The following is a 57,671-nucleotide window of genomic DNA, read 5'->3' on the forward strand; positions in this document are numbered from 1 at the left end:
CCTGGCGATGACCTGCTTCGACTTTCCGGCCCTGCACGTCACGGTGCGCGAACACCGCCTCCGGCTGGCCGAAATCGTGGGGCTGTTCGAAACCCTGGCCGGGATTCTGGCGCAGGTGCATTCCCTGGGCCTTATCCATCGCGATCTCAACCCCTCGAACATTCTCTTTGACCGCCGCACGGGAGAGGTGGCGCTGGTGGATTTCGGCTCCGCCATCGACATTCCGCTCCAGTCCGCCTCCGGGGTGGAGCCGGATACCGTGGAAGGGACGCTGCCGTACATGTCCCCGGAACAGACGGGCCGCATCAACCGTACCCTTGATTTTCGCACGGATTTCTATTCCTTCGGCGTCACTCTGTACGAGCTGCTCACCGGCCACCGACCCTTTGCCGGCGAGGATGCCGGGGCGATTATTCACAGCCACCTCGCGCTGACCCCGCCGGCACCGGCAGACGTGGATCCGGCCATCCCCCCCACCTTGTCCGCCCTGGTCATGAAGTGCCTGGCCAAGGACGCCGAGGACCGATACCAAAGCGCCCCGGGGCTGGTGGCGGATTTGCACCGCTGCCATGCCGCCCTGGAAACGCACGGGCAGATCCCTGACTTTGCCCTGGGCACGGCGGACGTGTTCGACCGGTTTCTGTTCCCCGAACGCATCGTGGGTCGCAGCCGGGAGCTGCAGCAGCTGCTCGGGCTGTACGAACAGATCAGCACTTCGGCCGCGGCAGTCCCCGGGGGTTCCCGAAGTGCCGTGGTCATGGTGGCCGGCGCTTCCGGGGTGGGCAAAACGTCCCTGGTCCGCGAGTTTGGGCGGGCCGTGGCAGCGCGCGGCGGCGTTGTCGTTTCGGGAAAGTATGATCAGTACAGCCGGGCCGTGCCCTTCTCCGGGCTCATCCAGGCGCTGTCCCAGCTTATCCGGCACATCCTGACCCTTGGGGACGCGGCCATCGCCGCCTGGAAGGCGCGCATCCTAAACGCCGTGGGGCAGAGCGGCCGCGTGTTGTGCGAGGTGATTCCCGAGCTGGAAACCCTGCTTGGCGAGCAGCCGCCCGTGGAAGTCCTGGATCCCGTGGAGGCCCGCACCCGCCTGGGCACGCTCTTCCGTCAGTTTCTGGCTGCCGTGGGCCGCCCGGAACGCCCGCTGGCCATTTTTCTGGATGACCTGCAGTGGATTGACGCCGCCAGCCTCTCCCTGCTGGAACTCATGGGCTCCATGCATGGCCTGGGCGAGGAGCACGCCATCCTGTGTATCGGGGCTTATCGGGACAACGAAGTCTCTGCCTCGCACCCGCTGGCCGTGACCCTGGAGGCCATGCGCAAACGCGAGGCCGTTTCCGGATCCATTGCGGAAGTTGTCGTGCCGCCGCTGGCAGAGGAGGATCTGCGGATCTATCTGGCGGAAATGTTCCACCTTTCAGAGGCGGATATGGCCTCGCTGGCAACGGCGCTGCACCAGAAGACTGCCGGCAATCCGCTGTTTTTCCGCACCCTCCTGACCTCCCTGCATCATGACGGGCACCTGCGCTTCGACGCCGTGGCCCGTCGCTGGACCTGGGACATGGCGGCCCTGGCGGTGATGCCCTATGCCGACAATGTGGTGGACGTGCTGCAGGTCCGCCTGGCTGGGCTGCCTGCGGAAAGCGTGGAGCTGCTGGGCCTGGGGGCCTGCCTGGGCAACCCGTTTTCCCTGGACCTCCTCACCGCCCTGAGCCGCCGCCCCCGGGTGGAGGTGGCCCGTGGGCTGGCCCCCGCGCTGGCCCTGGGCGTGCTGGCCTCCGCCCGCAAGGACGTGGAACTGTACGCGCAGCAGTCGGCGGATCAGCTTGAGGATATTGAATTCAGTTTCTGCCATGACCGTATCCAGCAGGCCGCCTATGCCCTGCTGGACGAAGCCGGCAGGCCGGCCCTGCATCTTGCGGCCGGCCGGTTGCTCCTGCGCCGTCTGACGCCGGAACAGGACGACGCCCGGCTGTTCGATGTCCTGGAGCACCTGCGCAAGGGGGCGGCCCTGCTGCATGCCCGACCGGAACACGAGCAGGAATTCCCGGAAACAGCCGACCCAGGGCCACAGTCGGGCCGGGGTTCACTGCAGGAACGGCTGCATGTCGCCTCCCTGGCCTTGCGGGCCGGACGCCGGGCCAAGCAGGCCACCGCCTTTGCGGACGCGGCGGAATTATTGGATTTTGCCCGGTCCCTGCTCCCGGCGTCCTCCTGGAGCACCCAGTATGCGCTGAGCCTGGAAGTCTTCCTGGAGCTGGCGCAAAGCCTCTACCTGGCCGGCCGGTACGACGAGGCCGAGGCCCGCAGCACGGACATCCTGGCCCATGCCCTGCATGATCGCGACCGGCTGCGTCTTTTCAACATCCAGGCCAAACAATACCATCATCAGGCCCGGTACCCCGAGGCCGTGGCCCTGGAACTCCGGGCCCTGGAGCTGCTGGGCGTGTCCATTCCCGAGGACCCCGCCGCCTTGTTTCCGCTGTTCCTGGCGGAAAAACAGCGCATTCACGAACTGCTGGAGCAACTGGCCGGCGGCGACCCCGCGGCACTGTATCACCGGCCCGAAATCGATGCCCCCAACCATGTGCTGACGCAGGAGATTTTGTTCGATCTCTTTGCGGACTCCTACCTCCTGGGCCGCGGTCTGGTCTGTGCTGTGGTCGCCGCCGTGCAGGCCCGGCTGGCCATGGAGTGCGGGAATTGCCACATGACTTCCGTGGCCTATATCCATTACGCTTGCACCCTGTGCGCCATGGGCCTGAGCGAGGCGGATTACCGCACCGGTCATGCCTTCGGCAGCGTGGCCGTGCGACTGGCAGAGCGGTACGCCGTCCCGGCATTGCAGAATTATGCCTATCACGTCTTTTCCCTGGCCGTGAACCATTGGGCCAACCCCCTGCGCGAAAGCCACGGCTACTGGTTCCAGGCCTCCCGCCTGGCGCTGGCCTCGGGCTCGCCGTATTCGGGGTACGTGTATCTGCAACTGGCCCATGTGCTGCTTGCCGCCGGGGCGTCCCTGGACGAGGTGGAGGCACAGGCTCGGCGGAGCCACGATTTTCTTGTCATGTCCGGCATGGAAGGCATTCTGACCCTCTTGCGGCTCATCGTGCTGCAGCCGGTGCGGCACCTGCGCGGCCAGACGCACGGCATGGGCACCCTGGATTCGGCAGACTCCCCGGATCTCCAGCCCGAAGAAGTGTTTGACACCGAAGCTTTGGCCGAACAGTTCCGCGAGCTGCCGTTCTTCCTGGGATCCTTGCGGTATTCCCAACTGCGGGTGGCCTGCCTGAGCGGCGAGCTGCCTGCCCCGGAAACCCTGCACAGCTGGATTGACGTGGTGGACGCCACCCAGCAGGGGCAGATCATGCTGGCGGACAGCTGGTTCTTCTATGTGCTGTGCCTGCTGGAACAGGCCTGGCAGCGCGGCGCATTGCCCGAGGAAGAGCAGACGGCGCGCATCGAAACCGGGCTGGGCAAGCTGCGGCTCTGGGCGGCCCTGTGCCCGGCCAACTTCCGGCACAAGCTGCTGCTGCTGGAGGCCGAACGGCTGGCAGTCCAGACGGCGGCCATGCGCGAGGCCGAGCCCGCGCTGGCGGCCGCGCTCGACACATACGACCAAGCCATTGATGCCGCACTGGAGGCCGGCTTTATCCAGGATGCCGCCCTGGCAGCGGAAAAGGCCGGCCGGTTCTGGGGCCGCCGGCACAAGCCGCACCTGGCCAAGGCCTACTTTGAACAGGCCCTGGCCTTTTATGCCCGCTGGGGCGCCAGGGGCATGGAACACCGCTTGCGCGAGACATACCAGTCCCTGCTGGCCGTGCTGTCCTTCCACTGCCCCGCCCCGCGGGCCATGGAAGGGGATTTTCTGCTGGAAACCACCTCCTCCACCGATGGCATCGGATCGCAGTCCTTTTCCGAAGGGGTGGATCTGCTCGCCGTCGTCAAGGCCACCCAGGCCGTGTCCCGGCACATGGTTCTGGACGATCTCGGCCGCGAGCTGACGGCCATTGCCACCGAGAATGCCGGCGCCACCAAGGGCGTGCTTATCCTCAACAAGGACGGTGCGTTCCTCGTCTCCAACGTGGTCCGGGCCGGAACCGTGGCCGCCCCGCAATGCGTCTTTCCGGCGGGCCAGCCCATCCACCAGTCCGCAGAAATCTCGCAGGCCGTGGTCAACTATGCCGTGCGTAGCGGCCGGCAAATCATCCTCAACGATATCGCCGGATTGGCCTCCTCCGGGCTGGCTCTGGGTGCAGATGCGAACCTGGCCGCGCTGTTCACCCAATGCCCGTATCTCCTGGAGCACAAGCCGGCCGCCCTATGTTGTCTGCCCATCGTGCTGCAGAAGGAAGTCCGCGGCCTGCTGTACCTGGAAAACGACGCCACCCCCGGCGCGTTTCGCAAGGAGCGGGTGCACATCCTGCACATCCTTGCCGCCCAGGCCGCCATTTCCATGGAGAACGCCAGAATCTATCAGGAACTTGGGGACATGAACCTCAACCTGGAATCCCTTGTGCGCGCCAGGACCCAGGAATTGCAGGAAAAACACGAGGAGCTTAACACCAAGAACCGGGAGCTGTACCGCCTTTCCACCACGGACCAGCTCACCGGCGCGTACAACCGTCGCAGCATTGAGGAACGACTTGGCCGGGAGCTGGAGCGCTGCCGGGAGGGCGGGCATTCCCTGGCCATCATCCTCCTGGACGTGGACCACTTCAAACGCGTCAACGATACCTACGGGCACAACGTGGGCGATGCCGTGCTGGCTCAGGTGGCCGCCACCCTGGCCAACAACGTGCGCAGCACCGACCTCTTCGGCCGCTGGGGCGGGGAGGAGTTTCTGGTGGTGATATCGGAATTCGTGCATAACGCGCTCCCCTTTGCCGAGCGGCTGCGCAAATCCCTGGAAGAGAACCCGCACCCCGTGGCAGGCTGCATGACCGCCAGCATGGGCCTGGCCATATACCGTTCGGGGGAGACGAGTTCACAGCTCGTCAGCCGGGCGGACGCGGCGCTGTACCGCGCCAAGCAACAGGGGCGCAACCGGGTGGAACTGGCCGACTGACCCCACCTGCGCACGTCCACACCGTAACCCAGGACCAAGGAGCTGCCATGAGCAGGCGCATGTTGTTTGTCCTGTCCGGCCACGCCACCATGGGCGGCGGCAAGCCGGCGGGCTGCTATTTTCCCGAACTGGTGCATCCCTTGTACGTCATGCAGGAACGCGGGCTTGCGGTGGACTTCACCACCCCCGGCGAGCAGGGCCCGGCCCTGACGCAGACCGATTTCAACGACCCGGTACAGATCCGGCTGCTCATGGACCGCCAGGCCATGGATCGCATCCTCGCCGCCCCCCTGCCGCAGACCGTGGATGCCGAACAGTACGACGGCATCTTCTTTACCGGCGGCCACGGCGGGCTGTATGACTTCCCGGACAACCCGCACCTCATCGCCATTGCGGAAAACATCTGGGCCCGCGGCGGCGTCGTCTCGGCCATGTGCCATGGCCCGGCCGGGCTGCTCAATCTCAAGGATGCTTCCGGGGAATTCCTGATCCAGGACCAGCCCGTGACCTGCTTCAGCCGCGCGGAAGAAGTGACCTTCGGCGTGCTCCTGGACGCGCCTTATGTGCTGGAGGACAAGCTCCAGGCCCGCGGCGCCCGCTATTGCTGCTATGGCGTCAACCAGGGCTTCATCACCTCCGGACGGGGAGGGCGGCTGCTCACCGGGCAGAACTGGTATTCCTCCCAACTGGTGGCCGAAGCGGTGGCCACTGCCGTGCTCGCCGGGTAATCGTCCAGGCGCCCGAGCGCCCAATCACAGGCCAGGCCGGGGCGTCACTCCCGCAGGGTGATTGTCAGGGAAGGTGCGGTGTTACGCAACTGCGCGAGGAGATCTTCCGCAAACATCACCGGCCCGGCTGCAGCCAGTTCCGCATCGGCGCAGCCCTGGGGGCGGAAGGCCTGCAGGGACCAGCGCAACGGCCCGAAAGCGCCGAGTTCCCCGGCCAGGGCCAGCAGGGCCGCCTCGTCAAGCAGGGCCGGATGCCAGGTGGTGCGGACCTCGAAGGCAACGCCGCTGCGCTGCAGCAGCTCCAGGCTGGCAAAGGCCGGCTCCGCGCTGCCGGGGCGGCCGGTGATGCGGTCGTACAGCGCGCGCGGGGCTTTGATGTCCAGGCCCACCCAGTTGCAACGCGGCAGCAGGGCCGCCAGCGCCTCCGGGAACATGCCCGCGGTGTGCAGCCCAAGGCGAAAGCCCAGGGCCCGGACCTCGGCCATGGCCTGCCGCAAGGCCGGCTGACGGGTCGGCTCGCCACCGGAAAAGACCACCGCATCCAGAATTCCCCGCCGGCTGCCCAGCCAGGCCAAGCACTCGGCCCAGCTGAGGGTGCCGACAGCGCCAGCGCCGGAGGCCAGGCCTGCCGCATGCGTCGGATTTGTCGGCTGATGATTCGGCTGCAGGGCCGCGTTGTGGCAGTAGGGGCAGCGCCAGGGGCAGCCCTGGCAGAAGAGCACCGCCGCCAGTGCGCCAGGGGTGTCCGGGTCGGCGTAATCCAGGGTGGACAGGGGCGCCAGTCCGCCGATGTTCAGGCTGGCCGCTTCATTGAAGGGCTGGCGCTCCTGTCCTGGTGTCGCAGGTTCGATCACAGCGCCGCGGGCTCGGCAAAACAGACGCGCTCGTCATACTCGCCCTGTTTGCCGATGTTGAAGGCCGATTTGGGACGGTAATAGCCCATGACCCGGGTCCAGATCTCGCAGGCCTGTTCCCGGCCTTCGGCGGCGCAGCGCGGGCAGCTGGCGTGCTCGCCGGTCAGGTAGCCGTGCACGTCGCAAATGGAAAAGGTAGGCGTGACGGTAATGTACGGCAGGGCAAAGCGGGAGAGCGCCCGCCGCACCAGGGCCTTGCAAGCCTCCACGCTGGAGACGCGCTCGCCCAGGTACAGGTGCAGCACCGTGCCGCCAGTGTACTTGCGCTGCAGGGTCTCCTGCCGGGCCAGAGCCTCGAAGGGATCGTCCGTAAAGCCCACGGGCAGCTGGGAGGAGTTGGTATAATAGGGCTTTTCCGAAGTGCCCGCCTGGAGGATGCCGGGGAAGCGTTTGCGGTCTTCCTTGGCAAAACGATAGGTGGTGCCTTCGGCCGGGGTGGCTTCCAGGTTGTACAGATGGCCGGTTTCTTCCTGGAATTCGGTCATGCGCTCCCGGACATGATCCAGCAGCCGCACGGCCAGGGCATAGCCGGCTGGGGTGGTGATGTCCTCGGCATCATTGGTGAAGTTGCGGACCATCTCATTGAGGCCGTTGACGCCGATGGTGGAGAAGTGGTTGCGCAGGGAGCCGAGGTAGCGCTTGGTGTATGGGAACAGCCCGGCGTCCATGCGCCGGCTGATCTCCTTGCGTTTGATCTCCAGGCTGGTCTTGGCAATGTCCAGCAGGGCATCCAGGCGGGCGAGCAGGGCGGCTTCGTCCCCACGGTGCATGTAGCCCAGCCGGGCGCAGTTGATGGTCACCACGCCCACGGACCCGGTCTGCTCGGCGCTGCCAAAGAGCCCGTTGCCGCGCTTGAGCAGCTCGCGCAGGTCCAGCTGCAGCCGGCAGCACATGGAACGGACCATGTTCGGTTCCAGATCGGAATTCACGAAGTTCTGGAAATACGGCAGGCCGTATTTGGCTGTCATTTCAAACAAAATATCCACGTTGGGCGATTCCCAGGGGAAATCCTTGGTGATGTTGTACGTGGGGATGGGGAAGGTGAACACGCGGCCCTTGGCGTCCCCGGCGGTCATGACCTCGATGTACGCCCGGTTGATCATGTCCATCTCGTACTGCAACTCGCCGTAGGTAAAAGACATTTCCTCCCCGCCAATCACGGGACGCTGGCCGGCCAGATCCTCGGGGCAGGTCCAGTCGAAGGTCAGGTTGGTGAAGGGCGTCTGCGTGCCCCAGCGCGAGGGGACGTTCAAGTTATAGATAAGCTCCTGGATACACTGGCGAACCTGGTCATACTCCAGGGCGTCCTTGCGGATGAAGGGCGCCATGTAGGTATCAAAGGAGGAAAAGGCCTGCGCGCCGGCCCATTCGTTTTGCAAGGTCCCGAGAAAGTTGACGATTTGCCCAACAGCACTGGAAAGGTGCCGGGGCGGGTTGGCCTCCACCTTGTCCGGCACGCCGTTCAGGCCTTCCTGCAGCAGGGTGCGCAGGGACCAGCCGGCGCAGTAGCCGGCCAGCATGTCCAGGTCGTGGATATGCAGATCGCCTTCGCGGTGGGCCATGCCCACTTCAGGCGGGTACACGTGGCTCAGCCAGTAATTGGCCACCACCTTGCCGGAAACATTGAGGATCAGCCCGCCAAGGGAATAGCCCTGATTGGCATTGGCGGCCACGCGCCAGTCCTGCCGGTCCAGGTATTCATTGACCGAGGCGGCCACGTCCACCACGGTTTTCCGGTCCTGCCGCAGGCGTGCGCGCTGGTCCCGGTAGACGGAATAGGCGCGCATGGTCTGGAAATGATTGGCCGAAATAAGGACCTGTTCCACCACATCCTGAATGCGTTCGATATCCGGAATCTGCCCGGCAAAACGGTGGGAAAGGACCTTGACGGCCTGGGCGGTCAGCAGCCGGGCCTCGGTATCGTCAAACTCGCCCGTGGCCGCGCCGGCCCGGCGGATGGCAAAAAAGATCTTGTCCGCATCAAAGCCCACCACGGCGCCATCGCGCTTGCGAATGCGCGCAGGCACAGCCGCAGCCACACGGGGCGAGGCAGGAGGGGTGACGGATGGAAACAGCGGCTCCAGGGAGCCGTCGGAACTCAGTTCGGCGCAAGGCATCGGTTCCCGCATGGCATACTCCGCGATGCCGCCGCACTGCGCGGCATCGTCATGGAACCGAGGAAAGGAGGGCCTCCGGACGCAAACCAACGCGCCGGATGGCCGGGCCGCCTTCCCTCGAGGCTCCCAGTGGGTGCGTCCGCAAACGGGCGTTGCAGACGGCGCTGGCAGGTTTTCGGACTTGCGAACAAGCCGGCCGCAGGGCCGGGGGCCTACTGTCCGCCGCTTCCCAGGCCCAAAGCCCAGTGCCTATGGCGGGGGTTGTTTTCGCTCACCGCTGCGGGGCAGCCCCGGATTTACACCGGGTTCCCTCTTGCCGCCGTCCCAGAAGGACAGGCGCCAGCACAGCCCTGATATACGTCCGGAGATGCGCTCAAGTCAACTCAGCTCAACAAAATTTGACTTCTGTCAACGGATCCCAACAGATGTCACGCTTGACCAACTGAAATTTGACTGGCTCCCTCCTTGTGATAGGATGATCCGGCAGCGAGCCTCCGCGCGATCCCCGCGCCAGCCTTGGATAAACGGGAGGAGCAACACATGCAGCCACACATGAAGCTTCCACACCATGGCCGGGGCATGCGGACAATCCTGATGGAATTTTTCACCAAACACATTGGACTTGTTGCGTTTATTTTTTTGCTTGCCACGGGCGGGCCGGCGGCCGCGGCGGCCGGACAGGACTGCTACCGCAACAGCCGCTTTGGCTACGAGCTGTGCCTTCCGGCCGGGGCGCTCACTGCCCGGCCCGAGGCGGACAACGGCGACGGCCGCCGCTTTCTTGCACCGGATGGGGGCATCGAACTGCTGGTCTGGGCCGCGCACAACGCCCTGGACGAGACCCTGCCCCAGGCCTATGCCCAGGCCCGGCAGGAGGACGGCCTGCAGGTGACCTATCACACCACCAAAAAGGATTGGTTCGTGGTGTCCGGGTATCTGAACGGCCGGATTCTCTACCAAAAGACCTGGTTGCGGCAGGACGTCTTCTATTCCATTCGCCTTGTGTACGACGCCGCCCGCAAGGCCGAGGTGGATCCCCTGCTACAGCGGGCGCTGGAGGGCTTTCATTTCTAGGGTGATGTCCGGGCGCGATCTTGCGGCTATTGAGGCGGCGGGGCAACGCCGGCCCTGGCAAAAATCTCGGCAGCAGGCAAGCCGTCCGGCAGCGGCTGCGTGGCGTTGGGCAGGCGGAAGAAGACCACCTCGCCATCGGCGCGGACCACTGCGGGCGGCGCTCCCGTCAGATCCTCCAGAGAGGTCACCAGAGCGGTGGCGTTGTCCGCGTAGCCCCGGCGGTCCACATACACCCCGGCAAACCCCAGACGCTGCAGCACCTCCAGCTGACGCGGCAGAGGCTCCCGGGCCAGGGCGCGGTAAAAGAGGTCGCCTTCGCGGCCCCGGATGCCGGCGTAGCTCCAGCGCAGGGTGCTCGAGTGCAGATATCCCGCCGCTAGGTCATAGGTTTCCAGCCGTTCCAAGGAAGGCTGCTCCGGAAATGGCATGTACGGCAGCTGATACACCGCGCTGCCCGGCGGCAGCTGGGCTTCAATGGATTGGATAAAGGCCTGCTCCTGCCGAAAAGCCTGGGCGGTCGCATTGATCTGGCCTGCAAAGGAGGGAAGGGTCTGATCCCACAGCCCGACGCGAAGCAGCAGCACCGCCAGCAAGGCCATGACCAGCCGGGCCCGCAGCGGGGAAAGCCAGCGTTCGCAGGCCAGCTGCAGCACCAGCAGCAGCGTGAACAACGCCCCAAAGGCCATGAAAATACTGATGCGGTTCCAGCTGCGCAACATGGGTGAGACAAAGGCCGAGAACATCGCCCCCAGGCCGCCGACTGTCCCGAACAGGAACAGGACCAGACCAAACACGCTCATGAGCCGCAGCCGGCGTTCCAGTGCGCCGCCTGCAGCGATGACAAGCAGATGCCAGAGGGACAACAGGAACCCTGCCGCACCCACAAGGCCCAGGGTGGCAGAGGTGTTCTCGTTGATCAGCGGCCGGGTTATGTTGTATGCTTTATTGTAATAGTTGAAAAAAAACAGCCGGTGATTCTCGCGCGGCAGCAGCAGCTGCATCATCTTGAAGCCCAGATACTCGGATTCCGCCGCATGCCGGGCCGCCACTTCCGGGTTGGGGCCGTGGAGCAGGTGATACCAGATTGAGGGCGCGACATTGAGAAACACCCCGCCGGCCACGGCGGCGCAGTACAGGCCGGCCCGGACCAGGGGTGCGGCGCGGCCGGTCTGAACCCAGCCCGCAATGCCCCCCACGGCCAGCAGGATGACCCCGAAAAAGGCGTAATACACGCCGAACGAGGCCGCGGCGACCAGCACCGCCAGCAGGGGCCAGCCCGGGCCGGCCCGCCACCGCCAGCGCCGGCCCTCGTCCCCGGCAGCGCTGGCTACCACGGCGGCATAAAAGAAGATCGGCGCCACAAAATACCAGGTCAGAAAAATATGCCCCAGCCGCTGGGCATGGTAGGTCGCCATGGCATAAAGCACGGCCAGGGCCAGACTCAGGGCCTGCCGCAAGCCCAGCAGGCGGGCCACCAGATAGGCCGCCAGAAAGACCGCCGGGTAGCTCAGCAGGTAATACAGGTTCATGGCGCCGTACCAGGTGCCGGTGCACCAGCCCAGGGCCTTGATGATCAGCAGATTGCCGCTGTCCGAGCCGGGGTAGTCGAAGAAGGCGGATCCAAAGGGATAACCGCTGCGTGGATTCTCGAAAATCCATCCTTCCATGGCCCGCTGGGAGAGCCAGGCGTGGCTCAGGCCGTCGCCGGTGTACACGTATGGGAAGCTCAGTTCCGGCACAAACATGGCGGACTTGCCGCTGGTGAACATGCCGGCCATGACGAACACAGCCAGGCTGCCGATAAGCAGCGCCCACCAGTCCTGACGCAGGCAGGCGCGCAGGGATTCCGACCCCATGCGCCAGGGCACGCCGCTCCCGGGGCCGGAAGCGCCGGCGGTATCACCGTGATCATGGGGTGTCGCAGAACGGCGCATGCTCTCTCCAAAGCCGGGCGAAGGCCAGGCGCACAGGGGTCAAAAAGGGCGGAAATGGCCAGGGGCGCGGCGGGCAGGCTCAGCTTCGGGAAGCATCCGGCTGCAGCGTCCCGAACTCGGCCATGAACGCGTCGAAACTGCGGACATAATCCGCCGGATCATACGGCAGGGAGGCGTACACGGCCAGGATGGCATCTGCCGAAAAATTGTACTGCGTACCCCAGACGCCGGGGCGCATGTGCAGGCCCCAGTCCGGCGCGTCCAGGCAGACTTCCGCAGAGCTGGCGCCATCGTTGACCACCACATGCACCGTGCCAGAAATGGCGATCAGGAATTGCTCGCAGGCCCGGTGCGCGTGCTCGCCGCGGACCTTGTCGTTGGGCACGTTGTGTACGAAAAACTGCCGCACCGGCACAAAGGGCAGCTCCTTGCCGAACTCCACGGTCATGAGTCCGCCGCGCAGATCCTTGAATACCGGCAGCGGGCACAGGCTGCAGCCGCCCACGCCCAGCGCCACGGGCTCGCGGGGGGCGCTGGTGGCAGGGCTGTCCGGCAGCCTGTGCAGGGGCAGGGAACTCTTACGCTCCTCGCCGGGACCGCCAGAAGCGTAGCCCATGATCCGGGCCGGATTGCCATAGACGATGGCATTGGGGGGGACGCTGCGGGTCACCACGCTGCCCGCGCCGATAAAGGCGTTGCGGCCGATGGTCAGCCCGGGCAGGATGGTGGCGTTTGCGCCGATGGACGCCCCGGCCTCCACCACGGTGGGCAGAAAGGCCTGCGGCCGCATGCGGGAGCGGGGCCGTTTGTCATTGGTAAAGGTGACATTCGGGCCGACAAAGACGTCATCCCCCAGGCGCACCCCGTCCCAGAGCTGCACGCCGCATTTGATGGTCACCCGGTCGCCAACCTGCACGTCATTTTCAAGAAAGACATGGTCACAAAGGTTGCAATCCGCCCCGACCACGGCGCCGGGCAGCACATGGGCAAAGGCCCAGACCCGGGTGCGGGGGCCAATGGCCTGGCTTTCGCACAGGGCCTGCGGATGGATAAAGGGCGCGTCACTCACGGGAGGCTCCTTGCTGCCCGGACTCTGCCTGAGGATGCACAAGGTGCAACGCCGTGAGCGAGAGCGGGCGTCGCTTGGTGTTCTCGAAGGCCCGCCAGAGATAGCAGCCTATGAGCCCCTGTGTCAGCAGGATGCTGAACCCGAGAAACAGCAGGGTGAACATGATGGCCAGATAGCCGGGCACATGGATGAGGCCGAGCAGCCAGGCCACAAGCTCCACAAGACCCAGCAGCACCGTGAACACCAGCCCGGCCAGCCCCACGCCCAGGGCCACGCGGATGGGCAGATCGGAAAAGGAAAAGATGCTGTCCAGCATGTACGTCAGGCGTTTCTTCAGCTTCCAGGCGCTCTTGCCATGCTGCCGGGCCTGGCGGGCATAGGGCACGAACACCCGTCTGTACCCCACCCAGAACAGCTGCGCCACCAGGGAGCTGTTGTTCTCCTGAAGCTGCAACAGCGCATCGCGCACCACGGTGTTGCAGCCGAAGATATCCACTCCGCCGGGGGGCATGTCCGGCAGCACAAAACGCCGGTACAGTGTCCAGAAGGTGTTGGAAAGCAGCGCGCTCCATCGGGAATCCTGGCGGCCGGTCCGCTGGCCACAGACGAGATCCACCGTGCCCGAGTCCAGCAGGGCGAAGAACTGGAGGATCAGTTCCGGCGGTTCCTGCAGATCCGCAGCCATGACGGCCATGCTCCTGCCCCTGGCGGCCTCCAGCCCGCGACGGATGGCCGTGAATGCGCCAAAATTGCGGGAAAGAGCAATGAGTTGAGCCGCATAGGGCAGCTGCGGCAGCTGCGCCTGCAAAAGCTCCAGGGACTTGTCCGGAGAGCCGTCCACCACAAAAACCACTTCCATGGCCGGGACGGCAGCCGCCAGATCCGCCAGCGCCGCCAGCAGCGAAGGGATATTGGCCTCGTTGCCGTAGACGGGAATCACCAACGAATGCAACACCGCGTCCCCGGCTCCGGAGAGCGGGGCGGCGCTATTGCCGGAGGAATCGGGCAAGGACATCGCAGACATGGTCCACCTCTTGCGCGGTCATTTCCGCGTAGCAGGGCAGCGTCAGAATCTCCGCCAGGGCGCGGCGGCTTTCGGACAGATCGTGCACCACCATGGGCAGGCCCTGCTGGCTGGCCTGATCGGGATCCAGCCGGGGATACATCACCGCCGAGGCCACGCCCGCCTCAGCCAGAAACGCCTGCAGCGCATCGCGCCGCGGATGGCGGCACACGGCCAGATGCCCGACAAAGCCCGCCGTGGCCGGGCCCACAAAAGGCAGGGCCGGGGAGACCGCGGCGTACCGCTGCACAATGGCCCGGCGTGCGGCGTTCCAGGCGTCCACATACGGCAGCTTGACCCGCAACACCGCAGCCTGCACGGCGTCCAGTCGGCTGTTGCGGCCCATGGGGGTCACGGAATCATAACGCGTCTGCCAGCCGTACTGGGCCAGGCGCTGCAGACGCAGGCGTAGGTGTTCGTGCCGCGTGCCCACAAAGCCGCCATCGCCCATGGCCCCAAGGTTTTTGGTGGGGTAAAAGCTGAAGCAGGCCAGATCGCCCATGGACCCGCAGCGCGCGCCATCGTGCAAGGCGCCGTGGGCCTGGGCGCAGTCTTCCACAATGGCCACGTCCTGACGGCCCATGGCATCGAGCCCGGCGCGCAGGGCCGGCACATCCAGGGGGATGCCATACAGATGCGTGGCCACCACGGCGCGGGTGCGCGGGGTCACGGCGGCCAGGGCCGCGGGGATGTGCATCACCAGTTCGGGCGTCACATCCACATACACCGGCGTGAGCCCGGCAAGCCGACAGGCCGTGGTGGTGTACCCGCCGGCGTTGGCCACGGTGACGACCTCCGCCGCGGCGCCAGACGAAGACGCGGCCGTGCCGGGTTGATCCTCCAGACAGCGCAAGGCCAGCTCCAGGGCGTCCGTGCCATTGGCCACGCACACCCCGCCGGGCAGATCGCACCAGGCGGCAAACTCCCTGGTAAAGGTGTCCACCTCTTCGCCGCCGATCCACCAGCCGCTTTCCAGAACACGCAGGACGGCGGCGTCCAGCGCCTGCTTGTGCGCCCGGTACTGACGGCCGGGCTCGTTCATGGCGAGTTTCATGGCATCCTTAAGAGTGGATAAGAGACCCCGTTCCGGGGAAAAAGGTGACAAGGTGCTCAGAAGCAAGCAGATTGGCGCGCTGCCGCACCGCTCCAGGGGCGCCCCCCACCCCGTGGCTGCGCAATCGTTAATGCGTCTTTACAAATCATCGACAAGGCATGCAAGTAGGGAAAGCACCGGGGGTGATGTAAGAATAGCACCTTTGATATCAACTGACAGACCGTCAAAAATAAATATTCTGCGCTCTAAGTTGACAGGATGGGTGGGGCAGGGGTGGTGTTAATTTAGGGTACATGCATATTTGTCACTAAGATGCCCGCCATGTGGCCGAATCAAGTCGAGCGCCCTGGTGATGGGGGCACGGCGCAGAAGAAGCCTTGACCTTTTTACGACTGTTCCACTATGGATAAGATAATTTGGCGATTCAACCAAGTATATTTCTAAAAAAACGAGCCTGGAGGCCGCCATGGCTGCACAAAAATCCCTGTCCTTCCTGGATCGCTTCCTGACCCTGTGGATCTTCCTGGCCATGGCCCTGGGGGTGGGGGCGGGGTGGCTGATGCCGTGGATCAAGGACGTCATCAACTTCTTTTCCATCGGCACCACGAACATTCCCATCGCCATCGGGCTCATTGTCATGATGTATCCGCCCCTGGCCAAGGTGCGGTATGAAGAGCTGCCGCGAGTCTTCAAAGATGTGCGGGTATTGGGATTGTCCCTCGTCCAGAACTGGATCGTCGGGCCAGTCCTGATGTTCCTGCTGGCCATCCTGTTTTTGTCCGGCCATCACGAATACATGGTGGGGCTGATCCTCATTGGACTGGCGCGTTGCATTGCCATGGTCATCGTCTGGAACGATCTGGCCGAGGGGGACTGCGACTATTGCGCCGGGCTGGTGGCCTTCAACTCCATCTTTCAGGTGCTGTTCTTTTCCGCGTATGCCTGGTTCTTCATCACCGTGCTGCCGGGCGCCATTGGGTTGAAAGGCGAGCTGGTGGACATTTCCATGGGCCAGGTGGCCACTTCGGTGTTCATCTATCTGGGCATCCCCTTCATCGCCGGGGTTGTCACGCGCATCTGGGGCCTGAAAAAGCGCGGCAAGGACTGGTACGAGCAGGAGTTCATTCCGCGCATCAGCCCCTTCACCCTCATTTTCCTGTTGTTTACCATTGTGGTCATGTTCTCTTTCAAGGGCGACAAGATCGTGGAGCTGCCCTTTGACGTGCTGCGCATCGCCATTCCGCTGTGTGTGTATTTTGTGGTGATGTTCCTGGCGTCCTTCTGGATGTCCTGGAAGGTGGGCGCGAACTATGAGCAGGCCACCACGCTTTCCTTCACCGCAGCCTCCAATAACTTCGAGTTGGCCATCGCCGTGGCCATTGCCGTGTTTGGCATCGACTCCGGGGTGGCCTTCGCCGCGGTCATCGGGCCGCTGGTGGAGGTGCCGGTGCTGATCTCCCTGGTGCACGTGGCCTTTTATATCCGCCGGAAATACTTCCCCAACGCCGTCCAGACCCCGATCGGCGTGTGCCACGTGCGTTGCGAGGCGGGGAAGTAGAAAGGAGTGGGAAAAGACATGAAGGCGGGGGAACTGAGTTCCCCCGCGCCCCCTCCAGTGGGGGAAAGGAGGAGATGGTGAAGAAGACGAGGATATTGTTTCTGTGCACCGGAAATTCCTGCCGCAGCCAGATGGCCGAGGGCTGGGCCAGGGCCTTGAAGGGCGAGGCGCTGGACGTCGCCTCCGCCGGCATCGTCCGGCATGGCCTGAATCCCCGGGCCGTGCAGGCCATGGCCGAGGCCGGGGTGGACATTTCCTGGCAGACTTCCAAGACCATCGACGACCTGCCGAGTCTGGACTTCGACTGGATCATCACCCTCTGCGGCCACGCCAATGAGAGCTGCCCCATGGTCTTTGGCCCGGCCAAACGGCTGCATGTGGGATTTGACGACCCACCCGCCCTGGCCGCCAAGAGTGAAAAGGACGCTGTCACCGAAGCGGAAGCCATGGCCCCCTACCGCCGGGTACGTGACGAAATCCGGGCGTTTGTGGAAGGGCTCCCTGCTTCCCTGGACGGGCCGCAAGCGGACTGAAGCGTCGTTCTCCTTTTTTATTGACGGGAATATGAAGCGCGGGTAGATTCTGTCCTTGGCGATTTTGCCAAATAGCGTGCGAGATACACCCCTGCCGTACGCGCGGCTTTTTTTTGACTCAGTACTTGGCCGGTTCGCCAAATGTAGAACTCAGGAGTCCCCATGTTCTGGAAGCATGAATGGAAGGCCCTGGCGGGCATTGCCGCCGTGTTCTTGGCCTGCTTCTATCTGCCGGTGGGCACGCCGCGGTTTGATGGCGCGCTGCTGGAGGCCTTGCAGCTGGTCAAATGGTACGCCCAGGAGCACGTGCTGCTGTGCCTGGTGCCGGCGTTTTTCATCGCCGGGGCCATCGGGGTGTTTGTCAGTCAGGCCGCGGTGATGAAGTATCTCGGCCCCACGGCCAACAAGGTCTGCGCCTACGGCGTGGCCGCCTGTTCCGGCACGGTGCTGGCCGTGTGTTCCTGCACCATTCTGCCATTGTTTGCCGGCATTTACCGCATGGGCGCGGGCCTGGGGCCGGCCTCGGCGTTTTTGTATTCCGGCCCGGCCATCAACATCCTGGCTATCATCCTCACGGCGCGCATTCTGGGTCCGCAGCTGGGTCTGGCCCGGGCCGCGGGGGCGGTGGTCTTCAGTGTGCTCATCGGCCTGGCCATGCACCTGATCTACCGCAGGGAAGAGTGTGAAAAGGTGGCCCAGATGGCGGCCATGCCCGTGCCCGAGACGCGGCCCCTGTGGCAGACGGTCCTGTATTTCGCCAGCATGATCGGCGTGTTGGTCTTCGCCAACTGGGGCAAGCCGGCGGAAGCCGAGGGCCTGTGGGCGACCATTCACGGGGCCAAGTGGGCCATCACCGCGGCCTGCGCCCTGGGCTTTGCGGCCACGCTGGTGGCCTGGTTCGGGGCCAGGGTCTGGCAGGTGGCCGCCGCGGCCGCGCCTGCCATCGTCCTGGGGATTGCCCTGCCCGGTGAGCCGCAACTGGCCTTTGTGGCCGGGGTGGTGGGCTTGTCCGTCCTGGCCAGCACCCGTCCGGAAGACGACGAGTTGCGGGACTGGTTCGGCCAGAGCTGGGGATTCGCCAAACAGATCATGCCCTTGCTGCTGTACGGCGTGCTCGTTGCCGGCCTGCTCCTGGGCCGGCCGGGCCACGAGGGCCTGATTCCCTCGGACTGGGTGGCCCAGGCCGTGGGCGGCAACTCCCTGCGGGCCAACTTCATCGCCTCCTTTGCCGGCGCGTTCATGTATTTCGCCACGTTGACGGAAGTGCCCATCCTCCAGGGGCTCATCGGCAGCGGCATGGGCCAGGGGCCGGCCCTGGCGCTCCTGCTGGCCGGCCCGGCCCTGAGCCTGCCCAGCATGCTGGTGATTCGCAGCGTCATGGGCACGCAAAAAACGGCCGTGTTCGTCTTGCTGGTCATCGTCATGGCCACGGTGAGCGGCCTGTTGTATGGATATATCGTCAACTAATCCGAGGTTATCATGAAACAGATCAAGGTGTTGGGCCCTGGCTGCCCCAAGTGCGAGAAGTTGAAGAAGGACGTGGAAGCCGCCGCCGCCGAGCTGGGCATCCAGTACGAACTGGAAAAGGTCAGCGAGCTGCAGCAGATCATGCAGTACGGCGTCATGGTCACCCCTGCCCTGGTGGTGGACGGCGAAGTCAAGGTGGTGGGCAAGGTTCCTTCCATGACCGAGCTGAAGAAGTTCCTTTCCTCATAACATACAAGGAGAATCACGTGACGGCCCAAGCCTCTTCCCCCTGCGGCTGCGCCTGCAGCGCCGGGCCCAAACTGGTGTTTGCCTGCTCCGGCGCGGCCGATGTAGGCGCCCTGCCGATCAGGCCGCCCGGCTCATGACCCGCGAAGGCACGGGCAAGATGTTCTGCCTGGCAGGCGTGGGCGGTCGGGTGTCCGGCATCCTGAAAACCACCGAAGCCGCGGCAGAGATCCTCGCCATCGACGGCTGCCCCCTCAACTGCGTGCAAAAGACCCTCCAGGAGGCCGGCTTCACCGCCTTCAAGCACATGCAACTGACGGAAATGGGCTTCAAAAAGGGCGAAACGCCCGTGGAAGACGCCGCCATCCGCCGCGTGGCCGATGCCGCAGCAGCCTTGTTGGGGACCCAGGCATGATCCGCCGCGCCGGCTGGTGTGTTGCCTGGCTGCTGCTGATGGCGTCCCTGGCCTTTGCCCAGGCGCCGCAGGTGCCCACGCCGGGCATGGTAACCATGGTGGATCTCGGGGCCAAAAAATGCATCCCCTGCAAGATGATGGCCCCCATCCTTGAGGCGTTGGAAAAGGAGTATGACGGCCGTGCGGCCATTGTCTTCATCGACGTCTGGGAGAACCCCAACGAGGCCGACAAGTTTGACCTGCGCTCCATCCCCACGCAGATCTTCTATGATGCCGAGGGCAGGGAACGCTGGCGGCACATCGGCTTTCTGGAAAAGGCTTTCATCGAAGCCAAGCTCAAGGAACTGGGCGTGCAGTGATGTTTGACCAGCTGTTTCTGACCATCCACCAATGGATCACCGGCAGCGGCGAATCGGCGGTGCTTGTCGGCGCGGCCGGGTCGTTCCTGTGGGGTGTGGTCAGCGTGCTCTTCAGCCCCTGCCATCTGGCCTCCATCCCCCTCATTGTGGCCTATGTGGGCGGGCAGGAACAGGCCGTGGAGGGCCGGCAGGCGGCGTGGTACGCCGGACTGTTCACCGTGGGCCTGTTCCTGACCATCGCCGCCGTGGGCGTGGTCGGGGCCATGCTGGGGCGGATGATGGGGGATGTGGGGCCGTACTGGACCATTCTTGTCGGGGCCATCCTGCTTTGGGTGGCCGCGGACATGCTGGGCGTGGCCGGGTGCTCCATGGCCAGCGGCATGGGCGGGCTGACCTCCCGCTTCAAGCTGCGCGGGGCCGGCGGGGCCTTTCTGCTGGGATTGGCCTACGGCATTCTTTCGGGATCGTGCACCTTTGGCTTTATCGCGCCCATCCTGGCCATCATCACCGTGCAGGAACAGCTGGCCACGGGGCTTGTGTACATCCTGCTCTTTGGCGTGGGGCATGCCATCCCCATCGCCATTGCCGGCAGCTCCACGGCCATGGTCAAGCGCCTGCTCTCCAGCGGTCCTGGCAGCAGGGCGGTCTGGTCTTCCGCCGCGGGGCCGGCGTGCTCATCGGCCTGCTGGGATTGTATTTTGTGGCGCAACCGTTTGTGACCACATAAGTTCAAACTGAACTCAGGCGGCCCTGCGGGTACTTCTTGCGGGTTCAGAACGACGGGGGCAGTGCTTCGCCATCCTGTTTTCCCCGCAGTTTTTGGCGGGCATTGACAGGGGCAATCGCATCATCCTCAATCCTGCCGGCACAGACATACTGGCGGCCGCAGGTTAGCCCCGGGCGCGGCCAAGGAATCGCGCAGCGACCATGGTGACGTCGTCTTCCAGGGGCATGCCCCGGGTGTGCTGCAGCAGGGCCGATTCCAGGGCCTCGACTATGCCCTGGGCTCCGTGCGGGGCTCCGCTGCGCAGGGCCGCTTCCATGCGCTCCCAGCCGAACATGGTTCCATGACCATGGCCGTCCAGAGCTTCCCGCAGCCCGTCCGAGGACAGGCAAATACAGTCTCCCGGTTCCAGGGGCAGGGCGGATTCCTCAAATTCCGCCGAGAGTTCCGCCCCGAGCACCATGCCCTTGCCGCCGAGGCGGATAATCTCTCCCGTGGCAGCCCGCCAGAGCAGGCCGGGATCCTGGCCGGCCCGCACCCAGCGCAACTCTTCCTTTGCAACATCCAGACAGCAGAGCATAAAGGTCATGAAGCGGCCGGAGTCCCAGAGATCCTCACACAGCAACACATTGAGATCAGAAACTATTTCCAAGATGCTCCCCGGACGGGTGGCCCGCATGCGCACCATGCCGCGCACCGAAGCCATCAGCAGCGCCGCCTCCACGCCATGCCCGGACACGTCGCCGAGGGCCAGTTGCAGTCGATCATCCGCACCATAGGGAATGATATAATCGTAGTAATCACCGCCCACGGCATGGGAGGGGAGGCAGCGCCCCGCAAGCTCAAGGCCCGGCATCTCCGGGGGGGTCTTGGGAAGCAGCAGCGCTTGCACCTCCCGGGCCATGTTCAGGGGGCGTTCCTCCTCGGTCATGTCCGTCACAAAAACGAAGTGCCCGGCCGGCTTGCCGTCATGGTCCCGCAGTCTGGTCCCGTGGATCATCACCGGCACGGAGGTGCCATCCGGCCTGATGATCACGGCGCGGAAATGGCGTTGGTCCTGGCGAATAAAGGTCCGCCTGCGCACGGCCAGCATGGCCTGGGTGGCCTTGTCGAAAAAGCTCCAGGGATGCCGCCCCACAAGCTGGGACTTGGAACGGCCCATGAGGGTCACGAGCGCGTCGTTCACCTGGGTGATTTTCAGGGCCTCGTCCATAAGGAAAAAGCCCTCTCCCGCCAGCTCGATAATACGGCGGCATTCCGCCAGCCGTTCTTCGGGGGAAACACCGGGGCAGATCGGGCTGAACGTGTGGCCTTGGGGTCGTTCCTCGTCGTGCATCATGACATCCCATACAACAATGGCACCGCAGGTTGCACGGTATCACACCCGTCCCCGGCCGGCCGGCTTGCTGTTCCACAGGGTTTTGTTGCTTCCACAAGATAAGTCCCTGCGTAAAAGACGCAACCCTGCTCGCCAGCAGGACGGCCAGGGGGCCGCAGGAACTCTGCCTTATGCTGCATCCACAGGGTTTGGCGGATCATGCTCCCTGAAAAAGGGCAGGCGAAAACAACACTGAGCTTCAGGGATATTCCACTACTCGCAATTATCCATTTAGTGAGACGCCTGTCAACTTGTTGGCCGTGCAGCAGCCGGTACAGGCCCTGGCGCTTTGCCCGGTGGCCTGCGCGTTGTGCAGTGCGCCCAATGTGGCGGCGACTTCTGCTGGACATACCTCCCAGGCTGTGCTTTTCTTTTCAGGCTGTTGGAAGCTCACGCCAACGAGCAGGCAGGAGGTGCGCAGGTGAAGCTGTCTGTGGTGATTCCCTGCTACAACGAATGTGCCACCATTGAAAAAGTGCTGGATGCCGTTGCGGCGTCGCCGTATCCGGACAAGGAAATCATCGTGGTGGATGACTGCTCCACCGATGGCACCCGGGAACTGTTGCGGCACCACCTCGCGAGCAAGGCGCAGCGGGTGCTGTTTCATGATCATAACCAAGGCAAAGGCGCGGCCCTGCGTACCGGGTTTGCCGCCGCCACCGGGGAGATAGTGATCGTCCAGGATGCCGACCTGGAATATGACCCCAACGAATATCCGCTGTTGCTAGCGCCTATTCTGGAAGGCCGGGCGGATGTGGTCTACGGCTCTCGGTTCATGGGCGCCGGCCCGCACCGGGTGCTGTATTTCTGGCACCGCGTGGGCAATGGCATCCTGACTTTTTGTTCCAACATGTTCACCAATCTCAACCTCACGGACATGGAGACCTGCTTCAAGGCGTTTCGGCGGGAGCTGTTGCAAGCCATCACCATCGAGGAAGACCGCTTCGGCTTTGAACCGGAAATCACGGCCAAGATTTCGCGCCGGATTAACGGGCGCCTGCCCCGGGTGTATGAGGTGGGCATCTCATACTACGGCCGAACCTACGACGAAGGCAAAAAGATCGGCTGGCGTGATGGCGTTCGTGCCATCTACTGCATCCTCAAATACAATTTGCGGCAATGAAACGCGATAACTCCGGCCAGTCATGGCCATTTTTTTCCTGGTGCGCTCCCTGGCAGGTTCTGTGCCTGGGGTTGGGCGCAGGGTGCGCCGTGGCTGCGGCGTCGGTGTCAGATTTGGCGGATTTTGATTTGTGGGGCTACATGGCGTTTGGCCGGCTCTTTTGGACGGCTCCCGGCTTTCCGCGCACCGACCCCTTTTCCTATCTCCCTACGCGGGAACTGTGGATTTATCACGAATGGCTCACCGGCGTACTGCTGTACCCCCTGTATGCCCAGTGGGGCGGTCCGGCCTTGCAACTGCTGAAATATCTGATTATCGGCAGCATGGTATATGCCGTGTACCGCGGGGCACGAATCCGCGGGGCCTCGCCTTGTAGCGTGTTGCTGCTGATGGTGTTGTGGAGTCCTTTCATCGCGTTCGGCTTTAGCCCCATTCGGGCTCAGGCCTTCACGTATCTGTTTTTCGCCATCACCCTGCTACTGCTGGAATGGTGTCGGCTGCGAAACAGCATGCGACCGCTCTGGATGCTCACGCCCCTCATGCTGGTGTGGGCCAACCTGCACGGCGGTTTTTTGTCCGGGCTGGCCATGCCGGGAATCTACTGCTGCGCGGCCCTGCTCCAGCGCAGGAGCGCATGGCCCTACGCGCTTGCCGGCGCTGCGGCCGGTCTGGTTACGCTGTGCAATCCCTATGGCCTTGCATACTGGCATGAAATGCTCGATGCCGTGACCTTGCCCCGTTCCGAAATTGTGGAATGGAAATCCGTGCTGTTCATGCTGCGCGGCGGCGAATACCAGGGGCACGCCCTGCTCTTCTGCGCGCTGGCCCTGGTGGCGGCGGCATTGTGTCTGCCCCGGGACAACCGGAAGGATCCGGCCCTGGGGGTGCTGCTGATCACGGGCTATATGGCCGCCAGCCACGTGCGGCACCTGGTCTTTTTTGCACTGGCGTTCGGAATATATGCACCTTCCATGCTGGACACGTTCCTCGCCTCGCTCAAGGAGAACTCTCCTGCGAGTCCGAACCGGTGGCGCTGGCTGGGGCTGGTATGGCTGTGCGTGCCACCCTTGCTGCTTGCCGACACCGCATGGCAACTGGCCGGCCGGCTGCGGCACATCCACCCCTTGACGCTCGCGGCCCTGGAAAAGACCACCCCTCACGACAACCGGCTGTTCTATCCTGTGGGAGCAGTGCGGTTCCTCAAGGATGCCGGGCTGTGCGGAAACATTCTCTCCAATTTCGCCTGGGGGGAATACCTGTTGTGGGAATTGGCTCCAGCGTGCCGCATTGGCATCGATGGCCGGTACGAAACGGTGTATCCGCCCGAGATCACCGCCGCCTATTTCGATTTCATGTACGGCCGGGCTGGCGGCATGGCTTTTCTGGAGCAATGGCCCCATGACCTGCTGCTCTTTGCCTCCAGCGACGATATGTTCCACACAGCGCGTCGCCTGCCCGGCTGGGTGCTGGTGTATGCCGATCCGCACTCCAGGCTCTTTGCCCGGCAGACCTTCCTGGATGCCCGCGGGTGGAACGCCCCACTGGTGCGCCCCGATGCCTCCTGACCGCCAATCCTGCGACTCGCGGCACGCTGCAACCGCAAGGCGCGGCCGCTATTCCAGCAGCCATTGCCCGAAGAACGGGTCCACCACATGGAGGCCGTCTTCGCGTGTTTCCACAAGATCAAGTTCTGCCAGGTACTTCAGATTGTAGCTTGCCGTGGAGGCGGGCACGCCGGTTTGCTGCACAAAATCCCTGCTGCCCACCTGGGCGCCGGGCATGGCGGCCACGGCCTTGAGTACCTGTAGCTGTGTGGCGGACAACGGCTGAATGAAGGCCCGGTAGATGGGCTCCTCCGAGCGCCGGATGCGCGCGAGCAGCAGCGGAAGTTCCGCCAGGCCCGGACGTTCCCCGGCGGTTAGGCGCCGGTGCAGCTCCGCTCCCAAGTGCTGTAGATAATAGGCATATCCGCGGCTGGCTTCGGCCATGCCCGCCAGCAGATCCGCCGGGACTTCGGCCTCGCCGTACCCCAGGTCGGCCAGGCCGGCCCCCAGGTACTGCTCCATGGCCGGTCTGGGCAGCGGGGGCAGGTCCATGGTCTGGCTGGAACGAAAGAACATGCGCCGTTCGTCCTCAAACATGGCCCGCAGCACGCTGCGCCGGCTGCCCAGAAAGAAGAACGCCGCCGGCAACCCCTGGATGGCTGCCCGAATGATGCGCTCCAGCTGCGGAGCCTCCTTGATGCGGCTGATCTCCTGGAATTCGTCCCAGATGAAGAAGAACCGCAAGGCATCGTGCCGGCGCACAAAGGTGGCGAACTCCTCCATGGCCTGCTCGAAACGCCTGAGGGGATCCGGCACGCTGGTATCCAGCTGCGGCGCAAAGGAGACATCGCCCGTCTGGCTGACGCCTATCGATATCCGCAGCGTTTTGAGGGCCTTCACATAACGGGTGATCGTCTCCAGGCTGGATTCCCGCCGGTACAGCGCGGCCATGAGATCCCCGGCAATGCGGGTGGCCACGCCGTCCACACTGGCAGCCTTGGAGAAGTCCACCTGCACGGTGACGAAGCCCTCGCGCTGCAGTTCATGTTCCACCCGGCGGGCCAGGGAGGTCTTGCCCGTGCGGCGGGGCGCGTACAGCACCACATTGGTGTGTTGCCGGGCGTGGTGCAGGAGGTCCTGCAGCTCCTGTTCGCGGTCGCACAGACGCTGCCCCGGATCCAGCGCCTCCAGGGAAAAGGGATTGCGCGCCATCGCCATACACGCCTCCAACACGGTCGCCCGGCCGAACAGAATGGGCAGGAAGGGCCGGCATCAGGCACTCTCAGTCCCCCTGCACCGGAATGCCAACACAATAAAGTTGTCGCAAAAAGTTTGCAACAAAATAGTTGTGAAATTGCAACGGGCCGGATCGCCGGGGCGGGGCGGGCGGCCAGGCCTTCCCCTGGCCCTCCTCGCGCCGCATGAGGGTTCGCGTCAGATGCCGAGGTAGGCTTCCCGGATGTAAGGGCTGTCCAGCAGATCCTTGGCTGCCCCTTCCATCACCGGCCGGCCGTGTTCCAGCACGTAGCCACGATCGGAGAGGCTGAGGGAGTGCTTGACGTCCTGCTCCACCAGCAACACCGTGAGCCCCTTGTCTGCAATGGCGCGGATGGTGCGGAAGATTTCCGCAATCAGGATGGGTGCCAGGCCCAGGGAAGGTTCGTCCAGCATCAGCAGTTTGGGGCAGGCCATGAGGCCGCGGCCAATGGCCACCATCTGCTGCTCGCCGCCGGAAAGGGTCATGGCGGCCTGGTGCTCGCGTTCCTTCAGGCGGGGGAACATGGAATAGACCTCCTCCAGGGTCTTTTCCCGCACGGCGTAAGCCTTTTTGTTGTGGGCACCGGCAAGGAGGTTGTCCTTGACGCTCATGAGCGAGAAGAGCCGCCGGCCTTCCGGCACGTGCACCAGCCCGTGGTGCACCACCTCTTCCGGGGGCAGGGTGTGCATGGCTTCGCCGTTGAAGGTGATGGTCCCGGAGGTGGGTTGCAGGAGGGAGGAAACCGTCCGGAGCATGGTGGATTTGCCGGCGCCATTGCCACCGATGATGGAGACCACCTCGCCTTCTTCCACGGTGATGTTCAGGTCGAACAACACCTGCACGTCGCCATAGGCGGCATTGACGTTTTCAAGATTAAGCTGTGCCATAGTTTTCCCCCAGGTAGGCCTTGATGACATTTTCGTCCCGGGCCACCTGCTCCGGTTTGCCGCGGCAGATCTTCTTGCCAAAGTGGATGACGACGATTTCGTCCGAAAGGGCCATGATGGCCCGCATGATGTGTTCGATGACAAAAATGGTCATGCCCCGCTGGCGCAGGGACTGGATGATGGCAATCATGTCGTCCACCTCGGTGGGACGCAGGCCGGCCATCACCTCATCCAGCAGCAGCAGCTTGGGATTCGTGGCCAGGGCGCGGGCGATTTCCAGGCGCTTGCGGTCCGCAATGGTCAGGGAGCCGGGCAGGGCGTCCTGCTTGTCCCGCATGCCCAGGAGCGAGAGCACCTCCTGGGCCTTGTCGCGGGCTTCGTCGCGGCGGTCCGTGGTGGCGAAGGCCCCTACGGTGACGTTGTCCAGCACGGTCATGGACTGGAAGGGCTTGACGATCTGAAAAGTGCGAGCAAGACCTTTTTTGCATAGATTCCAGGGCTTTTCACCGGTGACATCCTCGCCGTTGAAGAGGATGCGCCCCTTGGTGGGCTTGTACAGGCCGGCCACACAGTTGAAGGCCGTGGACTTGCCCGCGCCGTTGGGGCCGATGAGGCCGAGAATCTGCCCCGGTTCGATTTCGAGACTCAGTTCATGCACGGCCACGAGGCCGCCAAAACGCATGGTGATTTCCTGAACTTGCAACAGGCTCATTGCTGGCCCTCCTGCGGCAACGTGCTGGCCGGGGTGTCTGGCGTCTTTCCGGGGGTGCTGGAGAAGCGCGCGGCGAGGGAATCGAGGATTCGGGAAAGCGGCAGGGTCAGGCCGCGCGGCTGGTAAAGCATGACGACGATCAGAATCACGCCAAGAATGATCAGATGCAGCCCGGGCAGGGTGGCCGAAAAATAAATGCGGCTGAATTCCGTCACCGGCCGCAGCAAGAGCGCCCCGATGATGGGCCCGGCAATGGAGCCACGCCCGCCGATGAGGGCGATGAAGGCCAGCTCAAAGGACAAATCCAGGGTCAGCACGCTTTTGGGGTAAATGAACAGGGTCAGCTGGGCCAGGAAGGTGCCGGCCAGGGCCGTGAGAAAGGAGGAAAGCACCATGGCCAGGACCTTGTACCGGGCCACGTTCACGCCCAGGGCCTGCGCGGCCTCCGGGTCTTCGCCGCCGCTTTTGAGGTAATACCCTATCTTGGAACGGGAAATGGCGCAGGTCATGATCACCACGGCCACCAGCATGAGCAGGATAATGTAATAGTACGGCTCCTTGCTGGCGAACTGAAAGGCCCAGAAGCTGCCCTCGCCCTGCTGCAGGGGCGGGATGTTCAGCCCGCGCGGGCCATTCAGCTTGAACGGGCCGAGCATGTCGATATTTTCCACCATCACGCGGATGCCCTCCACAAAGGCCATGGTGGAGAGGGCAAAATACGCCCCGCGCATTTTCAGGGTGGGCTTGCCGATCAAAAAGCCCACGGCCGCGGCGAGCAGCCCGCCCACAAGCATGCCGATCCACGGCGTCACGCCATACTGCAACCACAGCACGGTGGAGGTGTACGCCCCGATGCCCACAAATACCGAATGCCCCAGCGGCAGCACCCCGGCAAAGCCCCCTACAAGATTCCAGGTGGTGGTCATGTACGCATACACATACAGAATAATCAAAATATGCAGGTATGTTGCGCTGCGCACCACCAGCGGCAGGGCAAAGGCCGCCAGCGTGACGGCAATGAGGAAATTGCGCTTGAATTGTTGTTGTGTCATGGGTCGTCCGCCTTTGGCTTACCAGTCCTGTTTCTGTCCGAACAGGCCAGAAGGTTTCACAAAAAGCACCAGCAGAAACAGGGCGTACACTATGCCCTCCGTCCAGGTGGAGGCCATGAAATTGGGGCCGATGGACTCGATAAGCCCGATGATGATGCCGCCTGCCAGGGCGCCCCAGATGGAGCCCAGCCCGCCCAACACCACGATGACGAACGACTTGATGTCAAAGGGAATGCCCACGGTGGGGTAGACATTGTAAAACGGCGTGAGCACCGCGCCGGAAATGCCGGCCACAGCCGTGCCGATGCCGAAGGCGATGTTGAAAATCTTCCACTGCCCGATGCCCATCAACCCCGCGGCCTCACGGTCAAGGCTGGTGGCCCGCACGGCGCGGCCCAGGCGGGTATGCTGCAAAAACAGATGCAGACCGCCGGCAGTCAGCAGCGTGGCGATGGCACCGTACAGCTTGGGGGCGGAGATCAGGATCTCGCCCATCTCCAGCATCTGGCCCTTCAGCGGGTTGGGATTGAGGGCGCGATAATCCGGGCCGAACACCAGCAGCGCCAGGTTATCCAGCACGTACCAAAGGCCGGTGGTGACGATGATGACCGTGATGGGCTCGCGGACATTCCTTTCAGCAATGAAGATGGGGCGGATCAGCAGATTCTGGATCCAGTACCCGAACAAGAACATGGCGGGAACAATAATCACCAGAGCCAGATATGGATGCAGCCCGGAAAGGGTGACCGCCCAGTACGCGACGTACATGCCAACCATGAGAAACGAGCCGTGGGCGAAGTTGATGACTTTGAGCACCCCGAAAATCAGGGTCAGCCCCAAGGCCACCAGACCGTATATCAGGCCCATGAGCACGCCGTTGATACAATCCTGTGCGATGAAGACCAAATCCATGAAAGGGCTCCGGACGGTTTGTGGAGCAGGGCCCGGGCCCTGCTCCACGTCGGGGGGAGGTGGCGGTTACTTCTTGGGCATGGGGAAGACGGGGGTGTAGCCCGCGCGGCGGGCGCCCTTGGGCCACACGGTGATGCGTTCCAGGCCCTTGCCCAGGTCGTTGATCTGCACGATGGCCAGGGCGGCGTTCTGGTTCTGGCCGGATTCGTCAAACTTGATGGCGTCGTAGGCCACAATCATGCCAGGGCCGGAATTGTAGTTGGTTTCGGCAAGGGCCTTGCGGATGGCGGCCGGCTCCAGGGAGCCGGCGCGTTCCAGCGCGTCCGCCAGCACGTACATGGCCACGTAGGCATCCACGGCTTCGCCCGTGAGGTTGGTGCCGAATTTGGCCTTGTATTTCTCGTTGGCTTCCTTGGCGCCGGACTTGTTCACGTCCGCTTCCCATTCCACGATATCAAAGACATAGCGGGCGTTCTCCCCGCAGCCGGAAAGGAAGGTCGGGTCGGCATGGCCGCCGCCGGAACCCAGGATGACCTTGGGGCTCACCTTGTAGTCAGCCAGGGTGTTGGTCAGCAGAATGGCGTCGGCCGCGTTGGAAACCAGCAGCAGCACGTCGGGCTTGGCCCGGCGGATCTTGTTCACCAGCGGCGTCAGGTCCGTGGAGGAAGACGCGTAGGGCTCGTCCAGCACCACCTGCATGCCGGCGCTCTTGGCCAGTTCCTTCCACTGGGCGGCAAAGCCGGTGCCCCAGTCGCCATTTTCATACACAAAGGCCACGGTGGAGAGGGTTTCGCCGAACTCCTTCTGCATGTCCTTCAGGAAGGCGAACTGATCGCGAGTCCACCAGGAGTCCTTGGCGGCAATGCGGAACACGTTCTTGAAGCCGCGCTCGGTGATGGTGTCGCGCACGGAAACCGGCACGATGTACGGGATGCCGTAGCGTTCAGCCACCGCGGTGGAGGGATAAGTGACGCCGGAGTTCCAGGCGCCGGTGATCAGGTGCACCTTTTCCGTGTTGATGAAGCGTTCGGCTTCGGTCACGCCCACGTTGGGGTCAGACTTGGAGTCTGCATACAACAGCTCGATCTTGGCGCCGCCCAGGGACTTGATGCCGCCAGCAGCGTTGATTTCTTCCACGGCCATTTCACGAGCCTGCTTCCCCTGCAGACCCACGGAGGCGGAGGGACCGGAAAGCGGCAGGATGTTGCCCACTTTCACGACGGTTTCGGCAAAACCCGTGCCCGGCAGGGCCAGGCACAGCAGCAAGACGGCGGCGCGCAGGGAAAATCGTTTCATTCTTCTCTCCTTATGCGTGGTGGGGGGCGTTATGCGATGGCGGCAAAACCTTCGTCGATAATGGAAAGGGCCTTGTCCAGCTGGGCATCGGTAATGACCAGGGGCATAAGCGTGCGGATGACGTTGCCGTAATTGCCGCAGGACAGCAGAATGAGGCCCTTTTCGAAGCAGAAGGCGGTCAGGGCCTTGGCCTTGTCCGCGGCCGGGGTCTTGGCGGTGCGGTCGTGCACCAGCTCCAGGGCGATCATCGCGCCCTTGCCGCGCACATCGCCGATGAGGGGGTACTTTTGCTGCATCTGGCTGAACGCGGCAAAGAGCTTCTGCCCCAGGGCCTCGGACCTGGCCACCAGGCCTTCCTCCTCAATGGCTTCCAGTGCGGCCAGGGAGGCGGCGCAGCAGACGGGGTTGCCGCCGTAGGTGCCGCCCAGGCCGCCCACCTGGGGGGCATCCATCAGTTCGGCCCTGCCGGCCACGGCGGAGATGGGCATGCCGCCGCCGATGGACTTGGCCATGCACACCAGATCCGGCTCCACGCCCCAGTGCTCCATGGCGAACATCTTGCCGGTGCGGGCCGCGCCGGTCTGCACCTCATCCGCAATAAAGACGATACCGAACTCTTCGCAGATGGCCTTGAGCTTGGGGAAATACTCCTTGGGCGGCGTGGCGAAGCCGCCCTCGCCCACAATGGGTTCCACCAGCAGGCAGGCGATGTTTTCTGACGCGAAATTGTTGATGAAGGCATTGCGCAGCAGGTCGGCGCAAGCCACACCACAGGAAGGATACTCCTTGCCCACGGGGCAGCGGTAGCAATAGGCGTATGGAATGCGATAAATTTCGGGCGCGTATGGACCAAAGCCGAACTTGTAGGGCTTGACCTTGCTGGTCAGGGACATGGCCAGCAACGTACGGCCATGGAAGCCGTTCTCAAACACCACCACCCCCTGCCGGCCGGTGGCATGGCGGGAAATTTTGACAGCGTTTTCCACGGCTTCGGCCCCGCTGTTGAACAGGGCGGCCTTTTTGGGGAAGGAACCGGGCGTGAGCGAGGCCAGCTTTTCCGCCAGGGCCACGTACCCTTCATACATGACGATGTGAAAGCAGGAGTGCAGCAGCTTGTCTGCCTGCTCCTTGATGGCGGCCACCACCTTGGGGTGATTGTGGCCCACGTTCATCACGCCGATGCCGCCGGCAAAATCAATGAACTCACGGCCTTCCACATCCGTAATGATCGCCCCTTCCGCCTTGGCAGCAAAGACGGGGCCGGCGTTGAACACGCCCTGCGGAACGGCCTTGGCTCTTCTTTCCAACAACGCTTTTGTCAGCTGGTTCATGCTTTTCCTCTCTTGAGATGCTGTTGCCTGAACCCTCCTCTATCAACCAGTGTGCCCTTTTTGGACATCAGTTAGTATTTCAGATGGTTAATGGGCCATGCGCCCAAAAACTTACAATGCAATGATGCAACAATGAATCACATCGCCAAATTTTGTGCGATTCACTCGAAAATTCGATTCATAGTTGAATCAATCCTGATACGCTACAGCAGCAGCGGCTTGATTATCAAAACAATTTTGGTTTTCGACAAAAATGTCATTATTTGTGCTGCAAAATCAGCGTGATAGACGTGCCCACACAATTGCCGCCTGAAACAGGCTCGCCAGCGGTGATTCAATTGTAAATCGAATCTGTCGCAAGCCGCGGGCTGTGTGGGCGAGCAGGCAGGAGAGGATCATGGCGCGGGGAGCGCAAGGTACTCAGGAGCACGACAGGGACGAGAGGCGCACCCCTTGTAAACGGATCCCCTTCTCGCACCCTGCCCTTCGAAAGCTTTGATAGTATCCTGCAATACCAATAAAAGTCTTTGGAAAGGGGGATCGGGGGAAGAACCTTTCTTCAGAAAGGGTTTCCCCCGGGCGGTCTTTTTCAGCCGGCGCGGGGTGGGCGGATGCCGTGACGCTTGAGCTTGCGCACCACGGAAGGCTGGCTGATGCCGAGATAGGCCGCCATCTCCCGCGTGCCATGGCAGACGGAGCGCGCCTTGAGCAGCATTTCCCGCTCCACGGCGTCCACGGCGGCAGCAAGAGAGGTGGGTTCTTCCGTCTCAGTCCGTTCGACGGCGCTGCCGATCTGATCTTCCAGAAACTCGTCCAGCACCTCGTCATCACACATGACCACACCCTGATGGATGAGGCCCATCAGCTCGCGCACGTTGCCCGGGAAGGGATGCCGCTGCAACTTATCCAAAAAACGCGGGGTGATGCGCTTGCGTGTGCCGAAGCGCTCGTTATCCTGTTTAAGCAGCAGGGTCACCAGTTCAAAAAGATCTTCGCGCCGTTCACGCAGCGGTGGTATGGAAACGGTGAAGGTCTTGAGCCGATAGAGCAGGTCTTCCCGGAATTTCTTGGCCTCGACCATGGCCTTGAGATCCCGGTTGGTTGCAGCAATGATGCCGCATTTGAGCGGATGGGGCTTGTTGCCGCCAAGGGGCAGGAATTCCCGCTCATCCAGGGCCTTGAGCAGCTTGGCCTGACCGGAGGGGGAGATTTCGCCCACTTCATCCAAAAACAGGGTGCCTTCGCCGGCAAGTTCCATCAGCCCCACCCGGCCCGTTTCCAGGGCCCCGGTAAAGGCCCCTTTTTCGTAGCCGAAGAGTTCCGCCTCAAACAGCGCATCCGGCAGAGCCGCGCAGTTGACCGAAATGAACGGCTTGGCGCTGTGCGGGCCGCTCTTGTGAATGAACTTGGCCAGCAACCCCTTGCCCGTGCCGGATTCACCCAGCAGCAACAGGGTGGTGGCCTCCAGCTGGGCCAGTTTCAGGCAGGTCATCAACACGCGGCGCATGGATTTGGATTCCGCCACCACGCCGCCGCGCTCGTATTCCAGCATGGTCAGCCCGTCCAGTTCGCGCTGGACTTTTTCCTGGGCGCGGCGGGCCTGCTCCAGATTTTCCTGCAGGGTGTTCAGATCGGTGATGTCACGTTCGTTGGCCACCACCAGAAAGAGATCGCCCTTGTCGGTAAAGGCCGGGGTGCCGGTCACCAGCAGCTGCTTGCCGGTCTTTTTGATGTTCTGGATGATGGTCTGCTGCCGCTTGGTCTTGAGCACGCGCATGGTGACAGAATCGTCAATCAGGCCACGCTCCAGGATGTTGCGGACATTCTGCCCGCGCAGGGTGGCGGCATTCAGGCCATTGAGCCGTTCCGAGGCGTGGTTGATGTCCAGCACCACGCCGTTTTCATCCGTCACCCAGATGCCATCACTGGAGGAATCAAAGATGGTTTGCAGCCGGCGGGCCAGATTCTGGTAGGTTTCCAGACTGCAGGCCATCTGTTCGAAGCGCTCCGGCCGCTGCAGGCTGATGACGGCGCCGGCAAGCCTGCCTTCCTGCATGAGGGGGGTGATTTCGAAAAAAAGCTGGTTGCCCTTGTCCACAATGCGGCCCACGCCGGCCTTGAACTCGGCAGTGGTAAGGGCCTTGCGCGCCTTGGGCGTGGCCAGGGGCAAAATCTGATCACCTGGACCGCCAAGGCAATCCTCCACATTCCGGCCGCGCTTGTGCAAAAAAAGCTTGGCCCCCTTGTTCAGGTAGAGCACGCGGCAGTCCAGATCAAGCGCAACCACGGCGTAGCTCACGGAATCGAAGATGGAGAGCAGGTCGGCGGATGGCATCATGATCACTCTGTATCAGACGGCATGCGTCTCGAAAAGCAGGGTGCTGACATGGCAACACGCCGGAATTGCAGGCAGCGGGGAGCGCATGGCCCCCCGCCTTGCCTGGGATCCGACGTCCCGCGCGCGTACGGCGCGGCGTCAGCCAATGCAGATGGGTTTGACATTGACAAATTCGCGAATCCCATAGGTGCCCAGCTCGCGGCCGTAGCCGGAATTGCCAATGCCGCCGAAGGGCAGGTGCACATCGCTGCGCACCAGACTGTTGATGAACACGCACCCGGTGCGGATGCGCGCGGCAATCTCCACCGCGCCCTCCTCATCCTGCGACCAGACGGAGCCGCCGAGGCCAAAGGGGGTATCGTTGGCCAGAGCCACGGCCTTATCCACGGAGGACACGCGGAACACCAGGGCCACGGGGCCAAACAGTTCCTCCTGGCACACGCCTGCATCTGCAGGCACATCCGTAATAATCGTCGGAGGATAGAACGCTCCTGGGCCTTGCGGAATGCTCCCGCCCAGGATGATGTGCCCGCCCGCCGCCACGCAGCGATCCACCTGTTCCTGCAACTCCTGCCGCAACTTTTCGGAAGACATGGGCCCCATGTCCGTGGCCCGGTCCAGCGGATCCCCCACCACCAGCGCCCGGAAACTTGCGGTCAGCCTGGCGACAAAGGCATCATAGACGCCATCCAGCACAATGAAGCGCTTGGCTGCAATGCAGGTCTGGCCGGTGTTGCCGCAGCGGGACATGGTGGCAATCTTCACGGCTTCGTCCAGGTCGGCATCGGGCAACACAATAAAGGGGTCGCTGCCGCCCAGTTCCATCACGGATTTTTTCAGCCGGGCGCCTGCGGCAGAGGCCACCTTGCGGCCGGCCGGCTCGCTGCCCGTGAGGCTGACGGCGAAGACGGACGGGTGATCCAGCACCGCTTCCACCTGCCGGGCCTCAATGAGCAAGGTGCGGAACACATGCTCCGGAAAGCCGGCATCCTTGAAGATCCGCTCAATGGCCAGGGCGCACTGAGGCACGTTGGAGGCATGCTTGAGCACCACCGCATTGCCCGCCATCAGGGAAGGCGCAGCAATGCGGAACACCTGCCAGAACGGGAAGTTCCAGGGCATCACCGTGAGAACCGTGCCAAGGGGCTCGTACGTGATGAAGGCCTTTCTGCCCGCACCGGCCACGGGCACCGGGGCCAGCATGGCCTCGCCCTCAGTGGCGTAATAATCGCACACCGTGGCGCACTTGAGCACTTCGCCTTCGCCCTGGCGCACGGGCTTGCCCATTTCCCGGGCCATGATCTCCGCCAGCCAGGGCGCGTGATGCCGCAGTTCCTCGGCAACCTTTTTTAGATACTCTGCCCGCTTGGCATAGCTGAGTAGCCGCCAGGTATCCCAGGCCGCTGCCGTGGCGTCCAAGATCTGCTGCGTGTGTTCGGATGTATACGCATCAAACGAGGCAAGCATTTCTCCGGTGGCCGGATTGACGCTCTGGATGGCCATTCCTCACTCCTTGCAAGTTATGAACAATAGCGGACTGTTGCGCGCCCAGCCGTCACGGGCCGCGGGGCCTCACCGGGCAGCACAGTGGCGCATGTTGACTAGCAGGGAGTGTGCCTTGTCTGGAAAATGGAATTATATGAGCAAACTAGCGCGTGGCACCTGCACATGCCACGCGCTAGCGATTCACCAATGAATCATTGGCGCAAGTATCCCGATGAATTTAAACAATAAGAGCCTGATTCAATACTGGATCGATCCGGCATGCCGGACAGGCGGCACCGGGACAGGCGGCCGTTTATCCACGATTCGCAGTGTCCGCCTTGCCCGCGATGTCCACCCACTGCCAGTGCTCGCCAAGCTGCTTTTCCTTGGGGGCGCGGTACCAGGCGATGAAATCCCGGGCCATGGCCTTGATCTGGTCACGTATTTTTCTGGTTTCCGCCAGCTTTTCCTCATGCGTGCCTTCCAGGGCTGCGGGATCGGGGAAAGGCAGGTGCAGGCGGTGCGTCAGCCCGGGGAACACCGGACACGCCGCCGCAGCGCCTTCGTCGCAGACGGTGATCACGGCCTGAAACACCGCGCCGGATTTGAACACCTCAAACACGCTTTGCGGGGCTTTTTGCGAAAGATCCACACCATCTTCGCGCATCACCTCCACCACCAGCGGGTTGATGGGGCGAGGATCGAACCCGGCGCTGGCAGCAGTGATACTGCCCTCGGAGAGCAATTCCACATACGCCTCTGCCATCTGGCTGCGAGCGCTGTTGTGCTCGCAAATAAATAGGACATTTGCGTGTTTCACATCCATTCTCCGTGCGTTATGAAAGATGATTCCGGCAAATTCCTCTGTTGATTCACAGCCAGCGCCCCCGGCGGCAGCACGCGCGTGCCGCAGGTCCAGACGCGCCCTATCCTCCAGGGCCAGGGGCTCGGTCCGGCCCAGGGCGTCAAACCATGCCAGGAGCGGCCGCAGCGCGGGGGCTGCCTCCAGGGCGAGGCGATAATACATCCACCGTCCTTCGCGCCGGCATTCCACCACGCCGGCCTGTTTGAGCACTCCCAGCTGGCGCGAGGCAGAGGACTGCGGCAGATCCAGCACGGCCTGCAGATCGCAGACGCAAAGCTCCCCGGCTCGCAGCAACAACGCCAGACGCAGGCGGGCAGGGTCGCCCAACGCGGCCAGGACTCGCGCAACTTGTTCCATATATGTCCCTTTCTGTCATGGCGAAACCATGACGGTCATGCTTTCCGGCCAGTCACCCGGATGCTGGCCACGCGCCCCAGTACCCCTTCCACATTGTCCCGGGCCAGGAGCCCGCGCAGCTGGGCCTCGTCATACACCAGTCGGTCGGCCACCTGCACCTCCACCAGACCTGCCATGGTCAGGCCCTGGAGATAGGCCGCCTCCGCCATGGCCCCGCCCACGCACGCACAGTAGGCGGCCTCGTCGCAGCGCAGTCTGTCAGGCAGGTTCTCGGCCACTATGTCGGAAATGCTGATCCGCCCGCCTGGCCGCAGGACGCGGGCAATCTCCCTGAACACGGCCGGCTTGTCCGGGGACAGGTTGATGACGCAATTGGAGATGACCCAATCCACGCTGCCATCTTCCACGGGCAGGGCCTCAATGCAGCCTTTGCGCAGGGCAATATTGCTTTTTCCGGCGGCCTCGATATGGCGCCGGGCAGTGTCCAGCATGGCATCGGTCATATCCACGCCAATCACGCTGCCCTGCGCCCCGACAAGATCCGAGGCCAGCAGCAGATCCAGCCCGGCGCCACAACCCAGATCCAACACCACTTCCCCGGGTTGCACGCCGGCCAGGGCCAGGGGGTTGCCGCAGCCAAAGGAAAGGCCGCTCACCCCGTCATACGTCGCGGCCTCCGGCCCATAGCCGGCAAAAGCCACCACAGACCCACCGCAACACCCATCCCGCGCCCCCTGCAGCGCCTGCTCCAGAGCCCGGGAATAGGCGGTGGACACCTGGAGATGCGTTCCATTCGGTTTCATTGAAGCCTCCTTTGTATCAGGCTTCAATATATTCTAAAATTCGAATATGTCAATTCAAGAATGGTACTCCCACGATCTGCCGCTTCTCCCTTCCGCCAAGTCAGGGCACTGCGCTGTCCAGACGGCTGCAATGGCCGACTGTTTCGTCCAGCCTGGGCTGATTCCGGCCGTGCTGGAGCTGGGGCGCCTCCACCGAGCCTCCCCGCCGCATCGCCCATCTGAGCATGGAAAGCTGAAGGCCCCGTGGCGTCCCGTAACACCGCGTGACGCCGCGTGACACCGGTGCAGGCCGGTGGAAACCGCTTGTCCCGCATGCGGGCTGGCCGTATGGTCCCCCGGAAATCGTTCTGGCGGGCGGGACGCATGACGGCGGCCCCGTGTCCCGCGGCTTCAGGCAACCTCATCAATACCGGCGGAGCTCATGAAGGTTGGTCGTAATGACCCATGCCCTTGCGGCAGCGGAAAAAAATACAAGAAGTGCTGTCTGGCAGCCCTGCAGGAGGCCGAAAACACGCCGTATCGTCGCATCAGCGACACCTACAACGCCCTTGCGGACAAGCTCATGCAGTTTACGGAACGGGAACTGGGCATGGACATCATGGACCTTGCCCTGGACGCGTTTTTTCTGGAAGCGCTGGACCAAAGCGGGCGGGAGCCGTTCCAGGGATTCTCCCAGCTGTTCGTGCCCTGGGCCCTGTTCACCTGGATACCAACCCCTGACGCCTTGCAGACGCTGGAGCCGCCCTACCCTCCGGATCTGACCATTGCCGAGGTGTTTCTGCAGCGCAAGGGGCGCAGCCTTGACGCCAGGGAGCGGCAAATCCTCGCGGCCGTGGGCCGCAGGCCCTTCACGTTTTGCGAGATCTTTGCCGTGCAGCCCGGCGAAGGTTTCCGCTGTCAGGATCTCTTCACCGACGCCGAGCGCTCAGTGACGGAACAGAGCGCCTCACGGCAGCTGCAGCAGGGGGATATCCTGTTCTGCTCCATAACTGCCATGGAAGGGTTTGAGATGCTCATTGGCATTTCGCCCGTGCTGTTCCCCGCGTCCTTCAAGCCGCGCGTGCTGGAACTTCGGGGCACCCTGCCCTTTGGGGGCGGCGGCGCCAAGGCCGACGCCGTCTTGCTCCAGGGCGACCGGGAGATCCGCGCCTTGTATCTGGCCATGCATGCGGACCTGCATCGCCTGCCCGGCCGGGGAGCGTAACCCTCTCGAGAATATGGTGGGATGCCTTTCTCCGGGAAAGGCATCCCAACCTTGCGGTATTATTCCAGGCCCATGCCCTGATGGTGCACGGGGCTGTCCATGTCGTCAGTGTGGCAGGCCCGGCACTGCTTGTCTGCGCCCAGGGGGCGGGCGGCCTGCTGGTACTGCAGGGGCTGGAGGTTGTCGCGGTCTGCGCCGTAGGGGTTGTGAGCCGGGTACAGGCCGTGCATCTGGCCGTGGCAGCCGGAGCAGAACACGGCGCCAAGCTCGTCCTGACGGGCCTTGAAACGTTCGGAGGCCTTGGCCGTCCAGACCCCGAAGGCCTCAGAACCCTGGGGGTCCATCAGGTCTGTGTGGCAGGTTTCGCAGGTGGGCTGGCCAGTCCAGGCCTGCCGGGGGGCCTGCCGGGGGGCCGCGCTGTCCTGCGCCTGGCCTTCCGGCGCCAGTACGGCCGCATAGCGGGCCACGCCCTGCACGCCCCGGGTCTGCTCGTGCGCGATGAGAGAAAGGGCATGATCCTCCATGCCACCGTGGCAGGCTGTGCAGTCCAGGCCGGCATCGTCATGCGGGCCGCGGAAGGCGCGGGTGGCCCCCTTGGGATTGACGGGATGGCACATGGCGCAGGCATCGGCCCCGCGGCCGGCCAGATACACGGCGTGCAGGCCGTGTATGGCTGTGGAGAGGTTGGGAACCGTCTTGCCCGGCGCGTCCTCGTCCTTGTGGCAGGAACGGCAGGCAATCTTGCCGCCCTGGCTGGACAGATCCGTCAGGTTCATGCGGTCGTGGCTCTTGAGTATATCCGCTGCCGTGGCCTCGGCAATGCCGGCCACGCCGTGCGACCAGCCGCCACCGTGACAGTTGTTGCAGCCAAGTTCCGTGGAAACGGGCAAGATAACCTTGGTTTCCGCCAGCAACGCACCGGAAGTGTCGCGCGCCTGGAGCGTGGCCACGGGATAAGGCTGGAAGCCGGACACCGCATAGGGCGAGACGGGCAGATTTTCGGCCCGGAAAGCCCGTTCCGTCAGCGTCAGGGTTCCATTGCCCTGGCCGGGGACGCTCCAGGTCAAAGTCACTTCTTCGGTGACCAGCTCGGGAGACATGCCACGCCGGATAAGCTGGGCGGTCAGGCCCTGGGCCGGGGATCCAAGATCAATCCTGGTGGAATCAAACCACATCTGCGTACCGTGATCCGCCGCGGCAGTGAGCATGAATTCGGCTTCCTCGGCAAAGGGCGGCACGGCTTCGTCCACCTGGACAAGCTCCACGGCTGCCGGCGGGGTGACCTGATGCAACCCTTCCGTCAGCCAGGCAGCCAGGGCCTGCTTTTCTGCGGCGTTGCCGAAGAACGGCGGCATGTATTTGGTGATCTTGCCCAGGCCGGTCAGCAATGCTTCCATGCCGGCGGTGCTGTAGCGGGCGCTGCGGGGCAGGATGTCCAGCATGGGGCCGCCTACGCTGTGGCAGCTTGCGCATTCCAGGAAAAAGAGCTCGCGGCCGGCGTCCAGGCGGTTTTCCGGCGTCACGGTCTTGTGTTTGACCCAACGGGCCTGGGAGAGGATGCCCGTTTCGTTCAGTCTGGCGGCGTTGGCCGTGAGAATGCCATTGGAGTAGATCAGCCCGGTGATCAGATACGGCCGGCGTGCGGCCTCGCGCATGAATTCATAGGAGCCAAGGAACAGAAACGAGGCGGCCAGGGTGGCCATGGCCAGCACCCGGGCGGCGCGTCGGGGCAGCCTGGCCGTCAGCAAGGCTCCCCCGGCCAGGACGATGGGTCCGGCCCACCAGAACACGCGCATCCCGGCGGCCACCTCGGGCGAACGGCCCAGGGCCATGAGTTGCTGTTCCGGACTGAGCACCACAATGTGCCACCAGCCCGAAGCCACGACCACCGGCAGGGGCAGCACGGCCCACAAGGCGCAAAAGCGGGTCAGCCGCTTGCGTTCCACCGCATCGCCCCCCCCCAGCGCCGCGCCCTGGACGGTCATCAGCCCGAACACCCCCGCAATGGAAGCGGCCATGGCAAAGCGGAAAACCAGACCTGGGAAGTAGGTCGGATTGAAGAACCCGTCCCAATACCGCCGAGTTTCCAGCCAGTCGCCAGGCGTAAGCATCAGGGAAATGAAGCCCTGCACCACTGCCAGCGACCCAAAGGCAAAGACGAAGTACAGCCAGGCCAGAATCAGCCGCCGCGTGGAGCGTTCGCCTTCGAAAGAACGCATGTAGACCAGCAAGGTCACGATCTCGGCCAGAAAGAACGTCCATTCCGTGGCCCAGCCAAACACGAAATCATGAATCAGAATGGACGTGGCCGCCGGGGCGACGATGGAGATGGTGAACCAGATGCCCACCCCCGTCAGCCCGCCCACAACCATGGTCAGATGCAGGAAAAATTTGGCGTAATGGCGAAGGTAGTCCTTCAGGGCTGTCAGGCCATGCCGCTGGACCCGGGTTTCCATGATGGCGATGAACAGGCCGCCGCCCACGGCAAAATGCGCAATAAAAACATGGATGGTGGCCACCAGGGCGATGAGCAGGCCGCCACCCCAGGTCAGCCAGTGCAAAAACGGGTATTCCATGGTCTAGACCCTCCCTTTCTTGTCGACCATGGGATGTCGTGCGGCCCAAATGACCACCCCAAGGCTTACGGCCACGCAGGAAAGGAACATGACCACCGTGCTCGGCTCGGGACGTACAGACAGATTGGCAGGATCAAAATACGGCTGCAGATACAGCTGCCGCAGCACGCCGCGCATGGCGGTCATGATCAGCACCGTGCCCACCGCGGCCACGGCCGTGGCCATGAGCCGGCCCTTGAACGCCAGCAGCACCGCAGTCAGCGCCCCGGCCAGACCGGCCAGCAACAGTCCGGTGGCGGCGGTATCGCCCCCCATGAAGGCCAACAGCAGCGGCTGGGGCAGCGCCATGAGCCACCAGATCCCCCAGGTCATTTGCACCACCGTGGCCCAGGCGAACCAGTGCAGGCCGTCCGCGGTCAGTCTGGCGCCGTGGGGATCGTGGTGCCTGGTGCGCCGGTGGCCGACCATGGCCAGGGTCAGGCCACCAATGGCCACGGCAGCGGTGACAAAATGCAGCCACCGGGGCCAGAGGGTCGGATCGCTCCAGGGCAGCAGGCGGCCGTCTGGCTGGTCGAAATATCCGTGCCAGAGGTCCGGCCGGACAAAGAGCACCGCGTTTTGCGTTTGCGCCAGCGCCACGGCAAGCAACAACAGACTCATGAGCGCCCAGACCAGGGTCCCCCTCCCCTCCCCTCTGTGCAGGGCATATTTTTGCCGGTAGGCCAGACCGTAGGCGGCCATTACCATCACAAAGATGCCCACCCACCACACGGCCATAAGTGTGTTGGAGACATACAGGAACTGCCCATACAGTGCCTGCACGAAGAGCAGCGGGGCCACGCCGATGTTCACGGCCAGCGCGGTAAAGCTTGGAACCATGCCCGCCTGCTGCCCCAGGGCCTTGGCCCGATGGCCTGTCTGTTTGAGCGAACGTACGAATCCAATGAGGCACAACCCAAGCATGGCGTTCATGAAAAGCAGATGCACCGCAAAGGTGGCATCGAGCAACAGCCGGAAAAACCACGGGGCAGCAGGAATGGAATCCGCTGCCGGGATGAAGGCGCTTGCTTCCATGGCACGCTCACTGTTGAGATTGTAGCACACTGCATAATTACCCGCCGTTCGTGTGATACGTCAAGAACGGGGCATGCAGTGTGCTGCTCTCAGACAGGCCGCGGAGTCAGTTGCACCCGCTTCCGGGTGGCGCAATCTCCGGGCAGCGCGCCATGGTGCTGATTACCTTTCCGATCCAAAGTAGCCCGGCACCCCCTCTACCGCAAGATCCGTGAGCAGGCCCGGATGGTGCGGGGCCCAGCCCAGCGCCTCCCGCGTGCCCTGGCTTGAGGCTGGCATATCCATGGCGGCAAAGTGTGCGAGCCAGCCGAAATGCTCCGCTGCCTGCTCAGGGGGCACACTGCTGCACGGAAGGTCCAGGCCGCGGCCAATTGCCGCGGCTATCGACCGGAACGGCACTCCTGCCTCGGCCACAGCGTGGAAGCGGGCCACCCTCCCCTGCTCCCCGGTCACTGCCCAGTCCCTCTGTTCCAGCACGAGCCGGTACAGCCTGGCCGCATCCAGGCAATGCACCGCCGGCCAACGGTTCAAGCCCTCGCCAATGCAGACGGATACGCCCTTTTCCCTGGCAATTCGGATCAGCATGGGGACGAAACCGCGATCCCCGGCCCCATGCACGGATGCTGGCAACCGGATCACGGCCACGCGAGCGCCCAGTTCGGCCACTGCGGCCGCGGCTGCTTCCGTGGCGGCGCGGGGCACCCCCGTGAGACCGGCTTGCGGGAGAGTCTCTTCTGTGGCCAGATGTCCTTGCGGAAGAATGCCGATGGCCGAAGTAATCAGCAATGGCCGGCCGGTTCCGGCCAGTTCCCGTCCCAACGCCTCGAGTGCCCGGCGGTCCAGCTCGCAATTTTCCTTGAACCTCGAAAAATCATGCACAAATGCGGTGTGTATTACCGCGTCTGCCTTGGCTGCCCCACGGCGCAGACTGTCCAGATCATCCAGGCTGCCCCGGTGCGTTTCCATTCCCCTGCCGGCCAGGACCTCAGCCGCTTCCTCCGTCCGGGCCAGCCCGCAGATCTGATAGCCGGCCTGCTGCAGCTCCCGCGCCACAGCGGCCCCCACAAATCCGGTGGCGCCGGTAAGAAAAATCCTGTTACCCTTCCTCTGCATGGCTCAACCCTCCTGAAGCAATGATGCGTGCGTCCCATTGCGTGTAGTCGAGCCTAGCCGTATGATCCATGCGGAAAAATCCATACTTTTGTCGAGATCGTCCCAATGGAGTCACCGAATATGGATCCACTGTCAGACGTCCTGTCTCTGCTCAAGCCTCGCAGTTCTGTCTCGGCTGGCTTTGATGCCGGCGGCGAGTGGGCCATTCGGTTCGGCCCGCAACATGGGCATATCAAGTGCTACGCGGTGGTCACCGGGCAATGCTGGCTGACGGTGGAGAGTGTTCCCGATCCCGTGCTCCTGCGGGGCGGGGATTGCTTTGTGCTGCCGGGCGGGCGGCCTTTCTGGCTCGGCAGCGGCCAGACCGTGCCGGCGGTGGAGGCCGGCGACGTGTTCCCCCCGGCGCGGGCGGGCGGCGTGGTGGTCCACAATGGGGGCGGGGACTTTTTTCTGGTGGGCAGCCGCTTTGCCGTACAAGGCGACCATACCGGACTGTTGCTGCGAATGCTTCCGCCCATTGTGCACATTCGGCAGCAGTCGGATCAAGCCGCGTTGCGCTGGGCTGTGGAACGGATGATGCTGGAGCTTCGCGAGCAACGCCCCGGTTGTCTGCTGGTGGCCCAGCACCTGGCACACATGATGCTTATTCAGGCCCTGCGGCTGCATATGGCTGAACAGGGAGCTGACCGGACCGGCTGGCTGTTTGCCCTCGCGGACCGGCAGCTTGGGACGGCCATTGCGTCCATGCACCAGTCCCCTGCCTTGCCCTGGACCGTGCAGAAACTGGCAACGGTGGCCGGCATGTCCCGCTCCACGTTTGCCCTGAAGTTCAAGGCCATGGTGGGCCTTGCGCCCATGGAATATCTGACACGCTGGCGGATGCTCCTGGCTGGCGACCGGCTGGCACAAGCCGAGGAGCCCGTGGCCGTTATTGCCGAGTCCCTGGGGTACGCCTCGGAAAGTGCGTTCAGTCTGGCCTTCAAGCGGGTCATGGGTCGCACGCCGCGGGAGTATGGCCGCAGCGAGCGCCGTTCAATATGTTGAATAAACAGATTAAATTTAACTTATTTGAGTGTGCACTTATTTACGCAAACAAGTACACACTCAAATAAGTATTTCATGTTTCTTGCATTTACGCGGACTCCAGGAGCACGGTATGGAAAAGCACCATATAACGACGTAGGCGCGCAATGCAGTGCGCCCATACGCGCTTACTCAATTACTCAACTACAGCCTTGGCTGCCTCCCCTGCATGTTGACTGATGAGCCTCCACGAAATCCGATAACATTCTTCTCACCTTATTTCGTGGACATGACACTAGCCGTTGCGTGCCAGCCAGTCTTGCAAGGCTTCGACCAGAATATCCTGATTGGTCCGCCGCAGTTTGACGCCAGCGATTTTGAGCTGGGTGTAAATGCTGTCCGGCACCTTGACCGAAAGCTGATAGAGCCGGCCGGCCGAGGCCTCGGGCACGGGGAGGGCGGAGTTGGCGGGGGCAGCAACGACTTTGGGCGGATTCTTGGTTTGCACCAGCCCTTCCAACGATTGAATTTTTTTGCTCATTTCTTTTTACCCTTGCCCAGTTGCTTGAGTACGTACGTAAATAATTGCGCAATCTCTTCAGCACTCTTGCTTGCCGGATCGGTCTCCTGCACGGTGCGGCCATCAATCATGGAAGCCGCAAAGTCCTGCCGCTGGTGGATGATGACCGGCGCCACGGTGCCATGCTGGGACAACGCGCTCGAGGTCTGGTGCGTGAGCCGGGCGCGATAGGCGGCGCCGTTGATGGCAAAGACCAGACGCTTGCCGGCACTTTCCACCAGATCCACTGTGGCGCCAATGGCCCGCAGGTCATGCGGCGACGGGCGGGTAGGGATGAGCACCAGATCCGCGCAGGCAATCACCCGGGAGATGAGGCCCGAAATGGCCGGCGGCGTGTCCACAATGGCCAGGGCGGCACCGGCGGTGTCCAGCCGCTCCAGATGCTCTGCCAACGCCTCCGGACGACAGTCCGCCAGGAGGGGCGTTTCGGCACTGCGCTCTTTCCACCAGGCCGAGAGGCTGGCTTGCGGGTCCGTATCTACCAGGGCCACGGGACCATGCCCGGCCAGCTCGGCCGCCACGGCCAGATGCCCGGCCAGAGTGGTTTTGCCCACGCCGCCTTTCTGGGACGCAATGACGAGGGTTTTCACGTCAGCAACTCCTCAATGTGGTGAGTAAGTGAGTAACTAATGAATCACAGCTGCACTCTTGTCAACAGCCTGCACGCAGCGTCGGCGCATGCAATTCTTGCTGGTACGGGCGAGGGGGAGCGCATGCTGTGAGCTGGGGCACGACTTCTCTGAGACGCGGCAGACTGTGGGATGCCCGCCATTCGCACAGAAATGGCCCAGGATTAGACGAAGTCTAGAAAATGATCCTACGTTGCCTCTATGAAGGCTTTTTGCGGCACAGGCCATTTTTGCGCCAAAAATGGGGGGCTGGGGGCGAAGCCACCAGTAAAGGCCCGCAGGGCCGGTGCTCCAGCAGGCGAAGCCTGCCCCTTCTTGGATTCCGTCCTCTTCTTTCTTCCTGGTGCAGGGGGGCCGTTTCCACTGCCGTGTAGCAATCACGGCAGCAGGGGAGGGTGGAGCGGGGCTGTTTTTCTTCTTATGACTGTCTATGACTGTTTCTTAATATAGATACGCACCCGTCAGGGACCACTAAACCCCGAACCCAGGGGCCAGTAAACCCCGAATGCGGCTTCTGGGCGGGCAAAATGCATTTTGTTGCGAAATTCAAGCTGGTTACCTCGCGAAGGACCATTAAACCCCGAAGCGAGCGGCCAAAAAGCATGATTCTAACATCATTTCGAAGGATTATTTTGCCAAGGACCACTAAATCCCGAATTGAATGAAATCAGCTTGTTATACTTAAAGTAACGCTTGAGCTTTTTGTGGAGCCCCTCCAGGAGGGCTGGAGCGTGGCCGGACGCGGGTATTTTTTTGCTGCCAGATCGATCGACGTCGTCTTGGCGGCCGGCGGATTCATGACATTTTGTTTCATTATTTTAGGCTATTAAGTTTTCAAGGACCACTAAAACCCGAATCAAGGATGTGTAGGAACATTTTGAAATAATTTTGGTGTGTTACTCCACGAAGGACCTGTAAATACCGAACCATTTCCGCCCAGGCGGCGTCTTCAGCCAGACAGGGCGGCTTTGGCGCTCTTGCGGGACGGTGCGCGGACGTGGACAATCTTCACCAGGGCCGAGCCGCGTTTGCGGGAGAAGCCGCTGTCATCGGTAAAGAGTCCTTCCTCCCGGCCTTCCTTGATGGCGTGCTGCAGTTGTTTGCGGAGGTATTTTTCCCCTTTTTCCAGGGGCATCTGGAGCAGGGCGGTCAGGGTCAGGAAGTTGCCCTGGTAGGTCATGTCCGTATGGGACTGCAGGTAGGTGAGCAGCGCGCGCGTCAAGGCCCCCTTGACCCGGAACCTCTCCTGCAGGTTGATGAAGGAGAAGTTGTTGGCCTTGGTCATTTCCAGGAAATACGGGTCCAGCACGATGTCCAGGTACTTGGCGCATTCGGCGTCGGCGTCTTCCTTTTCGCTTTCCCCGGCGGCGTGCAGGATGATGGAACTGAGGGACCACTTCCCCTTCTTGGTGGTCAGCTCCAGCACGGCCAGTTTGAGGAGCTTCAGGCGTTCCTTGAGGCTTTTGTAGTCCGCGCGGCTGGGTTTCTTCACGCCCATCATCTTGAAGAGGGGCAGGGCAGGGCCGGCATACCGGTAGGTGGTGTGCGCGGGGAGGCCTTCCTTTTCGGAGGCCCGGCGGCCCAGGTCCATGAGGGCCAGCAAGGCCAGGAGCACATCTTCCTCGTAGGTGGAGAGCTTGGGGCCGGTGTAGGTCAGGGTGCCAAAGCTGGACTTGTGGATCAGCTCGTTGCGCAGCAGCTTGCGGTCGGCCATTTCCTCCTTGCTCATGGGATAAAATGGCCGGGTGCGGCAAAGGTCCGTGGGCATGGGAGCGAGCAGGTTGCATTGCTCGATTTCCACCGGCCCCTTGCCGCGGGGCAGGATGGCCTGGCGGGCGGCCTTGCCCTGCCTGGCCAGGGATTCTTCGAGCGGGGCCTGCATCAGCGCGGGGGCCTGGGCTTGCCTGAGGCCGTCTTCCCAAAGGGCTAGGTGGTGGATGCCCAGCCGGCGGGCCGTGCGCACCACATGTTCGGGCACCAGCCGGCCGTGGGCTTGCTCCAGGCGGGCAATTTCGATGCTGATGGGATCATCCACCAGATCCGGCTCCAGGACTGTGGGCGCAGCCCCGGACCCCGGCGCCTCCGGTTGCAAGACCTCGACTTCGCGGATAGGCTTGGACTGCTGGCCAGACATGGACGATCCTCGCATGGGTTTGGAACTCCATACTACGCAGAGACGTCGCCGTCATCAACGAAAAAAATCGCTACAAAAATGAAGCACAAGTGTGGACGCAAGGCGCTCCCGGCGTCACTGAAGACGGACAAGCCGCAGAGTGTTCGGCTGACGCCTGAAGCACAGTGCGCACTGAAGTATTTACGCACGCACGCACTTACGCGGTTCAACCTGAGCGCCACGGTCAGCGAGCTGATCATTCAGCTGGCCTGCGGGCAGGGGTTCCGGGGCAGTTCCACGTACGCCGAATTTGAGGCCGAGCAACAGCGTGCCCTTGCGCAAGAGGACCGGGTCGAGCCAGTGGGGCAGGAAGAAGGGGAGGGCGGCGGCGCGGGGTAGGGATATTTCGCAAATGAGTGTTTGAGTAAGTGCGCAAAAACTTGCGCAACTGGGTACCTATTTAGAATAACAAAAAGTTGTTGCAGCTTATTTTTTCCGCATTGGATTCGGTCCGCCTCAGGACCAGCCTGCCGGCAACTGCGCACCACGCCCAAAATTATCGTCACAAGACGCGCCTGCAGGAACCGAATCCCGCGGGCGCGTCTTGCCGTGTGCGTGCTGGGCATCACGGCGGCCGACTAGGCAAGATTTTCAGTTAAGCGCTTGTAAAGATAGTTAACGCATTGATTTTTGGGGAAGAGTCAGAATGGACTGAAGATTGCTTCATGCCTGGAGACTGGGAGCTTCTTTCCTACCGGGACAGACCCCGGGCAGGCGATGCGGTGGCAGCCCCGAGTGAAAAGCCGGCCGGCCCCTGCCGGCACCCGCAGCCGCCGAGGACGCGCAAGGCAGAAGGGAACACCCTTCGCTGCGCAAGGACTCACCTGAACCACACGGAGCCCGATCCATGGCCATCACTTCCATTCTTTCCTACACCCCCGAAGCGATCTCGGAAATGTCCACGGTAGCGCTCAGAAGCGTGCGCGCCACGGAATTCGGGGCCTTGTTGGAAGAACAGGTCGAAGCCCTGAGCACCACCCAGATGGCCGCGCTGACCGTGGCGCAGGTACGCTCGTTTACCGTGGATCAGCTCGCCTATTTCAGTGCCGATCAGTTTTCCGCCTTCTCCAAAAGCCAGGTGGCCGCGTTCACCGCCGAGGAAATCGCCTCCCTGACTACCACGCAGCTGGCCGGGCTTTCCAGCACGGATATCGGCGAACTGACCAAGGCGCAGATTTCCCAACTCACCGAAACCCAGCTGGCTGCCCTGACCACCACGCAAATGAGCGGCCTTAGCGCCTCCCAGCTGGGAGGATTGACGGCCACGCAGGTTGGCTGGCTGAGCGAAACGCAACTCGCCAGCCTTACCTCAACCCAGCTCACCGGGCTGGCCGTCTGGGCGATGAGCACATCGCAGCTGGCCACGCTGAGTGCGGAACAGTTGTCCGGCCTGTCTGCCGCGCAGATGAAGGTCCTGCGGGATACGCAGATCGAAACGCTTACCGAAACCCAGCTTGCCGGCCTCTCGGGGACGCAGCTTGCTGCGTTGACCGCGACGAACATCCAGACCCTGTCCACCACCCAGCTTGCGTCCCTGTCCACCACGCAGCTGAAGAGTCTGGGTGGAGTCTGGTTTAGCGCCCTGACCATGGATCAGTTCGCCGCGCTTTCCAGCGAGCAACTGGCCGTGTTGTCCAGCACGCAATGCAGGAGCCTGAACGCCACGGATATCAATGAACTGACCCTGACCTCCCTGGCGGCCCTGTCTGCCACGCAGTTGGGAGCCTTGTCTGCTGCGGCCATCAGAGGCCTGAGCGAAGAGCAGATCGCCGCGTTGAGCACCACCCAGCTGCAGGGCCTGCCGGCCACAAGTCTTGGTGCCCTCACCAGCACGCAGCTGGCCGTGCTGAGTGCCGAGCAGCTGGCGGCCCTGACCCCCACCTCCCTGGCCGGCCTGTCTGCCGCCAACCTGGGTTCGCTCTCGCAAACGCAGTTGTCCCAGCTTTCGGAAACCCAGCTTAGGGCCTTGGCCGTCACGCAGCTGCGGGGCCTGACGCAGGATCAGATCCCCGGCCTGACCACCACCCTGCTGGCGGCCATGTCTTCCACGCAGCTCGGGGCCCTGAGCATGACCGCCATCGCCGCCCTGAGCACGGAGCAGCTTGCCTCCCTCACCACCACCCAGCTCCGCGGCCTGAGCGGGACGGCAATCAGCACCCTGAGCATGGAGCAGTTCAACGCCCTGAGCACGGAACAGATCGCCTCCCTCACCACCACGCAGCTGGCGCGTCTGAACAGCACGGATGTGAGCGAGCTTTCGGTCACGGAGCTGGCGGCCCTGTCCCCCACCCAGCTGGCTTCCCTGACCCCGGCTGCCGTGAAAGGGCTCAGTGAAGAGCATATCGCCTCCTTGACGGAAGCCCAGATTGGCGCCTTGAGCAGTTCCATGCTGAGCGCCCTTGCCGAAACGCAGCTGGCCGCCCTGAGCACCACGCAGTTGGCCGCCCTGACCACCACGGCCCTGCGCGGGCTGACTGCCAGCCAGTTCTCTTCCCTTGCCGATACGCAGATTCAGGCCCTTTCAACCCGGCAGCTGGCCGTATTCAGCGCGGCGCAGCTCAAGGGGCTGACCGGGGATCAGGTGGCGGTGCTGAGTCAGGAGCAATTCAGCTCGCTGACCTCCACGCAGCTGGCCGGGTTGTCCATGACGGCCATCGAAGCCCTGAATGCAACGCAGCTTGCCTCCCTGTCCACGTCCCAGCTCCGGGGGTTGAGTGGTACGGCGCTCAGCCAGCTGAGCATGGAACAATTCAGCTGGCTGAGCGCGTCCCAGCTGGCCGCCCTGTCGGCAACCCAGCTCCGGAGTCTGACAGCCACGGACCTGAGCGAACTCACACTGACCAGCCTGGCCGCCCTGGCGTCGACCCAGATCGCCGCCCTTTCCGCCACGGCCATCAAGGGCATGACGGAAGAACAGCTGGCCGCCCTGAGCACCACCCAGGTGCAGGGGCTCAGCAACGTGGCCATGGCCGTCATGGTGGATACCCAGCTGGCAGCCCTCACGCCCAGTCAGATTGCCATTCTGACCAACACGGCCTTGTCCGGGCTTTCCTCCAGCCAGGTCGCCATGCTCAGCGCCGAGCAGTTGCAGGCCTTCACCACCAGCCAGATTGCCCGCCTGACCCAGACGCAGATCAAAGGCCTGACCGGCGAACAGCTGGCAGCCCTCAGCACCAGCCAAGTGGCCCGGCTTGCGGCCACGCAGCTTGGCGCCCTTTCCGCCACGGCGGTGGATTCGCTTTCCGCAGAGCAACTGGCCGTGCTCACCGCGGCCCAGATTCGTGGCCTGAGCGGCAGCGGCATCAGCGCGTTCACCTCCACCCAGATGGCCACCCTGACCACCACCCAGCTGGCTGCCCTGACCACCACCCAGCTGCGTAGTCTGACCAGCGAGGATGTGAGCGAATTAAGCGTGACGGAACTGGCCGTGCTGGCCTCCACGCAGCTGGCCGCGCTGACTCCCGCGGCTATCAAAGGCCTGCGGGAAGACCAGCTGGCCAGCCTGACCGCCCTGCAGCTCATGGGCCTGGGCAGTGCTGCCGTCGCGGCGCTGGAAGACACGCAGCTGGCCGCCCTCTCCCCGGCGCAGGTGGCTGCCCTGAGCACCACGGCCATCACCGGGCTGAACACCACCCAGATGGGTGCGCTTTCCCCGGCGCAGGTGGCTGCCCTGGCCACCACACAGATTTCCGCCCTGCGCACGTATCAGGTGAACGCCCTGAACGATACGCAGCTGGCCAGCATGACCACCACGCAGATTGCCCGGCTGTCAGGAACGCAGATTGGCGCCCTGAATGCCGAGGCTGTGGATTCCCTCACCGCGGACCAGCTCGCCACGCTCACGGCAGCGCGCATCCGGAGCCTGAGCAGTGGCAGTGTGAGTGCGCTCACCTCCACCCAAATGGCCACGCTGACCACCACGCAGCTGGCCGCCCTCACCACCGGGCAGCTCAAGGGCCTGACCAGCACCGATGTGAGCGAAATGACGGCCACGGAACTGGCGACCCTCTCTTCCACGCAGCTGGCCGCCATTCCTGCCAGCGCAATGGAAGGACTGAGCGCCACGCAGCTGGCCGGGCTGAGCGCCACGCAGCTTCGCGGGCTGAGCGGGGAGGCCCTGGCGGTGCTGAATGAAACACAGCTGGCCGTGCTGACCCCGACGCAGATTGCCTCCCTGAGCACCTCGGCCGTTGCCGGGCTGACCTCCACCCAGGTGGCCGCTCTGAGCACGGAGCAGCTGGCCGCCCTGGCGGTCACGCAAATCTCCGTCCTGAATTCCACCCAGCTTAATGCCCTGAATGATACGCAGCTGGCCAGCCTGGCCACCACGCAGATCGCCCGCATGACCTCTTCCCAGCTCAGCGCGCTGAACTCCACCGCCGTGGATGCCCTGACCGCCGCCCAGCTGGCTGTGCTCAGCGCGACGCAGATCCGCGGCCTGAGCAGTGATGGCGTCAGCGCCCTGACCTCCACGCAAATGGCCAGCCTGACCTCCACCCAGCTGGCCGCCCTCACGTCCAGCCAGATTCAGGGCCTGAACAGCACCGACGTAAGCGAATTGACAGCCACGGAACTGGCCGCCCTGAGCTCCTCGCAGATTGCCGCCATTCCGGCCAGCTCCCTGGAAGGACTGAGCCCGGCGCAGATTGCGGCCCTTTCTCCCTCGCAGCTCAGGGGGCTGGGCAGCACGGCCCTGGCCACGCTCTCGGGCGTGCAACTGGCCGCGCTCTCCACGGCCCAGCTGGCCGCGCTGACCTCCACCGCCCTGGCCGGGCTGACCTCCACGCAGGTCTCCATGCTCACGGCCACGCAGGTGGCCTCCCTGAGCCAGACCCAGCTGACGGCTCTCTCGGCCACGGCCGTTGCGGGCCTGACCGAAGGCCAGCTGGCCGCCCTTTCCAGCTCGCAGTTGAACGCCCTGAAGGCGGCCCAACTGGGCGGCCTGACCACCACACAGATTGCCGGCCTGGATGAAACCCAGCTGGCCGCCCTGACCACCACGGCCATTGCCGGCCTGGGCAGCACGCAGATTGCCGCCCTCTCGCTGACCCAGCTGGCCGCCCTGACCACCAGTCAGATTGCCGCCCTCTCGGCCACGGCCATCGCCGGCCTGACCACCAGCCAGGTGGCCGCGCTCTCCACGTCCCAGGTGGCTGCCCTGACAGCCACGGAACTGGCCGCCCTGAATGATGAACAGCTCGAAATGCTGACCGAAACCCAGCTTGCCCGGCTGAGTTCCACGCAGCTCAAGGCCCTTTCGTCCACGCAACTTGGCTACCTGACCCCGACGCAGCTGCAGGCCCTTTCGTCCACCCAGCTTGGCGCCTTGCAGTCCAGCACCCTGGCCGGGTTGACCTCCACCCAGGCCGCGGCCCTGGGCACGTCGCAGCTGGCCGCCCTCACGGCCACCCAGCTGGCTTCCTTGAGCGCCCAGGCCATTGGCGGGCTGACGGCCACGGCCATTGCCGCTCTGAGCACCCAGCAGATTGCCGGCCTGAACGCCACCCAGTTTGGCGCGCTCTCTTCCACCCAGCTGGCCGCCCTGAGCAGCACGCAGATGACCGCCCTGACGGCCACCGAGCTGGGCGCGCTCAAGAGCACCCAGGCGGCAGCCCTGACGTCCACGCAAATCGCCGCGCTCTCCACCACCCAGCTTGGCGCGCTCTCCACCGACGCGGTCACCGGTCTGACGGCCACCAGCCTGCAGGGGCTGAACGCCACGCAAATCGCCGCCCTGACCACCGCGGGCATGGGTTCCCTGACGTCCACGCAGGTTGCGGCCATGGCCGACACTCAGCTGGCCGCCCTCTCGGCGCGGCAGATTGCCGCCCTGAGCACCTCGGCCGTGCAGGGGTTGACGCCCTCGCAACTGGCGGCCCTGACCACTACGCAACTGACGGCCCTGACGGCCACCCAGATTGGCGCCCTCTCCTCCACGCAGCTGGCGGCCCTGACGCCCACGCAGGTCGGTACGCTGACCACGGCCGAGATCGGCGGGTTGACGTCCACCCAGCTGGCGAGCCTCTCCACCACCCAGCTTGGCGCGCTCTCTTCCACGCAGATAGCGGCCCTGACCACCACAGCCGTGAAGGGGCTGACGGCCACCCAGCTGGCCGCCCTTTCCTCCACGCAATTCGCGGCTCTCACCGCCACGGAGCTTGGCGCCCTGACCACCACCCAGATTCACCAGCTGGATGCCACGCGCATTGCCAGCCTGACCACCACCCAGCTGGCCGGCCTGACGTCCACCCAGGCCGGCGCGCTCACCGCGGCGCAGATGGCGGCCCTGAGCTCCAGGCAGCTGGCAAACCTGACGCCGACCCAGCTGGGCGGGCTGGCCACCACGCAGATGGCCGCCCTCTCCACCACCCAGTTGAGTTCACTTTCCACCGCGCAGATTGCCGGCCTCTCGGCCACAGGCGTGGATTCTTTGAGTGTGACCCAGCTGGCCGCGCTCTCAAGCGCCCAGGTGGCGGCCCTCTCGGCCACGGGTGTTGCCGGGCTCAACGCCACGCAGATTGAAGCCCTGACCGAAACCCAGCTGGCCGCCCTGAGCACCTCGCAAATCAAGGCTCTTTCCACCACCACCCTGGCCGGCCTGACCGCGGAAACCTTCGACGCCTTCTCCACCACGCAGCTGGCGGCCCTCTCCGCCGCGGGCATGGCCGCCCTGAGCACCTCGGTCATCGCCTCGTTGTCCACCACTCAGCTGCAGGCCCTGACCTCCACGGAACTTGGCGGCATGACCTCCTCCCAGGTGGCGGCCCTCACGACCACGCAGCTGGAGGCCTTGAGCACCACGCAGATCGCGGCCCTCTCGGCCACGGGCATTCGAGGCTTTACCGGCGGGCAGATCGCCAGCCTTTCCACCACCCAGCTGGCGGCCCTCTCGTCCTCGGAGCTGGCGGCCCTCTCGTCCAACGCCGTCTCCGGGCTGACCACCACCCAGCTGGATGCGCTCACGGAAGAGCAGTTCCAAAGCCTCTCGGCCACGGGCATTTCCGGCCTGACTGCCACGCAGCTGCACAGCCTCACTACCACGCAGATCGGCATGTTGACCCCCACGGGCATCAGGGGCCTGACCGGTGCACAGGTGGAAGCCCTCTCGGAAACCCAGCTGGACGCCCTGACCTCCACCCAGCTCGGCGGCATGTCCACCACCGGCCTGGCCGGCCTGACCGGCTCGCAGCTGGCCGGCCTGACCACCACGCAGATTGCCGGCCTCTCCTCCACGCAGATCGGGGCCCTGTCCACCTCGGCCATCAGTTCCATGACCACCACGCAGATCGAGGCCCTGACCACCACGCAGATCAACGGGCTGGTGCGCATGCAGTTGCGGGCGCTGACATCCGAGCAGACCGCCGCGCTCTCCACCACCCAGATTGCGGCCCTGAGCGCCACGCAGGTTTCCAACCTGACCGGCACCACCCTGCAGGGCCTGGCCCCCACGCAGCTTGAGGCCCTCTCCTCCACGCAGATTGGCGCCCTCACCGTGACGCAGCTTGGCTCCATGACCGAAACGCAAATCGCCTCGCTCTCCCCGGTGCAACTTGACGGGCTGACCACCACCACCATCGCCGGGCTGACCACCACCACCATCGCATATCTGACCCCCACGGCCATTGAATCCCTGAACGCCACGCAGCTGGATGCGTTTACAGCCACGCAGATTGCCAGTATGACACCGGAACAACTGGCCGCCCTGACCATTGCGTTGACCTGATGGCAACCATATGACCATGGTGCGGAGGCTACAACAGTCGAATGATCAACCGACACAGTCCCCGGTGACGTGCATGAGGACAATGCGACATGGGCAATGACATCCTGTCTCCCGCGGTGATTCAGTCGATGGTGGGCACACTCAGTGTGCCGGATCTTATCAAGACAACGGAGGTCCTGAAGCAAAGCGGGCAGGCGGCATCTGTGGAGGCGGCCTACGCGGCCTGGATTGGCCGTAACCCGAACGACCCCTTGCTTTACGCGGTGCTCTTCAATTATTCCGTCGTCCTTTCCGACGCCGGCAAGCTCGGCCCGGCCCAGGAAGTGCTGGAACGCGCCATCGCGCTGAACCCGGAATTCATCCCGGCATACATCAACCTCGGCCGGGTGCATGAGCGCCTGGGCAAGGTGGCCCTGGCCGTGGTGCAGTGGTCCGCAGCCCTGACCAGGATGGCCGCCATCAATGGCACGGCCATTCACCACAAAACCACGGCCCTGAACCAGACCGCCCGCACCCTGGAGGCCGCCAATCAGGATGAGCCCGCGGAAACCATGCTGCGCGAAAGCCTGGAGCTGGATTGCCAGCAGCGCGAGGTCATTCAGCATCTGGTGGCCCTGCGGCAGCGCCAGTGCGAATGGCCGGTGCTGCTGCCCTCGGAACGCGTTTCCCGCGGGGTGCTGGTGGAGGGCATGTCCCCCCTGTCCGCTGCAGCCTACACGGATGACCCGCTCTTCCAGCTGGCCCTGAGCGACCGGTACAACAAGCAGGACGTCGGCCAGCCCGAAGAGCTGATCACCGCCTGGCCCAAGGCCCAGGAGCGCCTGCAAGCGGACGCTGGCGGCCCCCTGCGCATCGGCTACCTGTCGTCAGACCTGCGCGAGCACGCCGTGGGTTATCTGATGGCTGAAGTCCTCGGCCTGCATGATCGGTCCAAGGTCGAGGTCTTTGCCTATTACTGTGGGATTCTTGCCGATGATCCCCTGCAGGCGCACTTCCGGTCCACGGTCGATCACTGGGTGCCCATCAACCAGATGGACGATGCCGCTGCCGCCCGCCGCATGGTCGAGGATGGCATTCACATCCTGGTGGATCTCAACGGCTACACCCGCGACGCCCGCCTGAAGCTCGTGGCCCGCCGCCCTGCGCCCATCATCGTCAACTGGCTAGGCTACCCCGGCACCATGGCCAGCCCGTACCATCACTACCTCATTGCGGATGATTGGATCATCCCGGAATCGCACGAAATATACTACTCTGAAAAAATCCTGCGCCTGCCCTGCTACCAGCCCAGCAACCGCAACCGGACCCTGGCCCCCACCCGGCCCGGCCGCGCCGAGCTGGGCCTGCCGGAAGAAGGCATGGTCTACTGCTGCTTCAACGGTACGCACAAGCTGAACCGCTTTACCGTGGACCGCTGGCTGCAGATTCTGGCCAGCGTGCCCGGCAGCGTGCTCTGGCTGCTCAGCGGCGCGGAAACCACCAACAAGCGCCTCCAGGAGTACGCCGCCCAGCGCGGCATTGCCCCGGAACGATTGGTGTTTGCGGAAAAAGTCCCCAACCCCGCCCACCTCGTGCGCTATGAGCTGGCGGATCTCTTCCTGGATACCACGCCCTACGGCGCACATACCACGGCCTCCGACGCCCTGTGGATGGGCGTGCCCGTGCTCACCTTCAGCGGCCGTTCCTTTGCCTCCCGCGTCTGCGGCAGCCTGGTGCGGGCCGCGGGCCTGCCGGAAATGGTCTGCGAGTCGGCCGAGGAATACGTCCAGCGGGCCATCGCCTATGGCCAGGACCCGGCCTCACTGGCGCCCATCCGCGAAACCCTGCGGGCAGGGCGCGGGGGCTGCACGCTCTTCGACATGCCCGGCCTGGTCCGCTCCCTGGAGGATCTCTACGCCGGCATGTGGCAGGACTA

At 63.6% G+C, this 57,671-nt stretch carries 40 protein-coding genes, 1 pseudogene and 1 riboswitch (1 of these 42 running past the window's edge); of the genes and pseudogenes, 17 read left to right on the forward strand and 24 right to left on the reverse strand.

The window, feature by feature from the left end; genetic code table 11:
- Positions 1 to 5,065, forward strand: a 5,065-nt coding sequence (locus ACYQ00_RS20510) for a diguanylate cyclase (protein ID WP_460033914.1), incomplete at its 5' end; no start/stop codon positions are given.
- 47 nt (positions 5,066 to 5,112) lie between these two features.
- The gene (locus ACYQ00_RS20515; RefSeq protein ID WP_460033915.1) at positions 5,113 to 5,793 is read left to right on the forward strand and encodes a type 1 glutamine amidotransferase domain-containing protein; all 681 of its coding nucleotides are present in this window, start codon (positions 5,113 to 5,115) and stop codon (positions 5,791 to 5,793) included.
- Positions 5,794 to 5,837: 44 nt separating this feature from the next.
- On the opposite strand, the gene ACYQ00_RS20520 is transcribed toward ACYQ00_RS20515, so the two are convergent.
- Entirely contained in the window at positions 5,838 to 6,647 is an 810-nt protein-coding gene (locus tag ACYQ00_RS20520) for an anaerobic ribonucleoside-triphosphate reductase activating protein (protein WP_460033916.1), read from the reverse strand.
- A complete protein-coding gene (locus tag ACYQ00_RS20525) occupies positions 6,644 to 8,836 on the reverse strand; it encodes a ribonucleoside triphosphate reductase (RefSeq protein ID WP_460033917.1) in 2,193 nt (730 codons plus the stop codon). Before ACYQ00_RS20525 ends, ACYQ00_RS20520 begins: the two co-directional genes overlap by 4 nt.
- 137 nt (positions 8,837 to 8,973) lie before the next feature.
- A riboswitch (cobalamin riboswitch) is annotated at positions 8,974 to 9,183 on the reverse strand.
- 181 nt (positions 9,184 to 9,364) lie between these two features.
- Here ACYQ00_RS20525 and ACYQ00_RS20530 point away from each other — a divergent pair.
- Entirely contained in the window at positions 9,365 to 9,898 is a 534-nt protein-coding gene (locus ACYQ00_RS20530) for a hypothetical protein (RefSeq protein ID WP_460033918.1), read from the forward strand.
- A gap of 26 nt (positions 9,899 to 9,924) precedes the next feature.
- Here ACYQ00_RS20530 and ACYQ00_RS20535 read toward each other — a convergent pair whose 3' ends face one another.
- From ACYQ00_RS20535 to ACYQ00_RS20550, 4 genes are all read right to left on the reverse strand, one after another.
- On the reverse strand, positions 9,925 to 11,832 hold the full coding sequence (locus tag ACYQ00_RS20535) for a hypothetical protein (RefSeq protein ID WP_460033919.1): 1,908 nt from the start codon (positions 11,830 to 11,832) through the stop codon (positions 9,925 to 9,927).
- 79 nt (positions 11,833 to 11,911) lie between these two features.
- On the reverse strand, positions 11,912 to 12,901 hold the full coding sequence (locus ACYQ00_RS20540; RefSeq protein WP_460033920.1) for a WxcM-like domain-containing protein: 990 nt from the start codon (positions 12,899 to 12,901) through the stop codon (positions 11,912 to 11,914).
- Positions 12,894 to 13,925: a glycosyltransferase gene (locus tag ACYQ00_RS20545; protein WP_460033921.1), complete on the reverse strand. Its 1,032-nt coding sequence runs from the start codon at positions 13,923 to 13,925 to the stop codon at positions 12,894 to 12,896. Before ACYQ00_RS20545 ends, ACYQ00_RS20540 begins: the two co-directional genes overlap by 8 nt.
- Positions 13,888 to 15,018 carry a DegT/DnrJ/EryC1/StrS family aminotransferase gene (locus ACYQ00_RS20550; RefSeq protein ID WP_460033922.1) on the reverse strand — a complete coding sequence of 377 codons (1,131 nt, stop codon included), beginning with the start codon at positions 15,016 to 15,018 and terminating at the stop codon, positions 13,888 to 13,890. The genes ACYQ00_RS20545 and ACYQ00_RS20550 overlap by 38 nt, the downstream gene beginning before the upstream one ends.
- A 466-nt stretch (positions 15,019 to 15,484) precedes the next feature.
- Here ACYQ00_RS20550 and arsB point away from each other — a divergent pair, with 466 nt between their 5' ends.
- The 7 genes and pseudogenes from arsB (at position 15,485) to ACYQ00_RS20585 (ending at position 20,323) form a co-directional block, all read left to right on the forward strand.
- Entirely contained in the window at positions 15,485 to 16,576 is a 1,092-nt protein-coding gene (arsB, locus tag ACYQ00_RS20555) for an ACR3 family arsenite efflux transporter (RefSeq protein ID WP_460033923.1), read from the forward strand.
- A gap of 77 nt (positions 16,577 to 16,653) precedes the next feature.
- On the forward strand, positions 16,654 to 17,109 hold the full coding sequence (locus ACYQ00_RS20560) for an arsenate reductase ArsC (protein WP_460033957.1): 456 nt from the start codon (positions 16,654 to 16,656) through the stop codon (positions 17,107 to 17,109).
- Between the two features lie 162 nt (positions 17,110 to 17,271).
- Positions 17,272 to 18,576 (forward strand): permease, encoded by a 1,305-nt coding sequence (locus tag ACYQ00_RS20565; RefSeq protein ID WP_460033924.1) that lies wholly within the window; start codon positions 17,272 to 17,274, stop codon positions 18,574 to 18,576.
- 12 nt (positions 18,577 to 18,588) lie between these two features.
- Positions 18,589 to 18,825, forward strand: coding sequence for a thioredoxin family protein (locus ACYQ00_RS20570; RefSeq protein ID WP_460033925.1), 237 nt, complete (start codon positions 18,589 to 18,591; stop codon positions 18,823 to 18,825).
- Between the two features lie 133 nt (positions 18,826 to 18,958).
- The gene (locus ACYQ00_RS20575) at positions 18,959 to 19,237 is read left to right on the forward strand and encodes a putative zinc-binding protein (protein WP_460033926.1); all 279 of its coding nucleotides are present in this window, start codon (positions 18,959 to 18,961) and stop codon (positions 19,235 to 19,237) included.
- Positions 19,234 to 19,596, forward strand: a complete 363-nt coding sequence (locus ACYQ00_RS20580) for a thioredoxin family protein (RefSeq protein WP_460033927.1) — start codon at positions 19,234 to 19,236, stop codon at positions 19,594 to 19,596. The genes ACYQ00_RS20575 and ACYQ00_RS20580 overlap by 4 nt, the downstream gene beginning before the upstream one ends.
- Positions 19,596 to 20,323 (forward strand): annotated as a pseudogene (locus ACYQ00_RS20585) (cytochrome c biogenesis CcdA family protein). The gene ACYQ00_RS20580 and the pseudogene ACYQ00_RS20585 overlap by 1 nt, the downstream one beginning before the upstream one ends.
- 163 nt (positions 20,324 to 20,486) lie before the next feature.
- Here the strand turns inward: ACYQ00_RS20585 and ACYQ00_RS20590 are convergent.
- Positions 20,487 to 21,659 carry a SpoIIE family protein phosphatase gene (locus ACYQ00_RS20590; RefSeq protein ID WP_460033928.1) on the reverse strand — a complete coding sequence of 391 codons (1,173 nt, stop codon included), beginning with the start codon at positions 21,657 to 21,659 and terminating at the stop codon, positions 20,487 to 20,489.
- Between the two features lie 460 nt (positions 21,660 to 22,119).
- Here ACYQ00_RS20590 and ACYQ00_RS20595 point away from each other — a divergent pair, with 460 nt between their 5' ends.
- Together ACYQ00_RS20595 and ACYQ00_RS20600 are read left to right on the forward strand one after the other, a co-directional pair.
- Positions 22,120 to 22,821, forward strand: coding sequence for a glycosyltransferase family 2 protein (locus ACYQ00_RS20595; RefSeq protein WP_460033929.1), 702 nt, complete (start codon positions 22,120 to 22,122; stop codon positions 22,819 to 22,821).
- A gap of 89 nt (positions 22,822 to 22,910) precedes the next feature.
- Complete coding sequence (locus ACYQ00_RS20600; RefSeq protein ID WP_460033930.1) at positions 22,911 to 24,386, forward strand: hypothetical protein; 1,476 nt, start codon at positions 22,911 to 22,913, stop codon at positions 24,384 to 24,386.
- A 48-nt stretch (positions 24,387 to 24,434) separates the two neighbouring features.
- Here the strand turns inward: ACYQ00_RS20600 and ACYQ00_RS20605 are convergent, their stop codons facing one another.
- From ACYQ00_RS20605 to ACYQ00_RS20655, 11 genes are all read right to left on the reverse strand, one after another.
- On the reverse strand, positions 24,435 to 25,583 hold the full coding sequence (locus ACYQ00_RS20605; protein ID WP_460033931.1) for an AAA family ATPase: 1,149 nt from the start codon (positions 25,581 to 25,583) through the stop codon (positions 24,435 to 24,437).
- Between the two features lie 216 nt (positions 25,584 to 25,799).
- Entirely contained in the window at positions 25,800 to 26,510 is a 711-nt protein-coding gene (locus tag ACYQ00_RS20610) for an ABC transporter ATP-binding protein (protein ID WP_460033932.1), read from the reverse strand.
- Positions 26,497 to 27,222 (reverse strand): ABC transporter ATP-binding protein, encoded by a 726-nt coding sequence (locus tag ACYQ00_RS20615; RefSeq protein WP_460033933.1) that lies wholly within the window; start codon positions 27,220 to 27,222, stop codon positions 26,497 to 26,499. The genes ACYQ00_RS20610 and ACYQ00_RS20615 overlap by 14 nt, the downstream gene beginning before the upstream one ends.
- On the reverse strand, positions 27,219 to 28,274 hold the full coding sequence (locus ACYQ00_RS20620) for a branched-chain amino acid ABC transporter permease (protein ID WP_460033934.1): 1,056 nt from the start codon (positions 28,272 to 28,274) through the stop codon (positions 27,219 to 27,221). The genes ACYQ00_RS20615 and ACYQ00_RS20620 overlap by 4 nt, the downstream gene beginning before the upstream one ends.
- Positions 28,275 to 28,292: 18 nt before the next feature.
- Positions 28,293 to 29,186: a branched-chain amino acid ABC transporter permease gene (locus tag ACYQ00_RS20625; protein WP_460033935.1), complete on the reverse strand. Its 894-nt coding sequence runs from the start codon at positions 29,184 to 29,186 to the stop codon at positions 28,293 to 28,295.
- A 66-nt stretch (positions 29,187 to 29,252) separates the two neighbouring features.
- Complete coding sequence (locus ACYQ00_RS20630; protein WP_460033936.1) at positions 29,253 to 30,482, reverse strand: ABC transporter substrate-binding protein; 1,230 nt, start codon at positions 30,480 to 30,482, stop codon at positions 29,253 to 29,255.
- Positions 30,483 to 30,511: 29 nt separating this feature from the next.
- Positions 30,512 to 31,813: a 4-aminobutyrate--2-oxoglutarate transaminase gene (gabT, locus tag ACYQ00_RS20635; protein WP_460033937.1), complete on the reverse strand. Its 1,302-nt coding sequence runs from the start codon at positions 31,811 to 31,813 to the stop codon at positions 30,512 to 30,514.
- A gap of 589 nt (positions 31,814 to 32,402) precedes the next feature.
- Positions 32,403 to 34,151, reverse strand: coding sequence for a sigma-54 interaction domain-containing protein (locus ACYQ00_RS20640; RefSeq protein ID WP_460033938.1), 1,749 nt, complete (start codon positions 34,149 to 34,151; stop codon positions 32,403 to 32,405).
- 138 nt (positions 34,152 to 34,289) lie between these two features.
- The gene (locus ACYQ00_RS20645; RefSeq protein WP_460033939.1) at positions 34,290 to 35,654 is read right to left on the reverse strand and encodes an NAD-dependent succinate-semialdehyde dehydrogenase; all 1,365 of its coding nucleotides are present in this window, start codon (positions 35,652 to 35,654) and stop codon (positions 34,290 to 34,292) included.
- Positions 35,655 to 35,949: 295 nt separating this feature from the next.
- Positions 35,950 to 36,858 carry a metalloregulator ArsR/SmtB family transcription factor gene (locus ACYQ00_RS20650; RefSeq protein WP_460033940.1) on the reverse strand — a complete coding sequence of 303 codons (909 nt, stop codon included), beginning with the start codon at positions 36,856 to 36,858 and terminating at the stop codon, positions 35,950 to 35,952.
- A 35-nt stretch (positions 36,859 to 36,893) separates the two neighbouring features.
- Positions 36,894 to 37,661, reverse strand: a complete 768-nt coding sequence (locus tag ACYQ00_RS20655) for a methyltransferase domain-containing protein (protein ID WP_460033941.1) — start codon at positions 37,659 to 37,661, stop codon at positions 36,894 to 36,896.
- 421 nt (positions 37,662 to 38,082) lie between these two features.
- Here ACYQ00_RS20655 and ACYQ00_RS20660 point away from each other — a divergent pair, with 421 nt between their 5' ends.
- A complete protein-coding gene (locus tag ACYQ00_RS20660) occupies positions 38,083 to 38,865 on the forward strand; it encodes an SEC-C metal-binding domain-containing protein (RefSeq protein WP_460033942.1) in 783 nt (260 codons plus the stop codon).
- 59 nt (positions 38,866 to 38,924) lie between these two features.
- Here ACYQ00_RS20660 and ACYQ00_RS20665 read toward each other — a convergent pair whose 3' ends face one another.
- The 3 genes from ACYQ00_RS20665 to ACYQ00_RS20675 all read right to left on the reverse strand — a co-directional run bounded on the left by ACYQ00_RS20665 (position 38,925) and on the right by ACYQ00_RS20675 (position 43,628).
- Complete coding sequence (locus ACYQ00_RS20665) at positions 38,925 to 41,441, reverse strand: c-type cytochrome (RefSeq protein ID WP_460033943.1); 2,517 nt, start codon at positions 41,439 to 41,441, stop codon at positions 38,925 to 38,927.
- A gap of 3 nt (positions 41,442 to 41,444) precedes the next feature.
- Entirely contained in the window at positions 41,445 to 42,515 is a 1,071-nt protein-coding gene (locus ACYQ00_RS20670; protein ID WP_460033944.1) for a hypothetical protein, read from the reverse strand.
- A gap of 162 nt (positions 42,516 to 42,677) precedes the next feature.
- The gene (locus ACYQ00_RS20675) at positions 42,678 to 43,628 is read right to left on the reverse strand and encodes an SDR family oxidoreductase (RefSeq protein WP_460033945.1); all 951 of its coding nucleotides are present in this window, start codon (positions 43,626 to 43,628) and stop codon (positions 42,678 to 42,680) included.
- A gap of 120 nt (positions 43,629 to 43,748) precedes the next feature.
- Between ACYQ00_RS20675 and ACYQ00_RS20680 the strand changes: the two genes are divergently transcribed.
- Positions 43,749 to 44,672, forward strand: a complete 924-nt coding sequence (locus tag ACYQ00_RS20680; RefSeq protein WP_460033946.1) for an AraC family transcriptional regulator — start codon at positions 43,749 to 43,751, stop codon at positions 44,670 to 44,672.
- A gap of 274 nt (positions 44,673 to 44,946) precedes the next feature.
- Here the strand turns inward: ACYQ00_RS20680 and ACYQ00_RS20685 are convergent, their stop codons facing one another.
- The 3 genes from ACYQ00_RS20685 to ACYQ00_RS20695 form a co-directional block, all read right to left on the reverse strand.
- Positions 44,947 to 45,192 (reverse strand): hypothetical protein, encoded by a 246-nt coding sequence (locus ACYQ00_RS20685; RefSeq protein ID WP_460033947.1) that lies wholly within the window; start codon positions 45,190 to 45,192, stop codon positions 44,947 to 44,949.
- A complete protein-coding gene (locus ACYQ00_RS20690; RefSeq protein ID WP_460033948.1) occupies positions 45,189 to 45,821 on the reverse strand; it encodes an AAA family ATPase in 633 nt (210 codons plus the stop codon). The genes ACYQ00_RS20685 and ACYQ00_RS20690 overlap by 4 nt, the downstream gene beginning before the upstream one ends.
- A gap of 988 nt (positions 45,822 to 46,809) precedes the next feature.
- Positions 46,810 to 47,994 carry a hypothetical protein gene (locus ACYQ00_RS20695; protein ID WP_460033949.1) on the reverse strand — a complete coding sequence of 395 codons (1,185 nt, stop codon included), beginning with the start codon at positions 47,992 to 47,994 and terminating at the stop codon, positions 46,810 to 46,812.
- Between the two features lie 78 nt (positions 47,995 to 48,072).
- Here ACYQ00_RS20695 and ACYQ00_RS20700 point away from each other — a divergent pair, with 78 nt between their 5' ends.
- The 3 genes from ACYQ00_RS20700 to ACYQ00_RS20710 form a co-directional block, all read left to right on the forward strand.
- Entirely contained in the window at positions 48,073 to 48,372 is a 300-nt protein-coding gene (locus tag ACYQ00_RS20700) for a hypothetical protein (RefSeq protein ID WP_460033950.1), read from the forward strand.
- 508 nt (positions 48,373 to 48,880) lie between these two features.
- Positions 48,881 to 55,756 carry a beta strand repeat-containing protein gene (locus ACYQ00_RS20705; RefSeq protein WP_460033951.1) on the forward strand — a complete coding sequence of 2,292 codons (6,876 nt, stop codon included), beginning with the start codon at positions 48,881 to 48,883 and terminating at the stop codon, positions 55,754 to 55,756.
- Between the two features lie 89 nt (positions 55,757 to 55,845).
- Positions 55,846 to 57,671, forward strand: the 5' portion of a protein-coding gene (locus tag ACYQ00_RS20710; protein WP_460033952.1) for an O-linked N-acetylglucosamine transferase, SPINDLY family protein. It continues 205 nt past the right edge of the window; the window shows 1,826 of its 2,031 coding nt (coding positions 1–1,826); it begins with the start codon at positions 55,846 to 55,848; the stop codon falls past the right edge of the window.

Source organism: Megalodesulfovibrio paquesii, assembly GCF_054653055.1.

Bases quoted from the DNA above. Each gene is read 5' to 3' on its own strand.
- ACYQ00_RS20625 (WP_460033935.1), bottom strand. From the start codon at position 29,186: ATGGATTTGGTCTTCATCGCACAGGATTGTATCAACGGCGTGCTCATG.
- ACYQ00_RS20525 (WP_460033917.1), bottom strand. From the start codon at position 8,836: ATGCGGGAACCGATGCCTTGCGCCGAACTGAGTTCCGACGGCTCCCTG.
- ACYQ00_RS20645 (WP_460033939.1), bottom strand. From the start codon at position 35,654: ATGGCCATCCAGAGCGTCAATCCGGCCACCGGAGAAATGCTTGCCTCG.
- ACYQ00_RS20605 (WP_460033931.1), bottom strand. From the start codon at position 25,583: ATGGCGATGGCGCGCAATCCCTTTTCCCTGGAGGCGCTGGATCCGGGG.
- ACYQ00_RS20650 (WP_460033940.1), bottom strand. From the start codon at position 36,858: ATGGAACAAGTTGCGCGAGTCCTGGCCGCGTTGGGCGACCCTGCCCGC.
- ACYQ00_RS20620 (WP_460033934.1), bottom strand. From the start codon at position 28,274: ATGACACAACAACAATTCAAGCGCAATTTCCTCATTGCCGTCACGCTG.
- ACYQ00_RS20615 (WP_460033933.1), bottom strand. From the start codon at position 27,222: ATGAGCCTGTTGCAAGTTCAGGAAATCACCATGCGTTTTGGCGGCCTC.
- ACYQ00_RS20630 (WP_460033936.1), bottom strand. From the start codon at position 30,482: ATGAAACGATTTTCCCTGCGCGCCGCCGTCTTGCTGCTGTGCCTGGCC.
- ACYQ00_RS20700 (WP_460033950.1), top strand. From the start codon at position 48,073: ATGAAGCACAAGTGTGGACGCAAGGCGCTCCCGGCGTCACTGAAGACG.
- ACYQ00_RS20695 (WP_460033949.1), bottom strand. From the start codon at position 47,994: ATGTCTGGCCAGCAGTCCAAGCCTATCCGCGAAGTCGAGGTCTTGCAA.
- ACYQ00_RS20590 (WP_460033928.1), bottom strand. From the start codon at position 21,659: ATGATGCACGACGAGGAACGACCCCAAGGCCACACGTTCAGCCCGATC.
- ACYQ00_RS20515 (WP_460033915.1), top strand. From the start codon at position 5,113: ATGAGCAGGCGCATGTTGTTTGTCCTGTCCGGCCACGCCACCATGGGC.
- ACYQ00_RS20550 (WP_460033922.1), bottom strand. From the start codon at position 15,018: ATGAAACTCGCCATGAACGAGCCCGGCCGTCAGTACCGGGCGCACAAG.
- gabT (WP_460033937.1), bottom strand. From the start codon at position 31,813: ATGAACCAGCTGACAAAAGCGTTGTTGGAAAGAAGAGCCAAGGCCGTT.
- ACYQ00_RS20655 (WP_460033941.1), bottom strand. From the start codon at position 37,661: ATGAAACCGAATGGAACGCATCTCCAGGTGTCCACCGCCTATTCCCGG.
- ACYQ00_RS20660 (WP_460033942.1), top strand. From the start codon at position 38,083: ATGAAGGTTGGTCGTAATGACCCATGCCCTTGCGGCAGCGGAAAAAAA.
- ACYQ00_RS20610 (WP_460033932.1), bottom strand. From the start codon at position 26,510: ATGGCACAGCTTAATCTTGAAAACGTCAATGCCGCCTATGGCGACGTG.
- ACYQ00_RS20545 (WP_460033921.1), bottom strand. From the start codon at position 13,925: ATGTCTGCGATGTCCTTGCCCGATTCCTCCGGCAATAGCGCCGCCCCG.
- ACYQ00_RS20580 (WP_460033927.1), top strand. From the start codon at position 19,234: ATGATCCGCCGCGCCGGCTGGTGTGTTGCCTGGCTGCTGCTGATGGCG.
- ACYQ00_RS20565 (WP_460033924.1), top strand. From the start codon at position 17,272: ATGTTCTGGAAGCATGAATGGAAGGCCCTGGCGGGCATTGCCGCCGTG.
- ACYQ00_RS20670 (WP_460033944.1), bottom strand. From the start codon at position 42,515: ATGGAAGCAAGCGCCTTCATCCCGGCAGCGGATTCCATTCCTGCTGCC.
- ACYQ00_RS20530 (WP_460033918.1), top strand. From the start codon at position 9,365: ATGCAGCCACACATGAAGCTTCCACACCATGGCCGGGGCATGCGGACA.
- ACYQ00_RS20575 (WP_460033926.1), top strand. From the start codon at position 18,959: ATGACCCGCGAAGGCACGGGCAAGATGTTCTGCCTGGCAGGCGTGGGC.
- ACYQ00_RS20665 (WP_460033943.1), bottom strand. From the start codon at position 41,441: ATGGAATACCCGTTTTTGCACTGGCTGACCTGGGGTGGCGGCCTGCTC.
- ACYQ00_RS20705 (WP_460033951.1), top strand. From the start codon at position 48,881: ATGGCCATCACTTCCATTCTTTCCTACACCCCCGAAGCGATCTCGGAA.
- ACYQ00_RS20570 (WP_460033925.1), top strand. From the start codon at position 18,589: ATGAAACAGATCAAGGTGTTGGGCCCTGGCTGCCCCAAGTGCGAGAAG.
- ACYQ00_RS20680 (WP_460033946.1), top strand. From the start codon at position 43,749: ATGGATCCACTGTCAGACGTCCTGTCTCTGCTCAAGCCTCGCAGTTCT.
- ACYQ00_RS20685 (WP_460033947.1), bottom strand. From the start codon at position 45,192: ATGAGCAAAAAAATTCAATCGTTGGAAGGGCTGGTGCAAACCAAGAAT.
- ACYQ00_RS20535 (WP_460033919.1), bottom strand. From the start codon at position 11,832: ATGCGCCGTTCTGCGACACCCCATGATCACGGTGATACCGCCGGCGCT.
- ACYQ00_RS20640 (WP_460033938.1), bottom strand. From the start codon at position 34,151: ATGATGCCATCCGCCGACCTGCTCTCCATCTTCGATTCCGTGAGCTAC.
- arsB (WP_460033923.1), top strand. From the start codon at position 15,485: ATGGCTGCACAAAAATCCCTGTCCTTCCTGGATCGCTTCCTGACCCTG.
- ACYQ00_RS20675 (WP_460033945.1), bottom strand. From the start codon at position 43,628: ATGCAGAGGAAGGGTAACAGGATTTTTCTTACCGGCGCCACCGGATTT.